Annotated in this window: 38 protein-coding genes; 17 read left to right on the top strand and 21 right to left on the bottom strand. The window is 63.6% G+C overall.

Features of this window, described 5'->3' with window-relative positions:
* Positions 1 to 898: 898 nt before the first annotated feature.
* Entirely contained in the window at positions 899 to 1,228 is a 330-nt protein-coding gene (locus PUN71_RS20960; RefSeq protein WP_277799954.1) for a DUF7793 family protein, read from the top strand.
* Between the two features lie 1,099 nt (positions 1,229 to 2,327).
* Here PUN71_RS20960 and PUN71_RS23225 read toward each other — a convergent pair.
* The 7 genes from PUN71_RS23225 to PUN71_RS20925 form a co-directional block, all read right to left on the bottom strand.
* On the bottom strand, positions 2,328 to 3,353 hold the full coding sequence (locus PUN71_RS23225; protein WP_502861211.1) for a recombinase family protein: 1,026 nt from the start codon (positions 3,351 to 3,353) through the stop codon (positions 2,328 to 2,330).
* Positions 3,350 to 3,487, bottom strand: a complete 138-nt coding sequence (locus tag PUN71_RS20950) for a hypothetical protein (protein ID WP_277799953.1) — start codon at positions 3,485 to 3,487, stop codon at positions 3,350 to 3,352. Before PUN71_RS20950 ends, PUN71_RS23225 begins: the two co-directional genes overlap by 4 nt.
* A gap of 655 nt (positions 3,488 to 4,142) precedes the next feature.
* Positions 4,143 to 4,481 carry a TniB family NTP-binding protein gene (locus tag PUN71_RS20945; RefSeq protein WP_277799952.1) on the bottom strand — a complete coding sequence of 113 codons (339 nt, stop codon included), beginning with the start codon at positions 4,479 to 4,481 and terminating at the stop codon, positions 4,143 to 4,145.
* Positions 4,482 to 4,483: 2 nt separating this feature from the next.
* Positions 4,484 to 5,029 carry a Mu transposase C-terminal domain-containing protein gene (locus PUN71_RS23220; protein ID WP_283532421.1) on the bottom strand — a complete coding sequence of 182 codons (546 nt, stop codon included), beginning with the start codon at positions 5,027 to 5,029 and terminating at the stop codon, positions 4,484 to 4,486.
* Positions 5,030 to 5,062: 33 nt separating this feature from the next.
* Positions 5,063 to 5,611: an integrase catalytic domain-containing protein gene (locus PUN71_RS23215; RefSeq protein ID WP_277799951.1), complete on the bottom strand. Its 549-nt coding sequence runs from the start codon at positions 5,609 to 5,611 to the stop codon at positions 5,063 to 5,065.
* A 1,101-nt stretch (positions 5,612 to 6,712) separates the two neighbouring features.
* Entirely contained in the window at positions 6,713 to 7,819 is a 1,107-nt protein-coding gene (locus PUN71_RS20930; RefSeq protein WP_277799950.1) for a flavin-containing monooxygenase, read from the bottom strand.
* A 6-nt stretch (positions 7,820 to 7,825) separates the two neighbouring features.
* Positions 7,826 to 8,293, bottom strand: a complete 468-nt coding sequence (locus PUN71_RS20925) for an ester cyclase (RefSeq protein ID WP_277799949.1) — start codon at positions 8,291 to 8,293, stop codon at positions 7,826 to 7,828.
* Positions 8,294 to 8,353: 60 nt separating this feature from the next.
* Between PUN71_RS20925 and PUN71_RS20920 the strand changes: the two genes are divergently transcribed.
* Entirely contained in the window at positions 8,354 to 9,037 is a 684-nt protein-coding gene (locus tag PUN71_RS20920) for a TetR/AcrR family transcriptional regulator (RefSeq protein ID WP_277799948.1), read from the top strand.
* Positions 9,038 to 9,346: 309 nt separating this feature from the next.
* Here PUN71_RS20920 and PUN71_RS20915 read toward each other — a convergent pair whose 3' ends face one another.
* The gene (locus tag PUN71_RS20915) at positions 9,347 to 10,081 is read right to left on the bottom strand and encodes an ankyrin repeat domain-containing protein (RefSeq protein WP_277799947.1); all 735 of its coding nucleotides are present in this window, start codon (positions 10,079 to 10,081) and stop codon (positions 9,347 to 9,349) included.
* A gap of 238 nt (positions 10,082 to 10,319) precedes the next feature.
* Here PUN71_RS20915 and PUN71_RS20910 point away from each other — a divergent pair, with 238 nt between their 5' ends.
* The 3 genes from PUN71_RS20910 to PUN71_RS20900 are packed head-to-tail and all read left to right on the top strand — an operon-like array spanning position 10,320 to position 13,692.
* The gene (locus tag PUN71_RS20910) at positions 10,320 to 11,186 is read left to right on the top strand and encodes a MerR family transcriptional regulator (protein ID WP_277799946.1); all 867 of its coding nucleotides are present in this window, start codon (positions 10,320 to 10,322) and stop codon (positions 11,184 to 11,186) included.
* Complete coding sequence (locus PUN71_RS20905; RefSeq protein WP_277799945.1) at positions 11,183 to 12,106, top strand: ABC transporter ATP-binding protein; 924 nt, start codon at positions 11,183 to 11,185, stop codon at positions 12,104 to 12,106. The genes PUN71_RS20910 and PUN71_RS20905 overlap by 4 nt, the downstream gene beginning before the upstream one ends.
* Complete coding sequence (locus PUN71_RS20900) at positions 12,103 to 13,692, top strand: efflux permease Rv1217c-related protein (protein WP_277799944.1); 1,590 nt, start codon at positions 12,103 to 12,105, stop codon at positions 13,690 to 13,692. The genes PUN71_RS20905 and PUN71_RS20900 overlap by 4 nt, the downstream gene beginning before the upstream one ends.
* 231 nt (positions 13,693 to 13,923) lie before the next feature.
* Here the strand turns inward: PUN71_RS20900 and PUN71_RS20895 are convergent, their stop codons facing one another.
* On the bottom strand, positions 13,924 to 14,229 hold the full coding sequence (locus PUN71_RS20895) for a hypothetical protein (RefSeq protein WP_277799943.1): 306 nt from the start codon (positions 14,227 to 14,229) through the stop codon (positions 13,924 to 13,926).
* 105 nt (positions 14,230 to 14,334) lie between these two features.
* Positions 14,335 to 14,814, bottom strand: coding sequence for an SRPBCC domain-containing protein (locus tag PUN71_RS20890; protein WP_277799942.1), 480 nt, complete (start codon positions 14,812 to 14,814; stop codon positions 14,335 to 14,337).
* Between the two features lie 172 nt (positions 14,815 to 14,986).
* On the opposite strand from PUN71_RS20890, the gene PUN71_RS20885 reads away from it, so the two are divergent.
* Positions 14,987 to 15,583: a TetR/AcrR family transcriptional regulator gene (locus PUN71_RS20885; RefSeq protein WP_277799941.1), complete on the top strand. Its 597-nt coding sequence runs from the start codon at positions 14,987 to 14,989 to the stop codon at positions 15,581 to 15,583.
* A gap of 369 nt (positions 15,584 to 15,952) precedes the next feature.
* Here the strand turns inward: PUN71_RS20885 and PUN71_RS20880 are convergent, their stop codons facing one another.
* The 4 genes from PUN71_RS20880 to PUN71_RS20865 form a co-directional block, all read right to left on the bottom strand.
* A complete protein-coding gene (locus tag PUN71_RS20880) occupies positions 15,953 to 16,156 on the bottom strand; it encodes a hypothetical protein (protein ID WP_277799940.1) in 204 nt (67 codons plus the stop codon).
* 45 nt (positions 16,157 to 16,201) lie between these two features.
* Positions 16,202 to 18,478 carry an HAD-IC family P-type ATPase gene (locus PUN71_RS20875; protein ID WP_277799939.1) on the bottom strand — a complete coding sequence of 759 codons (2,277 nt, stop codon included), beginning with the start codon at positions 18,476 to 18,478 and terminating at the stop codon, positions 16,202 to 16,204.
* A 167-nt stretch (positions 18,479 to 18,645) separates the two neighbouring features.
* Positions 18,646 to 19,539: a prolipoprotein diacylglyceryl transferase gene (lgt, locus tag PUN71_RS20870; RefSeq protein WP_277799938.1), complete on the bottom strand. Its 894-nt coding sequence runs from the start codon at positions 19,537 to 19,539 to the stop codon at positions 18,646 to 18,648.
* Positions 19,540 to 19,783: 244 nt separating this feature from the next.
* Positions 19,784 to 20,323, bottom strand: a complete 540-nt coding sequence (locus PUN71_RS20865) for a MarR family winged helix-turn-helix transcriptional regulator (protein WP_277799936.1) — start codon at positions 20,321 to 20,323, stop codon at positions 19,784 to 19,786.
* Between the two features lie 41 nt (positions 20,324 to 20,364).
* Here PUN71_RS20865 and PUN71_RS20860 point away from each other — a divergent pair, with 41 nt between their 5' ends.
* Positions 20,365 to 21,978 (top strand): DHA2 family efflux MFS transporter permease subunit, encoded by a 1,614-nt coding sequence (locus PUN71_RS20860; RefSeq protein ID WP_349361825.1) that lies wholly within the window; start codon positions 20,365 to 20,367, stop codon positions 21,976 to 21,978.
* Complete coding sequence (locus tag PUN71_RS20855) at positions 21,909 to 24,137, top strand: transglycosylase domain-containing protein (RefSeq protein ID WP_277799935.1); 2,229 nt, start codon at positions 21,909 to 21,911, stop codon at positions 24,135 to 24,137. Before PUN71_RS20860 ends, PUN71_RS20855 begins: the two co-directional genes overlap by 70 nt.
* A 144-nt stretch (positions 24,138 to 24,281) precedes the next feature.
* On the opposite strand, the gene PUN71_RS20850 is transcribed toward PUN71_RS20855, so the two are convergent.
* Positions 24,282 to 24,938, bottom strand: coding sequence for a hypothetical protein (locus tag PUN71_RS20850; protein WP_277799934.1), 657 nt, complete (start codon positions 24,936 to 24,938; stop codon positions 24,282 to 24,284).
* Positions 24,935 to 25,894 (bottom strand): alpha/beta fold hydrolase, encoded by a 960-nt coding sequence (locus PUN71_RS20845; protein ID WP_277799933.1) that lies wholly within the window; start codon positions 25,892 to 25,894, stop codon positions 24,935 to 24,937. The genes PUN71_RS20850 and PUN71_RS20845 overlap by 4 nt, the downstream gene beginning before the upstream one ends.
* Before the next feature lie 66 nt (positions 25,895 to 25,960).
* Here PUN71_RS20845 and PUN71_RS20840 point away from each other — a divergent pair, with 66 nt between their 5' ends.
* Complete coding sequence (locus PUN71_RS20840) at positions 25,961 to 26,605, top strand: TetR/AcrR family transcriptional regulator (RefSeq protein ID WP_277799932.1); 645 nt, start codon at positions 25,961 to 25,963, stop codon at positions 26,603 to 26,605.
* A gap of 719 nt (positions 26,606 to 27,324) precedes the next feature.
* Here PUN71_RS20840 and PUN71_RS20835 read toward each other — a convergent pair.
* Positions 27,325 to 28,227: a response regulator gene (locus tag PUN71_RS20835; protein ID WP_277799931.1), complete on the bottom strand. Its 903-nt coding sequence runs from the start codon at positions 28,225 to 28,227 to the stop codon at positions 27,325 to 27,327.
* 222 nt (positions 28,228 to 28,449) lie between these two features.
* A complete protein-coding gene (locus PUN71_RS20830) occupies positions 28,450 to 29,253 on the bottom strand; it encodes an alpha/beta fold hydrolase (RefSeq protein WP_277799930.1) in 804 nt (267 codons plus the stop codon).
* 237 nt (positions 29,254 to 29,490) lie between these two features.
* Here PUN71_RS20830 and PUN71_RS20825 point away from each other — a divergent pair, with 237 nt between their 5' ends.
* Together PUN71_RS20825 and PUN71_RS20820 are read left to right on the top strand one after the other, a co-directional pair.
* Complete coding sequence (locus PUN71_RS20825) at positions 29,491 to 29,661, top strand: hypothetical protein (RefSeq protein WP_277799929.1); 171 nt, start codon at positions 29,491 to 29,493, stop codon at positions 29,659 to 29,661.
* Positions 29,662 to 29,687: 26 nt separating this feature from the next.
* Positions 29,688 to 30,665: an NAD(P)H-dependent flavin oxidoreductase gene (locus tag PUN71_RS20820; RefSeq protein WP_277799928.1), complete on the top strand. Its 978-nt coding sequence runs from the start codon at positions 29,688 to 29,690 to the stop codon at positions 30,663 to 30,665.
* A 204-nt stretch (positions 30,666 to 30,869) separates the two neighbouring features.
* On the opposite strand, the gene PUN71_RS20815 is transcribed toward PUN71_RS20820, so the two are convergent.
* Together PUN71_RS20815 and PUN71_RS20810 are read right to left on the bottom strand one after the other, a co-directional pair.
* Positions 30,870 to 31,283 (bottom strand): nuclear transport factor 2 family protein, encoded by a 414-nt coding sequence (locus tag PUN71_RS20815; RefSeq protein WP_277799927.1) that lies wholly within the window; start codon positions 31,281 to 31,283, stop codon positions 30,870 to 30,872.
* Between the two features lie 197 nt (positions 31,284 to 31,480).
* Positions 31,481 to 31,819 carry a DUF7793 family protein gene (locus tag PUN71_RS20810; protein WP_277799926.1) on the bottom strand — a complete coding sequence of 113 codons (339 nt, stop codon included), beginning with the start codon at positions 31,817 to 31,819 and terminating at the stop codon, positions 31,481 to 31,483.
* A gap of 1,049 nt (positions 31,820 to 32,868) precedes the next feature.
* On the opposite strand from PUN71_RS20810, the gene PUN71_RS20805 reads away from it, so the two are divergent.
* The 4 genes from PUN71_RS20805 to istB all read left to right on the top strand — a co-directional run bounded on the left by PUN71_RS20805 (position 32,869) and on the right by istB (position 38,500).
* Positions 32,869 to 34,245, top strand: a complete 1,377-nt coding sequence (locus tag PUN71_RS20805) for an FAD-binding oxidoreductase (RefSeq protein ID WP_277799925.1) — start codon at positions 32,869 to 32,871, stop codon at positions 34,243 to 34,245.
* A 317-nt stretch (positions 34,246 to 34,562) separates the two neighbouring features.
* Entirely contained in the window at positions 34,563 to 35,021 is a 459-nt protein-coding gene (locus PUN71_RS20800; RefSeq protein WP_277799924.1) for a hypothetical protein, read from the top strand.
* Between the two features lie 990 nt (positions 35,022 to 36,011).
* Entirely contained in the window at positions 36,012 to 37,688 is a 1,677-nt protein-coding gene (istA, locus tag PUN71_RS20795) for an IS21 family transposase (RefSeq protein ID WP_277799923.1), read from the top strand.
* Positions 37,685 to 38,500 carry an IS21-like element helper ATPase IstB gene (gene istB, locus PUN71_RS20790; protein ID WP_277799922.1) on the top strand — a complete coding sequence of 272 codons (816 nt, stop codon included), beginning with the start codon at positions 37,685 to 37,687 and terminating at the stop codon, positions 38,498 to 38,500. Before istA ends, istB begins: the two co-directional genes overlap by 4 nt.
* A gap of 154 nt (positions 38,501 to 38,654) precedes the next feature.
* On the opposite strand, the gene PUN71_RS20785 is transcribed toward istB, so the two are convergent.
* Positions 38,655 to 39,308 carry a CG0192-related protein gene (locus tag PUN71_RS20785; RefSeq protein ID WP_277799921.1) on the bottom strand — a complete coding sequence of 218 codons (654 nt, stop codon included), beginning with the start codon at positions 39,306 to 39,308 and terminating at the stop codon, positions 38,655 to 38,657.
* A 407-nt stretch (positions 39,309 to 39,715) separates the two neighbouring features.
* Here PUN71_RS20785 and PUN71_RS20780 point away from each other — a divergent pair, with 407 nt between their 5' ends.
* A complete protein-coding gene (locus PUN71_RS20780; protein ID WP_277799920.1) occupies positions 39,716 to 40,213 on the top strand; it encodes a hypothetical protein in 498 nt (165 codons plus the stop codon).
* 399 nt (positions 40,214 to 40,612) lie between these two features.
* Positions 40,613 to 41,014 carry an SHOCT domain-containing protein gene (locus tag PUN71_RS23125; protein WP_349361824.1) on the top strand — a complete coding sequence of 134 codons (402 nt, stop codon included), beginning with the start codon at positions 40,613 to 40,615 and terminating at the stop codon, positions 41,012 to 41,014.
* Positions 41,015 to 42,839 lie beyond the last annotated feature (1,825 nt).

Genomic DNA, 42,839 nt, shown 5'->3' with positions numbered 1-42,839 from the left:
CGGTCACTTCTCCGGCAAGCGCGGAACTGGCGCCTGCTCCCAGAAGGATCGGCGCCACGAGCAAACCGGTAAGCCAGCTCTTTTTGAACACTGTTTTGCCTCCTTATTTCATTTTCATTTACTACACATGAGAAATGACCAATGAACCGTCCGGGAGACCTAACGGAAAGAACATGAGTATGGTTGGCTGCGATGATAGTCCCTCCTCGGCAGCTGGACTAGGGCCTTGGAATAAAATGCGTAGCATGCTCGACAAACACCTCAATGGACGGCGCCAGCAAGGGTCCCTCAGCCTCGGCCATGGCAAGAGCGGGTTCCGCGCCGAGGTGGTGGCTTTTCCCTAAATAACATGTTTCATCAGCTTGGAGGTCGGCAAGGGAAATCACCACGCCGCCACTTTGGATGACCAGGAACAAGATTGCTGGATGAGGAATTGCCCGAACGGTGAGGGCTCACTCCGCCTCATCCTGCAAGATCTAAGGGGCCTTGCTGGTAGTGGATGAGCCCGCCACCATCGGAGCCTCCGTCGGTCTGCCCCCAAACCACTGCTGCACGCCCCCTCAAAGCTTTCCGTCCTTTGTAAGAATCCTGCCGACAGCGTCTAATCAGGCGCCCACTGAAAAGAGCCGCGAAGGCTCGTTTGTCATCTTGTCTGGTGTGGATTGTTAGCGGATTATGTGCAGTGGCGGTGTTCTACCTCGCTGGGGAGGGTCCTTTTAGCCTTCATCGAGGCTCCGTCAGGGGGCTGGCTCGTGGTCTCAGGTATTCAGGAGTCAGCCCCCGCTTCTCGTACGCGACGACGGGTAGGGCAGGACCTGGGGCGTGGCGAGCTTCCGTTTTACTTTGGATTACCATTACAGCTTGGGGGGCCGAAAGAGTCACGAGGCAAGGACCCGCCATGGGCCGTTTCGAGATCACTGATAAAGGCGCCGTTGAACTCGCCGACGGGATCGTGCGGCTGTCCTGGAGGCCGCGCCAAACCATAGACGTAGACGATGCTCACCGTGCAGTCGCCGCCATCGATGAGCTCTGCCAGGAAAATAGCTTGCCGCTGCTCATTCTCGTAAGAGGGGTGAACTTCACCCGGGCAGCCTGCAAAGTTTATCCGTCCGAGGGAAGCGTCTCACGGATCGCGTTGCTGGGTTCCTCTCCGGTGGACTACACCATCGCACTCTTCTTTTTGCGACTATGTCCGCTGCCCTGCCATGTCAGCTATTTCACCTCGTGAAGGAAAGCCCTGACTTGGCTCCGCCGGGACACCCGCCTGATGCCGGAAAGGAAACCATGAGCGCGATTTGACCGGCAGCATCTTCCGGACACCTCCGTGCACCGCAACTATGGAGAAGGCCCGCCGTCAGGGGAAACGGCAGGCCTTCAGTCGGGGACGAATTCCACACTGCTACAGAAATCGGCTCACGGGGGACACGCGCCGCGTCTGCTTAACGGACGGGTTCATGTTAGCGTGCGCCTCTCAGGATTAGGTCAAGGTTCCGACACTGTCCGCTCAGGTTTCGAAGTTTCGCATTCCGCTCGTCCCTGATGCCTGCCAGGGACGTTGACCCTTTTGACTTGAAAAACACCTCGACATATGATCAGGCGGTCGCCCCGATGTTTTCCCCCAATAGCATTGGGGCGACCTCATTCCTGCAGCCCCAAGTTCGCGATCTCACTTGGGCCGTAGTTCACTAAGAGTCAGCCTCAGAACTTCAACCTCCAGCCCAGTCATGAGGGGAATGTCGTGGATGAATGCATCGAGTTCCAAGACGTCGGCGCTCCCTCCCCGGGCTTGGTATTCAACCCAGAGGTCCTCTATGCAGAGGACACCTGATTCGATCAGGGACCGTGCGGCACGGCGAGGGTCAGACCTGTTCATTTCGACCTTCCGCATCAGGCCAACTACCAGCGTGTGACTTGCAACCAAGAATAATCAGTATGCTGAGAATTATTTCACGCTTTCCGCCGACGTACCAAAGGTTTTTGGCGTTGTTCTGCAGCGCCGAGAGCGGTCACGCGTCCGTGTCCAATGGAGACAGGTTGTGGCAGCCAAGACAGAGCATGCACCTGAGAGGAGCTCTGACCCCTACCGCAGCAATCGAAAACAGCCGGTGCAGGCGACTTCGGACATTCTGTGCAGACGACTGCTGAAAACGACACCAGGCCTCGGAATTGGTGTGCGCATGAACGGACCAACCCGAACGGGGGCCGTGCTGACGTTCGGCGAAGGGCTGGGGGTTCTGCGCACCACATCGGTCGGTTCCGACTTCCAGTGTCAGTTTCAGAAGTTGCCTGCACAACGTCGGCTACCGAAAGTAGTCCTGTGCAGGGCGTCAGCCAGCGGACGCTTGCAGGCTCAGCGCCTTGTCAAGAAGTCCTAACAACTGCTGGATGTGCCGTGCGACCTCTTCCCGCACCTCTTCATCAACTTGAGAAAAGAGCACCGCGAACTGCATCACGAAGACATCATCTCCAAATATCAACTTCGCATTGAATTCACGGGATGAAGGGGATCGGAGAACGTGCTGCAGACCTGGAGGGATGTAGATGCTTTCCGGAATGCTTACCTTGCAGGCTCGAAGATCACTCAGGCGATATATGACGGGCTCACCATCATCCATATCGTCTGCCAAGCAATTGCTTTCCTCGAAAAACACGAACATGCCGTCCTTTGACATGACGAATCCATGCCATTGATCCTGATCCTCACCGCTACCACGGAACATGGTCGCAGGCACCATAAGTCGATCACCAAGGAACGCCAGATCTACCTCATCGAAGTAACGCAACGCACCGTCAATGAGTTCATTGGCATCTTGCTCCCCTGCGGAGAGATGCACCGGTTTATTGGGCGTGGGTTTTGGGGCGCCGTTGGGATATCCGGCGTCAAATACAAGTTCCCCTTCGCCGGGGCCGAAAATCTTTAGACATAGCATCAACACGTATGCCGACTTCGCCACAGGATCGGGTACTTGTTTAAGCTGGCCTTCAAAACGGCTCACCAACCACGTGACCTCACTTTTCCCAACTACTGGCTCGGGGAGCCATATCGGACGGGCTGTGGCGGTGTCGATGGCCGCGCCCTGGCCGGTGAGTACCTTGAGTCCGATGCCGGGTTCGGTGAGGTCGTGGACGATGTTGACCAGGTGTCGCAGGTCCCGGCCCAGCCGGTCGAGTTTCCAGACAACCAGGGTGTCGCCGTGCCCGAGGGCTTTGAGGCAGGCAGTCAGCTCCGGTCGATCATCTTTCTTCCCGGACGCCCTGTCCTCGTACATGGAGTTGTCTGCGATGCCTGCGGCCAGGAGTGCGTCCCGCTGCAGGTCCGTAGTCTGGGACCCGTCGGTCTTGGAGACCCTCACATTACGCGGTGTTGCTCGAGGCCCGTTCGGTTGGCGAGCTCGTCGAGCAGGTGCGGTGGCGGATTCAGGTCCAGCTCTGCGTCACTGAGTTCCCGGTGACCGAGTCCGTGTTCGAGCAGCTGATGGGAGTACATGCCGTAGCTGCCAGCCGTCCGCCGCAATGCACGAACCGATTGGGAGTCGGTGGGAAAATATTTCAGGGGACGTTCTTTCAAACCAAAGATTTCAAGAACAGATTGATTTGAGAATCGTGGTGTTCTCGGCTAGCGGCTGGGACTTTCCGCGGTAAATGGTTACGTTTTCACAGCGCTATTTGGCGCATGGCGCGGCCCGCAAGGGAAGGGAACCGGGTTTCCTACGAGGGGGTTAGGTCATTTCTTCCAACGACGTGTACGACCACGAGTGCGGTTGCCACGCCATCCGCTCGCACGTAGCGGATGATCGCCCGAACACATCCGTAGAAGCCGAACACAATTGCACCCCAGAAAACAACGTAAGTCCCGCCGGTGTTCGTCGCAGACGACAGGGTCCCCAGGGTCACCACCAGCCCGACAACGAAAATGGCGCCGTAAACCAAGGCAGAGTTTCGTGCTTTCCGCCGGATGGCGGCAGCCACCTCTTGAATCGTCCTACTTATTTCCGACATCTCGTTACCCCCATGAGTTCGCAGCCCGCGCACCGCTGATACCGCCCCACGAGCCTAGCTGCAACTGTCCAAATGCTAACGAAGGTACCGGCGGCACGTCGGCGTGGTTGAAGAGGTGCCCCAAGCGCTGCCAGGAGCGCGATTTAGAAGCGCAACACGGAAGGCTCCGACGGCATCTGCACGCATAACACCGGAATGTGTTCCCGTTCTGTCTCGGCCACGGGCAGGTGTCCCCGGCGAAACTTTTCCACGATCATTGACTTGCCGTTGTTCGTCGGCCCGATCAGCAACAGATTCGGCATTCGCTGTTTGCCTGGCCAGCACAGCAGGGTTTCCAGGCGGGCCACTGCCTCCACCGCGCGCGGGTAGCCGATCCACCGGTCGGCCCTGATCAATTCAACCCGCTCGTTCGCATGCAACCGTGCTGTGTCCCGCACACTCGGGTGCAGGTGGGACAACTCCAATGCCTCGTACTCGGGCATGCTCACCACTGCTCGATCTGATCGAACAGCGGCACCCGGGCCGCATCCACGGCAGTGTCCGGCGCCTGCTCAGCAGCGGCTTCCGGCGGAAGTAGCGGGGCAGGTGGCACGGCGCGCCGCGGCGTGGCTGCAGTGCGGGCGGCGTCGCGGCGCATGCGCCTGGTGGTCTTCGACGCAGTGTTTGCGATTTCCCGCATTTGCTCGATGGTGCGGAACAACGCCGCCTCATCCACTTGCGCTACGCCGCGCTCGTGCAACCGCGCCAACGCGTGCCGGTGCTCCCACAGGCTCACGGACGGGTGCGCCATCGTCCGGTAAGGGACCTCCACGTAGTGAACCCCCTCTGGTTCCAACACCCAGATTCGGCTGATGTCCCTCGGGTCCCGGCGGATCAGAAACGGCCCAAGCGTCTCGCACCGGCTGGTCCACGGCCTCAGTGCATTCGAGAAATAGTGGACACGGTCGATGACGAAACCCGTCCGCGTCAGGGTACGCCGCACGACGGGAAGAAATTCAACCAGGAACGCTGCCGGGTTCGAGGCAACCACAGGCAACCCCGTTGCCACCACCCCATCTGCCCACTAACCAGCCGGCGTCTGGCCCAGCGTGCTGTGAATGGTGCCGTGGTAGCTGGTGACGGCAAGGGCCATCCATTTCTCCAGCTCGTGGAGCGTCAGCGCCACCTTCCGGTCCGAGTCATACCGTCCCCGTTCGCTGGGGTTGGAAAAGGTAGTCCCGGGAAGTTCGTGAATCTGCTGCATCGCAGTGCCGATCAACCGTTCCACGATCCCGCCATAATGAGGCCGTCCCGGCGGGCGGTAAGCCAACTGAATACCATGCTGCTCGCATCCTCGCCGGAGCGCCTCGCTCTTAAATTCGCTGGCGTTATCCAGATACAGCTGTCTCGGCTTCCCGCTCATGGGCCACGGCGTCTCGATACCCAAGCTCTCAAGCCATGGCCTTTTATCAGTCCCGGCATGTGCCAGGCACAGTCCCACCGACACGGCCGAGGGCGCCTCCAGCGACACAACCATGCCGATGATGCACCGGCTGTAAACATCGATCGCGACAGTCAAATGCGGCCGACCAATCGGTCGCCGCTCCCGCTCGTCCACGACGATCACGTCCATGACCGTGGTCGATCTGCACCCGCTCCAAAATCGCGCCAACCGTCGGCACCTCGTCCCCGGCCGACTGCAACGGCCGTACCGCATCGGACCCTCCCCTGCGCCGGCCTACCTCAACTGGATTTAACGCCCGGATTCGCGGCTCCACCATATTTCGGGCCGGGACAGCGAGCTGACGGGCACGGCACGCGGCAGCAATATCGCGATACACCGCCGCCAAGGTCCGTTTCTGCCGGGTCAGGAACTGCTTCCGCACTGCCTCCCGCACAAGGTCCTCGACCTCTTCTGACAGCCGTGCGGTTCCCTTCCCTCCGGAGGAGCGGCCAGGAGCCAAATCGGTCAGCAACCCAGACCCGTCACGATGGCATTTGATCAGTACGTAGACTTGGCGGCGCGATATTCCCAGCGCCGTGGCGGCGGCCTCAACAGCTGCCCTGCCAACAACAGCGTGCCCGGCCAAGGGTGCGATCACCGCCGAAACCGACTTCGTCCGGGCCCACAGAACATCTGGCATGGTCAACGTGCCCGACTCACGAATGTGTGTCGATTCTGCATCCACTCTGCCACCTCCCTTGCTGTGCAGAGGAGTAGTAAGCAACAAGGACCTTAGTGCAGAGGAGTACGGAAAAACCAGTGCTCACCACCCGCCTGCACAACCGTAAGGACATGTGGCCGGCCGTGCAGGCGAGTATGGAAAATGACAGCGGGGGTCGCGCCGTGTTCTCGGCAGCAAAAGAAATGTCTTGAAAACCTTTTGCTTTTCAAGACAGCGTGTCCTTTCGGGGAGGAGAACGTTGAATATTTTGTGCAGCGAGAAGACCCGACGCGGGCGGGCCCGGCCTTCTCGGATAACTTTTCCAGTTGGCGCTAGCAGACTACGCGGGTTCCACCGCTGTAGGTGCCCGGGATAGCCAAGGTGGCGCCGCTGGTGTTGTCAGTGACGACGGCGTTGGTGTATGACCACGCGGTGAGAGTTGCCGTCTGGCCTGAGGGGCAACCCAGAACGGTGGCAGGATCAGCGGGAGTCAACGTCAGTGAACCGACGATGTTGCCGTTCTTGTCTGCCGAACGACATGAACCAGCGCACGGGTCTCGCAGGTTCGGTCAGGTGGCTGAACCGGCAGAGACATCTGAGCGCGTCTGGCGGTCTCTCGCCGCGATGTGCCGGGCGATGTATCGGGCGTCGCGCCCTACACCATGGATCATGGAGGACGCCAGAGCGTACTGGAACAACCGGCCGAGGAAATACAAGCCAGGCTGTGCCCTCACCACGCCGCGTTGTTGCTCGGGTTCGCCGTCGGCGCCGAACACGGGCAGGTCGATCCAGCTGGTATCAGGGCGGAAGCCGGTGCACCACACCACGTTCGAGACTTCGATCGTCCGTCCGTCCGCCAGCAGCGGCAGGCCGTCGTGGACGCCGTCTGTCCTGGGCACGCGCTGCACGCCGGCGGCGGCGAGGTCACCGGCCTTGACGCGGATCAGCGGGCCACTGTGCGTTAGCGCTTGTGAACGGAGCTTGCGTCCGATCGGTGTTCGCACGGTCAGGACGTGGGAGAAGGCGAAGAAGATCATGCGGTTGAGGGGGCGGGCCGCGGTCCGCTCGATCCGCCATGGCACTTGGCCGGGATGCCTGCCTGAGAGGTAGGTCCGGTGGCTTCGGGAGATTTCGAGTGCTATGTCGGCGCCGGAGTTGCCCGCGCCGACGATCAGCACGTCGCCGGCGAGCAGTTGCGCGGGGTTGTGGTAGTCGCCCGCGTGCACCTGTCTGATTCGCGGATTGAGCTCGGCGGCGAAGGCGGGCATGTTGGGCAGCTGGTCGAAGCCGGGAGCGACAACCACGTTGTCGGCTTCGAGCAGCTGGCCGTCGGACTCGATCACGTATCCTTGGCCGTTGTGGCTCAGCCGGTCCACCCGCACACCGTTGCGCACGGGGAGCGCGAACTCGGCGGCATAGGCGCGCAGGTAGTCCGCGAACTCCTCGCGGGTAGGGAACGACCACGGGGGGGCCGGATAGCGGCTGCCGGGCAGCGCGTCATAGCGTGCGGGGGTGAACAGGCGCAGTGAGTCCCAGCGCAGCCGCCAGGAATCGCCGATGTGCGGGTTGGCGTCCAGGATCACGAACGGGCGGTGCATTCGCGCCAGGTGGTAGCCCATGGCGAGGCCGGCTTGCCCGCCGCCGACAACTACGGTGTCGAAATGTTCGGCGCCCATGAGGTTCTACCTTTCCGCCGTGGCCCGCGGCCGCAGCAGCTCGCCGAGATGACCAGCTTGTGTGAGGAGCGTGAATCGGTCGGGCACACCCCAGTGCTCGACCAGCTTGCCTTCGCGGAAGCGGGCGATGTCCACGACCGTGATGCTGATCTTGCGTCCGCTCGGGCGGCGTCCGAGGACGCCCCCTGTGTCGGTGCCGCGGGCGGTCATCCGCGTCCAGATGGTGTCGCCGTCGGCGACCACCGCGTCGAAGCTGTAGCGCACGTCGGGCATCCCCGCGTGCACCTCGCGAATCGCCTGCCTGAGCCGGGCAACGGCTGCAGGGCCCGAGCTCTCGCTGCCGAACTGGTGCTCCACCAGATCCGGCGAGACCAACTCGTCGACCACTCCCGGATCGCCGGCTTGGAAGCCGTCGACGATCAAGCGGCGAAAGGCCGCCGCATTGTCCTGCCCCAGGGCTGCCAATCCAACCACCCCGGCCTCCTGCTATATAATTGATCCTATGGAACTTCGGATGAATAAAGGCTAAGTCGGATGACGAATGAAGTCAATGCTCGTACGCGGCGCTATCACTCGCCCCGGCGCAAGAAGCAGGCCGCCGCAACCCGGCACGCCATCCTGACGGCCGCCCGCGACCTGTTCGTCCAACAGGGCTACGCCGCGACCACCATTGGGGAGATCGCCCGGCGCGCCGACGTTGTCGTCGACACCGTATACGCCACCATCGGCCGCAAACCCGCCCTGCTGCGCGAGGTCGTGGAAACCGCCATCTCGGGCACAGACCAGTCCGTGCCCGCCCAGCAACGCGACTACGTCCTACGCCTCAAGCAGGCCGGGACGGCGACCGCGAAGATCAGCATCTACGCGCAGGCCCTTGCCGAGATCCAGCCAAGGCTTGCCCCGGTGTACGTGGCTTTGCGCGATGCAGCCAGTGCCGACAGCGAGTGCGACGCGCTTTGGACGCAGATATCCGAACGGCGGGCCGCCAACATGCGCAGGTTCATCGCCGACCTTGCAGCAACCGGCGAACTTCGCACCGACCGACCCACCGACGAACTGGCCGATGTGGTGTGGAGCATGAACGGCCCCGAGTACTGGGTGCTGCTCGTCGGCCAACGCGGCTGGACGCCGCGCCAGTTCGCCGTTTGGCTCACGGATGCGTGGTCCCGGCTCCTCCTCACGACCGGTCACCCCCGGGGGCCGGGTTCTGGTCCCTGATCCGGAAGTGGCCCTGCAGAGCCTCCGCTTACCCGTGAATAGCAAGCGTCCTTCGATACGTCCAGGTTCAGGACCCGCGGAAGCCTCTCGGCAGTTCTATAGCCGTTGCAATGGAGAAGCGTTAACGACGGGGACGGCGGCGTGGGCTTGGATGCTCCATATCCGTCAAGGGGGTCGGCAGGTGCTGGAACGTCTGGACCTGGCGGTGGTCTTTCGGCCGCAAACTCCTTGGTCCTTGGTGGGGACGGGCCTCTATCGCCGAGCCCCAGCCCGGTTCCTGACGGGGGCTTCGATTGGCTTGGTTGATCGTCAGTCGCTGGTGCGGTGCACACCCAGCTGCCCGAGCCATTCGATGACGTTGTTCCGCTGCGTGCCGTGGTTCGACGCCGCGTCGAGAACGGTTCCCCGGCCGTAGACGGGTGTGAAGGCAAGGCTGGCTCCGTGCTCGTGGAGGAGCGCAGCAGCACGCCGGTATCCGGCGGCGCAGGCATGCCAGAATGCTTGGTCGAGGGTGGCTTCCGTCGAGTTCACCGGGTCACGAAGCAGGTCCTCGACCCGGTCGAGCAGACCCAGTGCCGACGCGTGCCAGAGCTTGTCGACGCTCGCGCCGCGCTCGACGAGCAGCCGGGCAACGTTCCAGCAACCATAGCCGATCGCGTTGTCCAGCGGGGAGCCGATTGAGCCGCCGGGGGCCTCGAGGTCGGCGCCTGCATCGATGAGGACGCGCGCAACGTCTGCGTCGTCGCTGCTGGCTGTCCAGTGCAGCGGAGTCTCGCCCGTCCCGTCCTCTTTTCCCCGGGCATCGACGTCCGCGCCGGAATCAATCAGCATCTGTGCGATGCGGGGGCCGTTGGGAAAATAACCCGGCCAGTCGGTCGCAACGTGCAAGGGGGTCCGTCCGCGTGCCATGCCGCCGAGCCGGGCGGCGGCGAGCTCGGGATACAGGGCCAGCAGTTTTCCCAGCGCACTGACGTCTCCCGACCGGACGGCCAGGAACACCTTTACGTGATCCTCATCCGTGGGCGGCGCCGCTCCTTTGGTCATGAACGGCAGTGTACAGAATCCAAGTCCTCTGAGAACCACACCCATGGGTTTGGCATGGCAAGCGTTCATTTCGAGAAGACGGTAGCAAGTGACGTCATTTCCGTGCTGACAGGCCGATAAGGCCAGGCAACGGCGTCCGAGAACCTCTTCGACGCATGCGTTTGGCCTCGGAGCTATGCCTCCCTGCCGGGAAATCCTTCCTTGACAGTGACGTTACGTCACATCCCATTATGGTTGCATGCGCATCAGTCAGTTGGCCGAGATCACGGGAACGACGCCGCGGACGGTCCGCTATTACCATCAGATCGGTCTGCTTCCCGTCCCGTCCTCTCGGCATGGCTACCGCGATTATGGCTTCGAGCATGTGGCGCGGATGCTTCACATCCGGTGGGTCGCGGACGGCGGTGTGCCGTTGGACCGGCTGCCCGATTTCATCGGCGTCGGAGGCAGCAGTACCTCGGCGGACGCTGCCGCGGACCTGGAGGCCGCGCTCGAGGCGGTCACCCGACGGATCGAGGAATTGACGGTCCAGCAGGCGCATGTGGCACGGCTGCTGCGGATCGTGGAGTCGGGCTCGGCTCTGACTCCTCTTCCGCTTCCCCTGGTGCGGCTCTACGAGGAGATCGAGAACCGTACCAGTGACGAGGCGGTCCGGCGGGGTATTCGCGGCGAGCGGGAGCTGCTGGAGGTCGCGGCGTATCGTGGGGTGCTTCCCGAGGCTGTGACCGCGTTCGCGGTGAACTTCTATGGTTCGACCCTTGAGGAGGCTTTGGAGCTCTTCGGCGAGTTGCAGCACCTCGGTGAAAGGACCGAAGGGCTGTCCGCGGGCGACGTCGCTGCGGCCATCGACTCCCTGGCCGCGCGCACCGTCGAGCTGATCGCGCGGGCTGGCGGCATGGATCTGGCCGATCTCATCTCCCCGTTCGAGGGGCACGTGCCCCCGGACATCATGGAGCTCGTCACCCTCGTCTTTCCCGGACACGTGCACAGGCTCTTCCTCACAGCGGTCACTGAGCGTGCAGGCATCCTGGCTCAGAGCCGGCCCTCCGGCGGCAGTAGCCGAACCGCGCCCGATTCGACCGCGGCGGAGGTGGCAAGGCGATGACCGGCGTCCATCGCGCCCCGTCGTCGAACCCCATCCAGGTCCGGGGGCTGGTCAAGGCCTTCGGTGAGTTCCGTGCCATCGACGGGCTCGACCTCGACGTCGAGCAGGGTTCCGTCCACGGCTTCCTCGGTCCTAACGGCGCCGGCAAGACCACGACTATCCGCGTCCTGCTTGGCCTCTACGGCCGCTCCGCCGGCGAGGTGCGCGTCCTCGGCCTCGACCCCGGGGCGCACCCGGCGGAGGTCACGCGCCGGATCTCCTATGTCCCGGGGGATGTGTCCCTCTGGGGCAACCTCACGGGGCAGGAGGTTCTCGATGTGCTCGCCCGGCTCCGCGGAGCGTACGATACCGCGACCGAGCGAGAGCTCGTGGAGCGGTTCGCCCTCGACCCGAGCAAGCGTGTGCGTGCGTACTCGACGGGGAACCGGCAGAAGGTCATGCTCGTGGCCGCCTTCGCCGCCCGGACAGAGCTCCTGGTCCTGGACGAGCCGACGTCCGGCCTCGACCCGCTCATGGTGCGGGTCTTCGCCGGCTGCATCCGCGAGGCCGCCGGACAGGGCCGCACCACCCTGCTCTCCAGCCACCTTCTCGCTGAAGTCGAGCAGCTGTGCCGGGATGTGACCATCATCAAGGACGGCCGGTTGATCGAATCGGGCCCGCTCGCCCGGATGCGCCACCTCGCGGCCTCGACCGTCACGGCCGAGCTCGGGGAGGGGCGAGCGTCCGTCCTGTCGGAACTGCGGGGGATCGGCGTGACCGTGGGCGACCCGCTGGATGGGCGGCTCGAGTTGAGCGTCCCCCGCACCCAGGTCCCGCAGGTGCTTGCCGTCCTTGCCCGGGCCGACGCCCGGGACATCACGTGCATCCCTGCGAGCCTCGAGGACCTCTTCCTGCGCCATTACCAGACGAGCCCGCGATGACCACCCTCGTCGTGTTCCTCCTGCGCCAGCAGCGCGGCCGCATCCTGGCCTGGCTGATTCCGCTCGCCGCCCTCGTCGCGGTCACGGCCCCGTCCTATGCGGCCACGTATCCGGCGCTGTCCGATCGGCAGGTCCTGATCGAGACCATGCGCTCTAACCTGGCCCTGAAGGTCTTCTACGGCATCCTCCCGTCCCCGGGCACGCTGGGGCAGCTCCTGACCTTCGAGACCGGGTCCTATGTCATGTTCCTCGGTTGCCTCATGGCCCTTTTTCTCGCCGTGCGGCTCTCCCGTGGTGCGGAGGACGCCGGGACCCTGGAACTCGTGCGCTCCTGCGGGGTCGCCCCCAGCCGGTACGGGAGGGGGGTCCTCATCGTCGTCGTCTTCGCATCCGGTCTGCTGGGCGCCCTGGTGAGTCTCGTGCTCGCGCTGCAGGTCGGGCACGTGGCCGAGCTGACTGGGGCCGGTGCGGTCGCGTTCGGCGCCGTCGTTGCGGTCGCGTCGTTCGCCTTGGGGCTCCTTGCGCTGATCTGCGCCCAGCTGATGCCGGAGGCGGCGACGGCGCGATGGCTGGCGATGGCCCTGCTCGGCGCCAGCTTCGCCGTCCGTGCCGTCGCGGACACGGGTGACTACGGGTGGCTGGAATGGCTCACCCCGCTCGGGTGGAAGGCCGTCGTCGCTCCTTACGCGGGCGACCACCTGATGCCGCTCCTGGCCTTCCTCGCAGCGGAAGCCGTCCTCGTCGCCGTCGAGCGTCTCCTCGGCGCCCACAGGGAATTCGGTGCCGGCTTTATCCGTGCCCGCGAAAATAGTTCACGGCGCGGGCGGGCCCGGTCCGCCTTCGGCCTCGCGGCGAGGCTCTCCCGCGCCCAGATCGTGGCGTGGTCCGTGGGCATGGGGCTGCTCGGAGCCCTCTTCGGGGGCCTGAGCTCCGGCCTCGTTGCCCTCATCGAGAAGGACAGGGCCACGAGCGAGCTCATGCAGGGCATGACCAGTCAGGCCTCACCCGTTTCCAGCTACTTCACCTTCGTTGGCCTCATCGTCGGGATCACCGGTGCCTGCTACGTCGTCATAGCGGTCGGCCAGGCGGCCCGCGACGAGAGGGCGGGACTCGTGGACCTTGTCCTCACCACTGGGCAACGACGCTGGCAGGTGCTCGCGGCCACCGCGGCGGTCGCGGCGCTTGGCTCGCTCATTCTGTTCGCGGCGGCCGGGCTCGCCGCGGCGGCGACGACCGCAGCCCTCGTGCACCAGGACCATGCCGCGCTCCGCGCCTTCGGCTACATCGTGGGCCAGTGGCCCGCGTGCCTCGCACTCGAGGGGGTGGCCCTGCTGATCGTCGCCGTGGCTCCCCGCTGGCAGGCCCTGGCGTGGGCACCCCTTGCGGGCAGCGCGACGGTCGCGATGCTCGGTAAGCTCCTCCGCGTGCCCGCATGGGGCGGGACCATCGCCGTCTTCGGGCATGCCCCGGACATCGCGGCGGCAGTACCCCACTGGGCGGCCTCCGGGTGGCTGGTCGCCGTCGGCGTCGCCGCAGCCGTCCTCGCGGTCGCGGCCGTCGGACGCCGCGACATCGCCACGGGATGAGCATCGTCACTGTGGCCCCGTGGGCGGCCGCAAGCTGTCCCTGACATCGACTTTCCGGATTGTGCCCGCCGGCATCACTGAGCACTCGGTGACGCTTCCGCTGGGCGGCGGAGAGCCTGGGCCTTCTTCTCAGGGAGCGTCCCCGTGCCCGCTGTGAGGCGGCAGCACGGGTCGAAGCCGGGCGCGCAGGGCGGGAGACCGCGCACACCGGCCTGCGCCAGGGCCTCGCCGTTAGAACTTGTCAGGAGCGTCGACTGCTTTCGCGACCGTGACCTCAGGGGGTACGTTCGGGTCAGCGCCCACTGAACCCATGAACGCTCTCAGCTCGGGATCACTGAAGAACTTCTCGAACCCTGCCGCGGACTCCCACTCGTCAATGACGAGAACGAATCCGTCCCCCACCGCGAACTGATGGTGGATGGCCCCCCGTGCTTGAGCGCTGTCCGCGATCTTGCGGTACTCGTCCGCGCGTTCGTCGAGTGACTTGATGAAGAGACTCGAGTCAACGAAGACCTTGGCCGTGACAATGTCAGACATGATGATGACCTCCTAAAGGATTCCGATGGTGGGGATTCGTTCAAAAGCTGCTGCTCGGAGTGAGGGAGTCGGCTCCCGTGGCGTGACCGGCCTTGCCATCCAGGACTATTCCCGCGCTTGGGCCGTCGCAGTGGCGGACTGTCCGATGTGCAGTGGCTGACCTGTTTCGAGGAGTGTCTTCAGGCCGGAGACCAGATGCGGGCAGTGGCTTGTGAGCATCTCGAACAGCTGGGCATCCGAGGCGTGGCCTCGATGACTAATGGTCACCTTGCACGTCTCGCCGAACTGCTCAACGTCCCATCGGATCGTCATCTCCTGGTGGCCGGTGAATGCCGGACTGAACTTGACGTGGACGCTACGGACGAGACGCCACGGCGGCTCGGATTCGAGCACTTTTCCGTCGTACATCACCGAGGCACCGTCGGCGCTCTTCGTGACGTAGTCCGAGCCTGGCCGCCAGTCGCTCTCCACCGCACCGCCGAAGGGGTACTGGATGGTTAGGGCGGGGTTGGTGAGCGCCTCCCAGACCTGTTGCGGGGTTGCCTTGATGAAGCCTGAATAGCTGTCGATGAGTTCCTGGCTCATGGGAAGCCTCCCTAGGCCTCTGTTGATTCTCAAAGAATCCGGCCCCGCTCAAGTCGACCTAGATTCTTTAGAGTTCATTTATAATGAAAAGAATGTTACTCTGACGCGCATGACGAGACAAGCCCCGCCGAGGCGGTCTTACACTACAAACCTGCGGCAGGAGCAGGCCCGGATGACCCGCGAGCGGATCCTCGCCGCAGCCCGCAGGCTCTTGGTCACTGGCAGCTACAGCAGCGTCAAAATGGAAGAGATCGCCCGTGAGGCGGGGGTGGCACACCAGACGCTCTACGCCGTCTTCGGCACGAAACTCCGGCTGGCCCAGGAAATGGTGGACGCCGGCTGGCCCCATGTGCCCCAGCTGCTCAAGCTCGTGGACGAGGCGAAGGGCCTCAAGGACCCCGAGGCCTGGCTCCGCACGATGGCCTCTCTGCACCGGCGCATCTTCGAACCCTGCGCGGACCTGATCCGCTTCACCGGCGAGTCGGGCGACGCGGACCTCTTCGCCCACCACCAGCGGATCGAACGGAACCGTTACGAGAACCTGCGCGGCCTCGCGTCCGTGCTCGAGGGAAGCGGGCGACTACGGCCCTCGATCTCGGCCGAGGAGGCAGTGTCGGTCGCGTGGACCATGCTCGGCCCCGACTACTATGTGAAACTCGTCTTCGACCGAGGCTGGACACCTGACCGTTACGAGGAATGGGTCACCCAGGCGCTCATCGACTTGTTCTTGACTTCAAGGGCGAGTCCGGGACCGCAGCCTGAACCATGATGTTCTGATCGTGTTCGCTTGACGCCGGCGAATGGAGAAGCCGAGACGCGCCTAACTTCCCAAGAGACTGGCGGTAATACACCAACAAGAACGAGACCGGCTTATTCTTGTTCAATCCGCCCCTGCAGGTATCTCCTGGAGAAAAACCTCACTGCAACCGCCGACTTCCGTCACCGCTGTGTTGTCTCATTGCAGCGGCAGGGAGGAGACGGTGTCTGCGGCCTGGGCGGTGGGTTGCGATGGCTTTGCTGAGTTGGCGATCGCCTCCGCGGTTCAGGCGGAAATCTGGTCGTTCCGCCGGATGAGGCTGGGTCGGCATGTGCCGGCCAAGGCTGCGAATGCGGCTACGGAGCGTACTCTTCCGGTGTGTTACCAGGCGGTGAGGATGATTGCGGCGAGCACCGGGCCGATACCGTAGATATTCAGAAGGGCCGGCTGAACCTGCTGCACAAGTATCTCCAGTTCGGAGTGGTTCTTGGCCATCTGTTCTTGCAGCGTCAGAATTTGCTTCGCTACCTGACGGCTTCGCAGCGGCAGGTTCGAGTCCCGAATTCCTCGTCCCGTTCCCTCCACGCTGCGATGGTGTTGATCTGTGTGCTGGTCAAGGCGTTGCGGGCATCAACGCCAAGGTCGACAACTCGCAGGAGAGCTGTGGGCTGCCCCCAGGATTGTGGCTGCCACGCCTGCCACCACGGGTGGCGGCACGGGGTGCATCAATGTGCCAGTCAGCGCGAGGCCTGCGGCGGCCAGGACGGCGTGAGCAGTGGCGGCCAGCAGCCATTTCGAGGGCGGATCTGTCCACGCTCGCGCGCCTGTCCTAACGATGTAGATGGTTACTTGGCTGCTGAAGACGAGGGTCAGGAAGACCACCGTGCGAAGTTCGTCTGTTCCCGCATGCAGCCATGGGCCCTGGGCGAGGACCAGAACTGCCGCCGAAGCGGCCAGCATGGGGATGGCAACAACAACGCCCCCGGTGATGATCTTCCCTGCCTGCCAGATGTCAGGGCGTGCGGACGGCCTCGCCCGGTCGCTGGTCGTTGCCATGCTGACCACAGCGTTGGCCAACAGGAGCAGGGCCATCAGCAGCGGCGTGAAGACAAATTCCTTCCACGCGAAAACGCCCAGTGCCAGCAACAGCGGGACCTCAATCTTCTTCACGCTCGCGTTCAGGGCGTAGGTGAGTGAGCGCTGGTGGATCCGGCGGCTCTCCTCGACAAGCGCCACGATGTCTTCAAGTCCTCCACGGGCCAGAACTGCCCCGGCAGCAGCTTTGGCCACATCGGTGGCACCCTCGACGGCGATACCCACTTCAGCCTGCCTCAGCGCGGGGGCGTCGTTGACGCCGTCGCCCGTCATCCCGACGATCGTTCCTGCCCGTTGAAGGCCCTTCACCAGCTGGTGCTTGTGTTCGGGGAGGACCTGGGCGACCGCTGTTACACCGGCGAGATCCGTTGCGGTAATATCCAGCTGGCCGGGAACGATCACAGATCCTTCCATGCCGAGTTTCCGCGCTATAGCTGCGGCGGTCTGCGCACTGTCACCGGTGATCATGATCGTGCGAATACCGAGCTGTCCCAGCTCTTTGAGCATCAAGGCTGCTTCGGGGCGGGGTGCGTCAGCCAGTCCAACCAGTCCACAGTGACTCCATGGGCTCCCTTCTTTCCGTATTGCCACCGCAAGGACGCGTGCACCTTCCGCGGCTATTTGGGTGAGCGCTTCGGAAAGGTCCAAGCCGGTCAGGGCAGTGACGGCTGCAGGGGCACCTTTGGTTACTTCGAAGTGGGTGCCTGCCGCATCTGTCCAGCTTGCCTGGGACCGTTTTGTTGCTGGGTCGAAGGGAACAAAACTGGTCCGCTTCCAGCCAGGCTCTCCAGCGGACCCCGGCTTGGCCAGGATCGCCAGATCGATCGGGTCCTGCGTGGCGGCATCGGAGGCTGCAGCGGCGAACTTCAGCGTTTCGCCGGGATCGGTTCCTCCGGTGCCGACGACGCCGGTTACCGTGAGGTGGTTGAGGGTCAGGGTGCCGGTCTTGTCGACGCACAGGACTTCCATGGACGCCGCGTCCTGGAGTACGGAGAGCCGGGTGGTCAGGATGCCGTCCCGGGCAAGACGCCGCGCTCCAAGTGCCCCGGCCAGGGCAAAGGCTGCCGGCAGTGCGACCGGAACCGAGGCCAGCAGCAGGACCACGGCGAGGGACAGGACGGTGTCTACTCCTGCCCCCGCCCAGGCCAGGTACGTGGTGCCTGCCACCGCGATCACCAGGTCCATCGCGATAAAGACGCGCACCATGCGCAGAACCAAGCCTCCGAGATGCTCTTTGGGTGCTGAGGAGCCCACAAGCTGCGCCGTCCGGCCGAAGTACGTGCCGGTGCCGGTTTTCAGCACGCGGGCAGTCGCCTCACCCCGGACAATGACCGTTCCCGAGTACAGGTTCGACCCCGGGGTCCCTTCGACGGGCGCGGACTCCCCGGTCAGGCTTGACTGGTCCGCCAGCACCTCGCCGTCGAGCACTTCCAGGTCGGCCGGGACGAAGTCCCCCAACCGCACGTGCACCACGTCCCCTGGGACGAGGTTCGCGGCGGGAACGGAAGACCAGGCCCCGTCTCTCAGGACCCGTGCCATGACCTGCAAACGTGAACGCAGCAGCGCCAGTGCATCCCGGGCCCTGCCCTCCTGGACGATGCCTATCAGCGCGTTGAGTACCAGGACGGCGACAACCAGGGACGCGTCAGCCCACCGTCCGAGGACGAGTTCAAGCAGCGCGGTGGCTTCCAGCATCCACGGCACGGGGGCCCAGAACTTCGACGCCAGCCGCTTGGCCCATCTCTCCTGCTGGTCGGGGACCTCGTTGGGCCCGGATGCTATCAGCAGCCTGGCAGCATCGTCCGATCTCAACCCTTCCAGCATCCGCTGAATCTTCCCTCCATGCCGCGATACCAGCCGGCCTGTGCCGGTTTCATGGGATTACCCCATCGCTCCGCAAGCGGGTTGGCCAGAGGCGAAGGGCCCACGGGCAGTGCCGATGGGGATCGCAAACGCTTCCGGGATTTCCGTCGAAAACTCTAGGAGTGTTCGTTCTGGGGGAGCGCCGTTGGTGCGGGGGAGGGCCCGGTATTCGCGGCTGCCGAGCGTTTGCGCCGGAACAGCAGGGCGAATGCGGCGGCGCCGGCGAGGAATATCAGTCCCGCCACCCAGGTGTTTACCCGCAGGCCCAGGATCAGGTTGGCGTAGTCGGAACGCATTAGTTCAAAGGCGAAGCGCCCTGCCGTGTATCCGGCGACGTAGAGGGCGAACACGCTTCCTGCGCCCAGGACGAAGCGCCGGTCCAGGTAAAGCAGGACGGCTCCGACCGCTATGCACCAGATCGATTCGTAAAGGAAGGTTGGCTGGAAGTACCCGATGACCATTGGATTTCCCGAGGCGTCCATCACGGCGGAACCGGTCGCGGGATCCATCTGATGGATCTGAAGCTTCCAGGGAAGGGTGGTGGGATCCCCGTACAGTTCGTTGTTGAACCAGTTTCCCCACCGGCCCAGGGCCTGGGCGAAGACCAGTCCGGGCGCCGCGGCGTCCATGAACGCCACCAAAGAGACGTGCTTCCTGCGGCAGCCAACCCAGGCTCCGACGATGCCCAGGGCAACGGCACCCCAAATCCCCAGGCCGCCGTCCCAGATGGCGAAGGCGTTCCAGGGGTTCCTGCCGGGCTGGAAGTAAAGCTCCGGGTCGGTGATGACGTGGTAGATGCGGCCGCCGATGATCCCGGCGGGGACCGCCCAGAGACAGATGTCCAGGACTTCCCCGGCGTGACCGCCCCGGGCATGCCAGCGCCGGGACGTCAGCCAGACAGCAAAGACGATTCCGGCCATGATGCAGAGCGCGTAGAAATGGATGGTCAACGGGCCCAGATGGAAGGCGTTGACCGTCGGGGACGGGATGAATGAGTCACTGTCGGTCATGGGGTCCTGTTCTTGAGGCCTCTGCGGCGGAAGGGGTGTCAGCAGGGCCGTTTCGGCACGTGCCGGCTGTGGTGTTCATTGCGGGCTCGTTCGATGCCGACGGCAGCCCACAGCATGGTCAGGACCCACCACCAGGAATTATCGGGTTGAGTCAGCGCGAGGATGAAAAGGACCGTTACCGCCGACGCATCGAGGAGGAGGACCGGCCAATACTTGGCCGTCCTCGGCGGTAGCGGTGAACCGGTCATGAGGGTTTCTCGTCGTGCTGGCCAGGGTTCCGGCTTTGGAGTTCGTCCTCGAATTCCAGCAGCTCGGCGAGGGCGGCCAGGGCGGGGATGGCATTTTCTATGGCCTGCTGCTCTGACCGGGGGAGTTGTTGCAGGGCCTGGCCCAGCCTTCGGTGATTCGCTGCCTGCCACGCCGAAAGGACTTCTGTTCCTGTAGGGGTGAGGTTCAGCGTCACCGCCCGGCGGTCCCCCGGACGAGGGGTACGGTTGACCAGCCCGGAGGTCACCATCTGTTGGACGAGGCTGCTGACCGTGTTCGTCGCCAGCCTTTGGCGGGCGGCGAGGTCCCGGACTCCTATGCCCGGTTCATCCGCCAGGCGCTGGAGGACCTCGACCTGGGCCATGGGCAGGGACTCCCAAGGGAAATCCTGCCGGACACTGGAACGCAGGACCCGGCGCAGGCGCGTTATCACCCCTGTCAACGACCACGCATCCGCGCCCGGGGAGTCTTGCGCCGGCGGGCCAGCGGGGGAGGCGGGGACACCGAGCGTGTTCATGAAGTTAGCTTATCGCCGTAGTTCCCAACTAGAATAGTTCTGTGACCGAACAAAGATCTCGCGGTGGTGCTGCCGCTTTGCCGGATCCTGCCCGGGGCTGGCGAAGGCTGTTGCGGGAACCGGCGCGGCCGGAGTGGGTCCGGCGGCGGCGCGGGGCCCCGTGGCTGGTCGTCGCAACGGTGTGTATCGGTGCCTTCATGGGTCAGCTGGATGCCAGCATTGTGACGTTGGCGGTACCGAGCATCAGAACCGAGATGAACGCCTCCCTCGCCCAGGTCGAATGGGTGGCATTGATCTACCTTCTGGTGTTGGTGGGCAGCATCTCCGCCGTCGGCCGGCTGGCTGACATGGTCGGGCGGAAACTCCTTTACACCTACGGGTTCGCGTTATTTACGCTCGCTTCCCTGGGCTGCGCGCTGGCCCCGGACATCACCTGGCTCCTGGCGGCCAGGGCGGTTCAGGCGGTGGGGGCGAGCATGCTGCAGGCGAACAGCGTTGCGCTGATCCGGACCAGTATGCCCGCCGGTAAACTCGGCAAGGCCATCGGCCTGCAAGGGGCCGCGCAGGCCATCGGCCTGGCCATGGGCCCCTCCGTAGGTGGGCTCCTCATTGGTCTGGGCGGCTGGCGGTGGGTTTTCTTCGTCAACATCCCCGCGGGCATCATCGGGGTGGTCCTAGGCAGCTTGCTGTTGCCGCGGACCCATGTCAAGGCCCCCCGGGTACCGTTGGACTGGCCAGGACTGGTGGCTCTGATGCCGGCGGTCGGCGCCCTCCTCCTGGCGTTGTCCGAGGCATCCAGGTCCGGTTTCGGGAACCCTCCTGTCCTGGCCCTGTTGGCGCTTTCAGCCGTTCTTTTCGTCGTTTTTGTCCTGCGCGAACGCAGCGCGCGGCATCCCTTGGTGGATTTGTCGTTGTTCCACGCCGGAACCTTCAGCCGAGGTATCACGACCGGCCTGCTGAGTTACCTCGTGCTCTTCGGGGTTTTGTTCGTCACACCCCTGCACCTGGAGTCGGAATACTCCCTGCCGCCGGCCCAGGCTGGTTTGCTGCTGACGATACTTCCGGTGGCGTTAGGCCTCGTGGCTCCTGTTGCGGGCTTTGTGGCGGACCGGTCCGGTGCCCGGCTGCCAACCTCTACCGGTATGGGACTGGCCGCTGCCGGACTGGCCACCCTGGTATTGCCTTCCGCAGGTCTGTGGATCACCGCGGCCGCCCTGGCAGTCCTGGGCCTGGGCCTGGGCCTTTTCACACCGGCGAACAACGCAACGGTGGCGGCAGCCGGACACGACCACCAAGCGGGCATGGTCAGCGGGGTGATGAACATGACCCGAGGCATAGGAACCTCCCTCGGCGTGGCTTTGGGCGCGGCAGCATATTCACTCGCCCCGGCCCTTGCTGAGAGTGCAGGCGTGCCCGGAGGGCCCGGACTCGGTTTCCAGCTCGCCGCCGCGCTCCTGGCGGTGCTTGCTGCCTTCGCCGGAGTCCTGTCATTGCTGGGACGGCGCCCCGGATCCAGGACCGGGACCGGGCCAAGGAAACCCTCCGGACGCCCGTCCAGCCGTGAGGCAGAAACCCAAAGGTATCCATGTTCAAACCAAAACCCACACCTGCGACCGCACCCGCGCAGCCTTCCCGGCCGTCGGGGAAGAAGCTGATGCTGGCCGCAGGCGGCACCTTCGGCAGATTTCTCGCTTTCCTTGGGATCAGTGCGGTATGCGGTGCGCTGCTGGCTGGCCTCCTAGTGCCCGCCGCGGCCGTGGCCGAGAGCGTCGTGGGCGGTTCGGCGCAATTCGCCGACAACCTCCCGGCCGGAGCCGTAGCGGACCCTCCCAGCCAGGTGACAAGGATCCTCGCGGCCGACGGGTCGCAAATCGCGACACTCTTCAACGAGAACCGCACCGAGGTTCCCCTGGACCACATGTCCCCGAACATCACGAACGCCATCGTTGCCATTGAGGACTACCGCTTCTACCAGCACGGCGGCATTGACCCGCAAGGCATCCTCCGCGCTCTGATGATCGACACCGCGGGCGGGCACCAAGGCGCCTCCACGCTGACCCAGCAGTACGTGACCAACATGCTCAACGAAAACCTCATCGCCGAAGGCAAAGACTCCCAGGTGGTGCTCAACGGGCAGAAGAGCATCAGCGACAAGCTGCGGGAGATGAAGCTCGCGATCGCCCTTGAGAAGCAGTACTCGAAGGACCAGATCCTCGCCGGATACCTGAACGTCGTTGGTTTCAATGCCAACGCATATGGCATCCAGGCCGCGAGCCAGTATTTCTTCTCGGTTGATGCCCAGGACCTCACCTTGCCCCAGGCCGCGCTGCTGGCCGGACTGGTCAACGGCCCCTCGCTCTACGATCCGACCGTGCACCCTGAAGCTGCCAAAGGCCGGCGCGACCTGGTGCTGGACGCAATGCTGGAACACGGCTACATCGACCAGCGCCAACACGACGACGCCGTGAACACCCCGATCCAGCTGAAGATCAATCCGCCCAAGCAGGGCTGCGCTTACGCTTCCCAGGCGCAATACTTCTGCGACTACGTCCTCCACCAGATCCAGAATGACCCCGCGTACGGAGCCACCCAGGATGAGCGGGACCAGAAGATCATGGCCGGCGGCCTGACCATCAAGACCACCCTGGACCCCCGCCTGCAGGAACCGGCGCAGGCCCAGGTCGATTCCACTGCGGGGGCAAACCCGGACAAGTGGGGCGCCTCCCTCGTCACCATCGAACCCGGCACCGGCAAAGTCCTGTCAATGGCCCAAAACTCCCGAAAGCTCGGCGACCAGGGCACCGGTTTTGTGTCCGCCTACAACTTCAACGTCGACAGCGCGGACGCGGCCGGCAACAGCCTCGGCGGTGTGGGAGGCATGCAGCCCGGCTCGACGATGAAACCCGTGACTCTCGCCGCCTGGCTTGGCGAAGGGAAGTCGACGAACCAGGTCGTTGACGCTTCCCGCCGTCGTTATGGCATCAACTATCCGTGGAAGACCACCTGCCATCCCGTCCAGGGCTGGTTTGACAGTACGGTGCCGGGGTCCAAGGACCTGCAGAACGATGAGCCCAACTGGTACCGGCCCATGACGGTCCGTGAAGGCATCTACCAATCGATCAACACGGCCACGTTCGCCTCCCTCGCCGGGCTTAATGATGTGTGCGACGTCCAGCGCGCCGCAGACGCGATCGGCCTGCACCTGGGCAGCGGAAAAGACGAAAAGATCGACCTCTCCACCCTGGGTAATATCCTGGGCAGCCAGAACGTGGCCCCGCTGACCATGGCGAACGCGTTCGCGACGTTCGCGGCCAACGGCACCTACTGCACCCCGATGTCCATCACGGAGGTCGACGACGCCCACGGCAAACACATCGGCGGCCAGACACCGGCCTGCCAAGCCGGTGCGTTGAAGCCCGACGTCGCCAACGCTGTCACCAACGTTCTCCAGGACGTCCTCACGAAAGGCTCCGGGCTGCTCATTCCCCAAAAACTCGGAGTCCCCGACGCCGCCAAAACAGGCACCAACGAATACAACAACCAGACCTGGGTCGTTGGCTACACCAAAGGCCTGGCCACAGCGTCCTTCTTCGGTGACCCCTTCAACGGCGGCCCCACCCGGCTTGGGCGCAACATCACTATCAACGGCAAGTACTACCCCGCCGTGGACGGTGCCTTCATCGCCGGCCCCCAATGGGCCCAATACATGCAGCACGCCGTCGGCCTCTACGACCACAGCGACTTCGACGCCCCACCACAAACCCTCATCAACGGCGCGCTGACCCCGACGGCAAAAAGCACCACCAAGAGATGACGAGCCCCGCGGAACCATAACGTTTCATTAGCAGGCAGTTAGCCTCGTCGCCCGGCTTACCGCCGTATCCCCGCTTCTGAACAGGCACAAGTCGCCGACGGTGTGGGGGTCGCGGTGGAGACGCCGCCGGGCGCAGCCTCAAGCTCACTCGGGATGCATGCGAGAACCCAGCAACGGCCCAGCGACTACCGCCCAAGCGACCATGAGGATCCCGAACACGGGCACGACGTCCACAAGCGTCCGGGTGAACTGCATCGGGACCACGACCCCGGTCAGGGGGATGAGGAACGAGAAGAGGGCGAAACCGAATCCTCCCGCCACGCCGAGCAGGGCAGTGAGCCGGTTCCCCACGATCCCCGCTCGCCCGAGCGTCCACGCGACAGCGACGACGCACAGGGCCCACACGCCATCGACCGACTCAACGACGTCTTTCACCCAGAGAGCCCAACCTCGCTGCGAATTCGCGACGCTCTCGCGCCCCAACGGCAGGAGCAGGTGGATGAGCATCGCCAGGACGCAGAACCAGGCGACAGGGACGGCAAGTTTCAGAACTCGGCGCGCCGGGGGCGAAAGCGCGGGCAGACGCCGAATAGTGGAGAGGAATAGCGCGAACACGACGTAGCTGGACACGAGCAGCACGTGCGCGGGCCACCAGTTAGGCTGGCCGGTCTGCGTGAAGGCAACCTCCGCCATGCTGTCGGCCTTCGGAGCATGCGGATGGAGGATCAGCCCAACGAAGAGGGTAGGGCCAGTTGCGGTCAGCAACAGTGCGGCGCGCTTGGTGATCTGGTTGGTCGTCATGACAGGAACCCCAGTACGGCGTCCGCGCAGATCTTCGGCTGGTCGACGTGGACCAGGTGGCTGGCGTCCTTGACGACCTCCAGACGGGCGTCGGGCATGCGGTCAGCAAGAGCCCGGCCAGCCTCGGGTGAGCCGAGCGAGTCCTTCTTACCCCACAGGAACAAGGTGGGTACGTTGAGCTCAGCCAATTCCGGGGCCAGCCGGTTCGTCAGAATCGTTGACCGCCCGAAGATGCCGGCCCCAGCGGGATGCCATGCCCGCTCAACCATCGTGTACCAGCTCCGCACCGCGCCCGGCAGGTGCCAGCCGGCTGCCACGCATTCCAGCAGGTCGTCGGGCACCTGATTGGGGACGGCGACCAACTTCGCCCTGGCGAGACCGACCCGGGCGCCCTCGGCGCCGGGCTTCGGTTTCAGTGCGGTCTTGAAAAGGAGGGCATTGAGTCCGCGGGTGCCGACGAGCCGGTGGTAGCGACTCTGCTGTAGCGATGGCGCGGGGTCGGCCCCGGCCGGTTCGCCGAGGATCACCAACGCCGAGACCCGCTCCGGGTTGGCCAGTGCGAAGCAGAACGCGAAGTAGCCGCCCATCGAGTTGCCACCGATCGTAGCCCGCTCGAGGCCGACGGCATCCAGCAGCCCTTCGATGAAGGCCACCCCGTGGGTGCGCAGGTCGACTCCGCGGTAGTCGAAGGGGCTGGCGAGCCCCGTGCCGGGCTTGTCGGGCATCAGCAGGCGCACGCCCGCAGCGAGGAACGGGATCAGCGGCGCCCACTGTGCAACGACGCTGCCGCCGTGCAGCAGCAGCAAGGGGTTACCGCTGCCCGCTTCCAGCAAGTGGGCGGTACCGAAGGGGGCGGGCATGGGCACGGTCCATGACGTCACCGGCACCCCAGTGCCCTCCAACACGTCGGCCTGAGCCTGGAGGTAGTGCTCGACCCTTGCGTTTGATGCATCCATGGCTCCGGCCTCTCCACACGCCCGCCACAAATTAAGTGAGTATCACTTAGTGATATTGTGGGTGCCGTGCACCAAACTGTCAAGAAGCGGCCATACGTCTCGCCGAAGCGCCAGGCGAAGGCCGCCGAAACGCGGGCGAGGACCCTTGCCGCGGCGTCGCAGATGTTCCTCGATGCCGGCTACGCACGAACCAGCACCGCCGCCATCGCGAAGGCGGCCCGGACCTCCGAGGCGAACGTGTTCGCGATGTTCGGCTCCAAGGCCGAGCTGCTGCTGCAGGTCGTCTTCGAGCATGTCCGCAACGACCCGACCTTCTCGATGGGAGACCCGGCGCGCTGGCAGGGGCTCATTGGCAAAGATCGACGGGCCCTCGCCACCGCAGAGCTCACCGCGCTGGTGCGGCGCGCCCACGACCGCAGCTGGCGCATCCGGACAGTCGCCGCGGCCGCCGCGCCCGACGACGACACCGTCCGCGAGGCCGTCGCTCGCGGAGCCCAACGTCGCCACGACGACTGCTTATGGTTCGTGCTCGAGGTCCTCGCGGTACCCGAGGACCGGCTGGAGGAAACCGCCGACGCCCTCTGGGTCCTCACCAACGTCGAGAACTATCGGCTGCTGGTGCTCGACCGCGGATGGGCCCCGGAGCGGTACGAGCAGTGGCTGGCTGCCATGATCAGCGCCGCGCTGGAAGATCAGGAGAACGCCCACTGATCGTTGGATTTGCCACTGGTGACCCCTCAAATGGGAAACGGCACACCTCGGGCACTTAGACCCCCGGAAGTGGGCGTCAATGATCGCGGGGGTGCCGGAGCGGGTGAGCTGGCGACGGGCGACCTCGACCGGGGCGGCCTCACGGACGTGGATGATGATGACCTCGGTCTCGGTCCTGCGCACCCAGACCATCTGACCCATCCGGTCCGGGAATTCCGCCACGCCTTAGTATCGTGGGCTGGACCGTTGATGAGGTCGATCATGGCTTCGACGTCCAGGTCCTCGTTTAGTTCGCCCGTATCGATGCCGTGCCGGATCTCTGCCGCCACGGGCACCCGGCGGCGGGAGACGTGCTGGCCGCAGGCGATGGCGAGCCGGTCGTTCTCCAGGCCTATGGCCACCCGCCTCTTGCCCGCGGCGCCCACGCGGCCGTCCACTTCGAGCGAAGCCTGATCATAGGAACGGAGGATGGTTTCCAAGGGGGCGCTCCTGGCTGAAACTCATTAAGCCTCGATTCAGGCAACTATTTCTGATGGCAGGGACATAACGAGCTGAAAGGGAGACGACGATTCGTCCTCACGGGAGATTCCGGAAACTGGGAGCGCTACGGACGGAATTTTCGAACTATTTCTCGACTCGAACTCATCCTTCGGGGTCCGGCTCCCTGCACATGATGGCAGTGAGGAGCGAGCCAGGATCGTCGTCTGCTACCAGGACTATCACGGCGCAGCGTCCAGGGCCTGATCCAGCTCGATATTGACGTGCGCGAGTTCCGCTTCGAGGCGGCTGACCAGTTGCAGGGCGCCGTTGTGTTTTCCGGTCGAGCCAAGAGCTTCCAGCTCGCCGCACAGGGCTGCGGCGGTGGTGGCGCCAATGTTGGCCGCGGCACCCTTGAGCGCGTGCGCCGCCTGGGTGAGGGCCTGACCATCGTTGTCGTTGATCGCTTGATTTAGGGAGGCAATCCGGTCCGGGACATCGGTTCGGAAAGCTTCTGCTGCCGCGGGCAAAAGGCCCAGCCCGTCGGATGGTCCGAGGTCACGAAGAATTGCCAGCCGGCTTTGGTCGAGCCCCTGCCTGGGATACTCGCTGGTCATTGCTGGATAACTGCCTGTGACGGCCAGGGGTTGCTCGGGCAGGAAAGGCGTGACGTGATCGGGGACCCATCGGGCCAGGAGTGCTTCGAGGTCAGTGGCGTCGACGGGTTTGGCGAGGTAATCGTCCATGCCCGCGGCGAGGCAGCGTTCCCGGTCCCCGTCGAGGGCGCCGGCAGTCATGGCGATGATGGGTAGCGGGCTGTTCCCGGTCTCGCGGCTCCGGATGATCCTGGTGGCCTCGAACCCGTCCATTACCGGCATGTGGCAGTCCATCAGCACGCCGTCATATTCTGTTATTTCGACGGCGGCCACTGCTTCGGCACCGTTGGCGACGACGTCCACGGCATAGCCGAACTTCGCCACTGTGGATCGGGCCACGAGCTGGTTGACGTCGTTGTCCTCCACGACCAGAAGGCGGCCGCGGACGGGCCCCTCATAGGAGGGGTCGATGGCGGCCCGTTCCCGGAGAGCCGCGCTGGTCATGCCCGCGAGCCGCTCAGTTGGCAGGCGTTGCTCGCTGGTGGACATTAGGCGGATCAGGCGATTGTAGAACTCGGAGCTGCGGAATTCGTTGCCGCACCATGGCCGCCGTTTTCGGCGGATGTTCGTTCACTCGCTATCTCATTCTTGGTGTTCGTGATTAGCGACGGGCGCAGGTTCTGAGCGATCTGTCAGGCAAAGTCTTCTTTCATGCGATTCAGATGTGCCTTCAGGTCCGGCAGATACAGGGACCGCGCCGGGAACGCCCGGTCAGGTCTCGCTGTGCGCGTGCAGCCAACGGCGCACCGCACCGGCGAACGCTTCCGGGGCCTCGATGAAGCTTAAGTGACCCACGTCCGGGAGGATCACAAGCTCTGATCCCGGGATCCGCCGGTGCATGTCCTCCGCCACCGTGAGGGGCGAGCGAACGTCCGCGGCCCCATACAGCAGGAGCGTCGGGACCGTGATGGTCGGCAGCACCGGGCTGAAGTCTGCGCGCCCCGACGCAGCCAAGAGCGCCCGCATCCCCGACGGACGGAAGTCCTCGAAGAGGCTGGCGACCTGGGCCCTCATCGGCTCCGTGGCCCGCTCCGTGAGGAGCGTGGGCAGCCAGACCGGGATGATCTCGGACGGAGGCTTTTCCAGCTCCGCACTCACCTGACGGTACCGTCGCTCGACCTCCTCAGGTGGGAGCGAGCCTGCCCAGCCGGCATACGCCGAGGCGAGGATGAGCGTTGCCGGGATCTCGGGATGTTCCTTCCACAGATCCAGCGCAACAACCGAGCCGAAGGACAGGCCCAGCACGTGCGGCTTCTGCGTCCCGCCGGCCAGGCCGAGCGCCGCGAGGAATCCGGCGAGGATCTGGCCCAGAGTGCCTGTCCCCTCAACCAGGTCGTCAGACTCACCACAGCCCGGTGCGTCCCACGCGACGACCGTGAACTCGCTGGAGAAGTCCTTCAGCTGTCGTTCCCAGACCCGGCTGTCTTCATAGGCCCCGTGCAGGAGGACTAACGGCGGGCCGGTACCCGCCGCCCGGTACGCGATGCGCTGGGCATCGACTTTGACGGCATCCATGCGATTACTATCGGAGCGCTGCCCTGACGTGTCAAGGCTGCGTCCGAAGGGGTGGTGCCAGCGGCGCCAAGGATGCCACATGCCGGGGAAGTTGGATTTGGTGTTTCCACTGTCATTCGCACCGCGTAGCGCGAGGACATCCTCCCGGCGTGCACCTTTCCCCTCTGTGACGCCACGTCCACCGACCCGGACTGCGAGGCCCTCTGGGCGCAGATCTCCGAGCGGTGTGCCGCCAACATGCGCAGGTTCATCGCCGACCTCGGTGCGAACGGCGAGCTACCCACCGACCTGACGCATGACGAGCTCGCCGACATCGTCTGCAGCATGAACGGCCCGGAATATCGGGGGCTGCTGGTCGCGCGGCGGCCGCCGGACAACATGACTGCGTCGGGCGTAAACTCGGCCTGATCAACGGCTTCTCCGGGAGGAATGAAATGCTGCGGACGACCTTTTGCGAATTGCTCGGAGTCGAGCACCCTATTGTTCAGGCGGGCATGGGACCGTTCGGCAGCGGCTCCGAACTGACGGCTGCGGTGTCCAACGCGGGTGCCCTGGGCAGCCTGGGCGGGGCGGCCCGGTCACCCGAGGATCTGCGGCAACAACTGGCCGTTCTGCTCTCTCTGACCGAGCGTCCGTTTGCGGTCAACTTTACGCAGCCCTGGCTTCAGCAGCATCCCGAGTCCTTCGACATCGCCCTTGAGATGCATGCGCCGGTCGTGTCCCTTGCCCTCGGAGATCCGGGCGTTCTGCCCGCCCGCGCACATGAGGCGGGTGCCCTGTTTATCCAGCAGGTGCATACCGTGGAACAGGCGCTTCTGGTCGCTGACCGGGGAGTTGATGTGATCATCGCCCAGGGAACCGAGGCAGGGGGCTTCGGCGGCAAGGTCTCGACGGTAGTCCTGGTCCCGCAGGTGGTGGATGCCGTGAGTCCGGTGCCGGTCCTGGCAGCCGGAGGAATCGCCGACGGCAGGGGTTTGGCTGCTGCCCTGGTCCTCGGTGCACAGGGCGTGAACCTTGGTACCCGGTTTCTGGCTTCGGAAGAGGCGGCGATCAGCGAGGCATGGAAACATGCCATTTTGACGGCGCGTTCCCAGGACGCTGTGAAGGTGGACGTTTGGGATGACATCTTCGGCAAACCCGGCGGCGGCGCATTCAATGTTGTTCCCCGGGCCCTCGAGACGCCGTTCATCGAACAATGGCAAGGCCACCGCGCGGATGCGGCCCTCGACGCCTCCCTTCTCCAGGGAGAAATAATGAGCGCCATCCAGGAGCGGCACATGGAGCGGTTTGTGCCGTTCACGGGACAGTCCGCCGGCCTGATCGGAGAGATCCTGCCGGCCCGGGACATCGTCCAACGACTAATCGCGCAGGCCACCGAAGCACTGCAGAACACCTCCCGTCTTTATGGCTGACGTCCGCAGAAGCCGAACCTCCCGGTCTGGGCTGCCAACAGTCGTGCAGCAGCCCTGACCCGAGAGCCTGGGGGAAGAGACGATAGCGACCGGTTCCCCCGAAACTGTGGCACTGACCCGTCCGTCCGGGAACCGTCGTCAGCACTGTTTGCTGCCCGGCCCGCTCCGGGCGGCCACAAGCATCCCAGAGCGGGGCGAGGGCTCCTACGGAGTCCCCTTGGTCATACGGTCAATCTGCGCCTCAATACCGCCGGCATCGCGCACAACTTCCGTATAGATCCGGCCGGAGCGGAACCTGGCGTCCAGGACGTGAAAGATGTTGACCCCCACGAACTCCATGACCGTGCCATCCCTGCGGGTTCCGCGCATGCCCCACTCCATCCACACCTCGTCCCCGTCCGATAACGTCCGGGAAATCTCCGCAGTCAGGTCCGGCAGGTCACTGAGCAGGGTCGCGAAATTTTGCCGGACAGCGTCTTGCCCTTGGACGGATTCCCCGCGGCGTGCCGGAGCTTCGTCAGTGTAGTCCCTGTCGAAGCAATCCACCGCTGCTTCCAAGTCATGTAATGACAAGGACCTGACCCACCGTTGCGCCACTGCCTCCGGATCCTTGCCCATGCACTCAATGCTGGAGCTCGGGGGTCGGTTTGGCAACAGCCCGCGCGAACGTGCGGGGTGGCGTCGCTGAAGATGGAACTGCCCAACAACAGATTCCAAGGTACAGAATGTGGCTCGTAGATACAGGAGACCCATTCGTTCGCCGCGGGGCGAGTTTGAACCACGGCGGCGGGCAGCTTATTCTCCGAGCAGCCGGTTTATGGATTCGGTCCGGGAACTGAAATAGCGGGTAGGGCAACGGGGACGCGCACGTCGAAGAAGAAGGTTGCGAGAAGGCGATCCACACGGCCGGATCCAAATGAGGCGATCCGGAAGGCCGCGGACGGGACGGAAAAGACGGCGCGGGCCTGGCGGCTCACGGCCTCTACTGTCACCATTTCCACCAGCTTTGGATATTCCGAACCCTCGGCTATTTCGTTGACTGCGGCCATTGCGGCGTGTGCGTCTTGAGCCTCGATACTGACATTGGGTTTCCAGGTAAGGTGAATGACTCCATCAGCTTGAAGTTCGACGGCGCCTTTGCCGCCTTCGACCAACTATCGTTTCCAACGTCCATCCCCCAAACTCTGTTGCAACGGCAACGGCAACGGCAACGACAACGGCAACGGTAACGGCAACGGTAACGGCAACGGCAACGGTAACGGCAACGGCTTTGGGCCGAGTGGCGAAGCGCAACTCTTTGTGACCTGATGACGAGTGGGAGACGATGCCTGCTAATTTGCTGGCGACCTTCGCATAGTTGGACGCCCAACAACTCTTTCCACGAAAAGCGATCTCGTCCTGAGCGCGCGGCGGCTGTCGATCAAACTTATACACGCGCCCCTCCCAGACAGGGGCCGCGCGTCCTGCTTGCCTACTTGCCAATCTGCCCGCAAACACCATTGAGCTTGAAGTCAGACCACGCCGGGCTCGAGAAGTCCGTGAAGCCATCCGACGTGGCCGACAGCGATGCAAGGTCAGGGTCGTTTGCAGACGCAGCCGGCGCCAGTCCCAAAGTCCCCGCAAATACTTTGCCCGCAACCGCGAGTTATTTCCTGGTCAGGGTCATGGTTCTCTCCTTGGAGCTACGGAGCGTCGCTCGTGCTCCATTAATCTCGTTTGCCGACGGCAAAGACAATAGCGCTGGCATTCGAAACAGCCGGCCATCTACGAGGCAGTCTTTCAAGGTCCATAGTTGAAATCGGCGACCGCCTCAGGCGGCAGGCGCATCGCGGCTGCCGCCTGTCTCCTTATGCCGTGGCCAGGTAACGACGGCGTAGGGGGCAACGCCTTTTCTGGCGGCTTCTTGACCTCGGAAACGGGCAGGCGTACGTTACGGTTAGCCGTCGATCCAAAGGGTGTGCTGCCCGCTTCGCCTACCAGGCTCGCCGGCACGCGCATGTTCGAGAATCACGCCGATAACTGCATGCCAAGACGCACGCAGCACAGGTGCATCCGGTCTCAGCCGCCGGAGCAGACCTGCCGGTCTGCTCCGGGCTCTCCTCTGGCCCCCAGCGGCTGCACTTTGAATGTCCCGCACGGCCGGAAGCGTGGCTGTGCCAGATCCCTGATCGTGAAGGCATGCTCAGGGCGAATGGGAGTCACCATGGACAACAACGGATTTCAGGCCCTGCAGGAACAAGTACGCGGCCAGGTCATCACTTCCGACCACCCCCTCTACGACGCCTCACGGACTGTTTATAACGGCATGATCGACAAACATCCCGGAGCCATATTGCGTGTTTCTCAAGTCGCTGATGTCATCGCGGGAGTCAACTTTGCCCGCGACGAGGGCCTGGACCTGGCGCTCAGAGGTGGCGGGCACAGCGCGCCCGGATTCGGGACCTGCGACGGAGGCCTCGTGCTCGACTTCGCCGACCGCAGGGGCGTCCGGGTGGACCCGGCTGCCGTAACGGCCCGGGCTGAGGCAGGCACCACCTGGGCCGACTTCAACCACGCAACAAACGCATTCGGGCTGGCAACAACCGGCGGCATTATCGGATCCACGGGTGTTGCTGGACTGACGCTCGGCGGCGGCATCGGCTACCTCGCACGTAAGTACGGTCTGTCCTGCGACAACCTCAAATCCGCCGATGTGGTGACCGCAGAGGGGAAGTTCCTCACAGCCAGCGCAACCGAGAATGATGACCTGTTCTGGGCGTTACGTGGCGGCACAGGAAACTTCGGCGTCGTCACTTCCCTGGAATTCGACCTGCATCCCGTCGACGTGGTGTACGGCGGTGTGGTCATCTATCTGCTCGAGCACGCTGAGGCTGTTTCCCAGCTGTACCGGGACTACATTGCCACGGCTCCGGAAGAGATGGGAATCTTCCTCGGATTCCACCAGGGCCCGCCGGTCCCCTTCCTGCCGGAGGAGCACCACGGCAAGCCCGTGGTGGTTGTGGTGGGTGGCTGGACAGGTCCCCACGATGAAGGCGAGCGGCAATGGAAGCAATTCCTGGACGTCGCCCCCGTTGCTGGGTCGTTTATCGGGCCGCTCCCGTACCCGATGCTCAACACTCTGTTCGACCCGCTTCTCCCGAAAGGCCTCCAAGCATATTGGAAGGCGGAGTTCCTTCCAGAGCTAAGCGACGATGTGATCGGCGTTGCCCAGAAATTCGGAGCTGGCGTGCCCAGCCCCCAAACCGCCAATCATTTTTATCCCATTAATGGCGCGGCCCAACGCGTAGGACAGGATGAGACTGCCTTTCCTTACCGGGACGTCGACTTCTCCGTAGCCATCGCCGGAATGTGGGAGTCCCCGGCGGACAACGACGCCAACACGAAGTGGGTCCGAGACTACTACCAGGCCCTGCATCCCCATGGGGCCGGCGCGGGCTATGTAAATTTCCTTGACGCCGACGACCAGTCCCGCATCGAGGACAACTACGGGGGAAACTACGCCCGGTTAGCCAAGATCAAGGCCAAGTACGATCCCGGCAACCTGTTCCACATCAACCAGAACATCAAACCGGTGGCCTGAAGCGCGGAAGAGCCTTCACTAAATCAATATTTCGGGGCTTTGCTTCAGCGAGTTAACCGGCAAACCCCGGCGGTTCGATGGGCTTGTGGGGCCGCATTCAGGCGTTGCTGCCGTCATCCTTTAGCGCCTGTGACCTTGGTTGTGGCAGGGCGAGAATACCTTCGTCACCGTCAAAAGCAGGTAATCGGTGTTCAGTCCCCCTCGTAACTCCGCCCGCGAAGCTGGAGCAGGACCTTGCATGTGTTGTCCCCTCGGGCCGGTCCGCTGGTGCGCGTGCCGGAAGTGGTCAGACTGGATGTATCAGGGAAGGAACTGGAATGCCTAAAGTGGAGATGGTTGTGGATACCCCCATTCCACCGGCGACGGTGAGGGAAGCGCTGTTGGATTTCAGCCCGGGCAGGCCGAACGTCTGGCCGGGCATTCATGCGCCGCTGTATGAGGTGTACGACGTGGGGGACACGTACGCGGATATCAGGGAAGGGAGCAAGGCTCCCGGAGGCGCAATCTGGGCCAAGGAACACTACGACTGGTCAGATCCCGAGACAGTGACCTGGACTGTGCAGGAGAGCAATTTCTGCGCACCCGGGAGTTACGTGAGCGCACGGATCAAGCCGAACGTATCGGGCGGATCACGCATTCACATCACGTGGAACCGGACTCCAACCAGCATGGCGGGGCGGGTTGCAGCGTTCTTGATTGTCGCGACACGGGGCGCTCCAGTGGCAAGCTCTCTGCGCCTGGGCCTGAAGCGACTGGAAGCCAAGGGCGTCGGGTAGTCCTGGGCCACACTCCGGCGTCGAAGGTCGCTGGCGGAGGTCCTGCCCCGATCTGCCCGGTCGCCATGGGCGACGCAGGTTAGGCTTTCATCAAACAGGGCGTCTGCTTACTCTGGACCGCGGGGAACCGTGTCTGAACTACAAGCCGGTCATGCGAACGCCGCCGCTGCTGACACCACCGCACCGGACACCGTGCAGCAACCAGAAACCGGCGGTGCCTGCTGCGCCGGATGCGGTGACGATGCCGCACCGAAGCCGGTCGCCATCAGAGTTCCCGGGCGTCGGGAGTGACTGGCTACGAGCTCAGGGTCATCCCGGGCTGCCCCAATACCGGCCCTGCAGCAGAGCTGTTCCGGGAGGCCCTGACCGCGGAAGGCATAGCCACTGACCGGCTCACCATCCGGGTCGTACCTCCGAGGACGACGCCACTGCCCTCGCCTTCCACGGATCGCCCACATTCACCGCAGGCGGAGGGGACCTGTTCCCGGCCCCCTCCACTCCGGCATTGTCCTGCCTGGTCTACCTCACCAGCCATGGCCTGGCCGGACTCCCGGACCCTGCAGCCCTGCGGGCCGCCCTGGCTGCAACATAGCTTCTCCGGCCTCCACCCGCACAATCCGCACCCGCTCGGACGGCGCATCGTCACGCAGCCTGTAGGCCCACTCTTCCCCCGGGCAGGGGCCACGGGAAACCTCAGCATTTGGTTCCATAGCCGCTCATTATCCGTCCGCACCAGGCTGCTGTCTCCTAGCAGATTGGTGCCAACAATTAGCCGAACGAGAAACCATCAGCTGGAACTGCGCAGGACCGGGCTTTTGTTCAAAGCTACGTTTTCTGGATGATGTCCGGTGACTATGGCAGTTTGATTCAGGACCGGTGTGACGGTTTGAATCAGGACCACCCGCGACTCGCCGGTTGCTTATGACGGTTTGAGTCAGGACCACCTCAGTGTTGCTTTCATCTGTTGAAAGCAAGCTTTGGAGGTCCCGGATGAGGGTACGCATGGAGCTGTTTGCCAAGATCCGCCGAGATGCCCGTGTGGAGGGCGTGTCGATCCGCGGGTTGGCAAAGCGGTATCAGGTTGGAAGGGATACCGTCCGGCAGGCCTTGTCGGATCCTGTCCCGCCGGCGCGGAAGACACCGGTGCGGTCATCGCCGAGGCTGGATCCGTTCAAGCCGGCGATCGATGCAATGCTGACCGGGGACACCTCGGCGCCGAGGAAGCAGCGTCATACGGCTCGGAGAATACTTGCCCGGCTGATTGAGGAGCACGGAGCGGAGGAGCTCTCGTATTCGACGGTGCGTGACTACGTACGGGTCCGCCGGGCACAAATCGATGTGGAAGCCGGCCGCAGGGTTGAGGTGTTCGTGCCGCAGGAACACGGACCCGGTGCTGAGGCTGAGGTGGATTTCGGTGAGCTCTGGGTGGTGCTCAATGGTGTGAAGACGAAGTGCCACATGTTCGTCTTCCGGCTCTCCCACTCCGGCAAGGCCATCCACCGGATCTACCCCACCCAGGCCCAGGAAGCTTTCCTGGAAGGCCACGTCGAGGCGTTCAACGAAATCGGGGGCGTGCCAGTCAGGCACATCCGCTACGACAACCTCACCAGCGCAGTCACCGCCGTGGTGTTCGGGCAGGGCCGGCAGCGGCAGGAGAACGACCGGTGGGTGCTGTTCCGCTCGCATTACGGCTTTGATGCCTTCTACTGCCAGCCCGGCATCGGCGGGGCGCACGAAAAGGGCGGCGTCGAGGGCGAGGTGGGCTGGTTCCGCCGCAACCGGCTCTCCCCGATGCCGGTCGTTGAATCCCTGAACGAACTCAACGACCGCATCCGGGCCTGGGAAGCCCAGGACGAGCGCCGACGGATCATGGATAGAATCCACACGATCGGTCAGGACTTCGCCACCGAGCAGCCGTTCCTGGCACCGTTGCCGGCGGAGGAATTTGATCCGGGCCTGGTGCTCAATCCAACGGTGGACAGGTCGTCGATGATCACGGTGCGGATGGTGAAGTATTCCGTTCCGGCGCGGTTCATCGGCCGGAAAGTCCGGGTCTCGCTGCGGGCGTCCGCGGTCGTGGTGTTCGACGGCCGTGCCGTGGTCGCCCGGTATCAGCGCGTGCCCGCCCGGTCCGGGCAGTCGGTGCAGTTAGACCACTACCTTGAGGTCCTCAAAACCAAACCCGGAGCCCTGCCCGGTTCCACCGCGCTGGCCCGGGCCCGGCAATCCGGAGCGTTCACCAGCGCCCACGAGGCCTTCTGGGCAGCCTCCCGCCGGGTCAATGGCGACGCCGAGGGGACCCGTGAACTCATCGACGTCCTTCTGCTCCACCGCTTCATGGACGCCGGAGACATCCAGGCAGGGATCACCGCAGCGCTGGGCGTGGGAGCGGTCAGCGCGGACGTCGTCGCGGTCGAGGCCCGCAGACACGCAGCGGCATCAAGCGGGGGTGGGTCCGTTTCAGACCGTCACCCTGGTGCTCTTGCTGAAGTGAATGTGCAACGCGTTGTCAGCCTGACCCAGCGCCGACTCATAGACCCGGCAGCGGTCATCGCGGGGCTCCCACCGGACACACGCCCGCTTCCGTCCATCGGCGCCTATGACGAGCTCCTGGCCAAACGCACCGATCACTCTGCAGGAACATTGTCGAAGGAGAACATCTCATGAGCCCCACCGCACCGGCTACCACGATCACTCCGACCCTGCGCCGACGCCGGGGCCTGACCGAACAGGCCGCGGTCGCAGCAGTGGACCAGGCCTGTCGCCGGCTGCGCCTGCCCACCGTCCGGGCCGTTCTGGACGAAGCACTGAACGTCGCCGGAAAGGAGCAACTGTCCTACCAGGGGTTCCTGGCCGAGCTGCTGCTGGCCGAATGCGACGACCGGGACCGGCGGTCCTCGATCCGGCGCGTCAAAGCCGCGAACTTTCCGCGGGACAAATGGCTCGGGGACTTCGATTTCGACGCGAACCAGAACATCAACCCCGCGACTATCCACACCCTGGCCACCGGTGACTGGATCCGCAAAGGCGCACCCTTGTGCCTCATCGGAGACTCAGGGACCGGGAAATCCCACCTGCTCATCGGTCTCGGCACAGCCGCCGCGGAGAAGGGCTACCGCGTCAAATACACCCTCGCGACCCGGCTCGTAAACGAACTCGTCGAAGCTGCAGACGAAAAAATGCTGGCCAAAACCATCGCCCGCTACGGCCGCGTCGACCTGCTTTGCATCGACGAACTGGGCTACATGGAACTGGACCGCCGCGGCGCCGAACTCCTCTTCCAAGTCCTCACCGAAAGGGAGGAAAAGAACTCCATCGCGATCGCGTCGAACGAGTCATTCTCCGGCTGGACCAAAACCTTCACCGACCCCCGCCTCTGCGCCGCAATCGTCGACCGCCTCACCTTCAACGGCACCATCATCGAAACCGGCACCGACTCCTACCGCCTAGCCCACACCATCGCCCAACAAAACGCCTAGCCCTCCAAGACACCCAGGCCTTCCAACGTCCCGAATGTGGGCCGGGGGCGCCCCGTAAGCCGGTCGATCATCGTGCTGGCACAAACCCATCGGCATCAATCATTTTCAGAAGCTGGTGGAAGTCGGAGGGAAGTCGAGGCACCGGTAGCTTTGTTCAACCCTGGACCGCACGCTGTCGGGCTCTGGCCAGTGACGCGAGTTCCACGGGCATTGTTTGTCGGTCCCACGTGGCTGCGAGGACCCTCTGTTTTGGGGTTTGTTTGGCGAAATTCAACACACGGTTAACCGACAACTCCTGGTCCCCCACGTAGATGGCTGTGACTCCGTCCAAGGTAGTGGAGACTGTTGAACAGATGGTTGGAATACTGGTGGTGGGCGTTCCCGTGGTCTGCAGGTGTACCGACTCAGGAATCAATTCCAGCCTTCCTTCAAGCTCGAAGGCTTGGTCGGCCTGCGGATGTCCCGTCAAGATGGCGGCGGCAAGGGCGGATATATAGACCGGGTCACCAGCGGCATCATAAATCCAGCGAGTTCCGAGAATGGAGTGCTCCATGGTGCCAATCAGGAACGGCTCAGCCTCCGGGAGAGGGGAACCCCTATATGTCAGCGGAACTTGAAAAACCGTATTCTCGCTTGCAACGAGAATAGTTTCGATGCCGACCTCCCCGGCCGGATCATCAAACCGGAAGGATCCGATACGACTTAGGTCCGCTGACACGTTCTTCCCGAACCACGCTTGAGTGGGGAGCCACCGTTGGAGAAGTTCCATTTTCGAAGGAGTCAGCGTTGCTTTTTGCACGATAGCCATCGGATCAGCCTAATGGCGGCTGGCCGCTGAAGGGCCCTAAACGGTTCACCGATAGAAAAGGGAAGGCAGCTGAAGTAGTCGCATGAACGCAGGGCTCAGTTCGGCATGCTCAGATTGCATCCAGGGTGGGCCTGTATCAAGCCGTCTCGGTGGTCCTGAATCACGTTGACATATTCAGTCCGGCTTGTTCCTAGACTTGGGTGACGCTGTGGACGAGCATTGAATAGTGAGCGCCGCCGACACTGCCCCGGTCGATGACCAGACACGTGAATCCGCAAGACTGCTGAAGCGAGTACCTGGGCGGGCGCGGCCTCAGAAGGAGGCCCTCCGGGAGTTCGAGGAGGGTGTCGCCCAGTTGCGTCAGCATTACGACCCGGTATTCTGGCCGCTCTTCGTCCCGGAAGAACATGTTTCGCTGGCGCGTCGAGTTGGAGTGCGGATGTAAGCACGAGGTCTACACGCACGGAGAGGACAAGTATCCGGACGATCGCCGCTTCCCCGACCTCATCAGTCAGTGCAGGCTTCCCTCCGGCGAGTTCTGGTGTACGACTGACCACGGACCTGCTCAGAAGCCGTATCGGGACATCGTCGAGTGGGTCGATCGCAAGGTCACGGAGTTCCCGGCGGACCCTGTGGAGCCGGAATACGACTGGATGGACGCCGAGGACTGGGCGAAGATCCGGAAACCCAAGCCACACTCGACGGCGTTCTGGCGGGTCAAGCTCTCCTGCGGGCACTATGAGCAAGTCTGCACTGATGTGGATTGGAAGCCCGAGGACGGGCCCAAGCTGGTGTCCGAGGAGCGCATCCTGGAAATCCGCCGTGATTCCGAGGAAAGCTGGGCGGCAGCGGATGACCCTGGATGGCCTGAAAGGGTTTCGAGCGAGACCACATCCGGAAGATGATCGATCTGCGCTGGCCGCGCCCCGAGCCCGAGAGGGACTGCTTTACGTGTACGCAGGTGCGGCGGATCACTGGCTATCAGCGGATCGGCTGGCTCGTTACGAGGACGAGGCCGGCACCGCGTCCGTCGACGAACCTCGATCGGGAGAAGATCGAGGCTCGACTCGCCGCGGCGGAGGCTGAAGTCCAGCGGCTGCGCAAGCAACTCGACAACCCAGGCAACGCTTGAATTCACAACGACGCGATCTTGACTTCGTATTTTGGGAAGGGTCGCAAGAACTACACCCCCGATGGGAACGGGAAGCGGACCAAGGACGCCTATGACGAGTTCAGCGTTCGGCAGTTCATCGCGTTCACATCAGGGGATGTTCTATGAGTATTCGTAGGGCTATCCTCGGCAGATGAACCAACATGCAGTACCGACCGAACCAGGCCAATACATATTTGCGTTCAGCCTCAGCCGAGGGTGGCTTCGGATAGCCGGGACGTGTGCAGTTGCTGCGGTGGTTATGGCCGTCGTGGCAAACGCAACAGAGCCGTTCCGAGCCCCCTTGGGAATCGCGCTAGGCGTCCTCGCGATAACCTTACTCATCGCAATTGCCATCAAAGGTTCATCACGACGGCAGGCGCAGGAACCAGCGGCAGCCCGAGCCCGCACGGGCGGGCATCGGATGTTGCTTGAAAAAATGCGGGGCAGAAGGTCCTTGGCGGCAGAACTGGCTCTCCTTGCAGAACTCCATGCGAAGGGTGCACTCTCTGACGAGGAATTCAGCGCCGCCAAGCTCCGTACCCTCGCGGACTGATATCCAGCGGTTGCTTCGTCAGTCTCTTAGCGACTTCAGGGGCAACTTCGAACAAGAATTCGCCCATCGTGCCCCGCAGCGAGGGAAAAAAGAAGGCCCACCGATGGGGGACCGGCAGGCCTTCGGCACGCCACGCTACAGCAGCGCGCATGGAACATCGACTGGACTAAGGGGTCAAACGAAGGAGTGACAAGTTGTTGTTCTTCTCGTTTCCTGGGGCATGGATAGGGTTGTTTCCGGCGTTGGAAACGCCGCCCGCCGCACGGGATTAACGCGTCTGTTCGGCTGCTGCTATCCGCCCGGCCATGGGGCTGGGCGCTCGGTCGTAGTGTCCCGGACGCTTTGAGGGGACATTGATACTCTGGGCAGAGGGGAAAGGGGGAACAGAAATGGGTCTTAGAAGTCTTTTTCAACGAAAAGCCGCAACCGCGGCACCCATAGGTCCAGTCGTGGCGGCGGAACGAGTCCCAGGCGCGCCCATGTCATCTGAGCTCCAAGCGGAACTGCGGGAAGCCTGGGCAGAACTAACTGAGGCCGCCAAGGCATCGAAAGTGAAAAATTTCCACGCATGTACACGTACGGCCCGGCACTGGACCGAGGACCCGGCGGCAGTAAGGCCATAGCGGCCACACTCCGTGAATTCCCGGATACAGATGCATAGTGACCTACGGGCCGTTCGCCCGAGTTCATCACAGCTCGCCGGAAGGCCGGCGGTACGAGATTTCCACTAAGATCCCGGGGCAAGTTTGCAGGGTCTGGACGCTGCCGTAGGCGAGGATTGATTCGTGCAAAGCACATCCGCGGTTTAACCGCCGTGATCTACAAGCAGATTGGGTCCGTGTCGATGCTCCACCCTGTGTCCTCATGAAGAAGATGAGGCTCCGGTACGCCGGAGCGTGTCGGCTGTGCGGTGCATCTCGTCCGGTCGGGACGGAAGCGATCTACGAGAGCGAGACGAAGACCGTCCAATGCTTGGAGTGTGCCACCGGGACCCCGGAAACAACCCCCCACGTGGAACGAGCTGTTGATAACTCATTATCCACTGAGTCCGGAATCGCTGGCTCGTCAGCCCGACGCGAGTATGAGCGTCGCAAAGCGAAAGACGAGGAAAAGCGCCGCGAGAAGTGGGGTCCATTCGGCGGCATCGCAGTCGTCCTCTCTGACGAACGCCAAAGCACCAAGGCCTGGGATCGAGGCGCGATTGTCTGCCGAAGGGCGTGCACCGCATATTCCAGTTTGACTGTGCGCTCGTTGACTCGATCGATTTCGATCTCGCGCTGTGCATCCGATTCCACCGCGAAACGAATGCGCTGGATTGGGCGCGGGAGTACCCTCGGGAAGAGCTCTTAGGGCTCGTGAGCCCACACAAAGAGGGACCTCGGCTTCCGACAGGTCGAGCATTCAAACACGGAACGGACGTGACGGCGAAGTTCCGGCTGGCTTATGAGGCACTCTCTGGCATAGAGGGTTGACCTCGCGCCCGGCGTTCGGCATTTTGCTCGCGCGCATTCGGAATGGCCCCTTCGCTTACGGTCGGCGGTCACCAAGCTCCACTTCGAGAATCGCTTTCGCGGGGATCAATGCTTTGAGTTGTTGAGCGTCCGGCACAAGGTGGCCCCGGCGTGCTAGCCTCCGTGTTTCAGGGGTAGTTTGATCTTGTCTTTCATCAACGCTCCGAGGGCGGAAAAGGCGACGGCCGAGCCGGGGCCACACCCAAACGCTCCGCAACCCGTCGTGCAATGCGATGGCTTCGTTCGCGGCCCCTTGCGTCTCCTACTTCTCTGCACTTTGTAAGTGGGGATGGACCCCGAGAGGCGGGAACCAC

Source organism: Arthrobacter sp. NQ7, assembly GCF_029581595.2.
Taxonomy (GTDB): domain Bacteria; phylum Actinomycetota; class Actinomycetes; order Actinomycetales; family Micrococcaceae; genus Arthrobacter; species Arthrobacter phenanthrenivorans_B.
This window is presented reverse-complemented; position numbering and strand designations above follow the sequence as displayed.

Excerpts from the sequence above, each read along its gene's own strand:
- lgt (WP_277799938.1), bottom strand. The coding sequence starts at position 19,539 with ATGACCGACAGTGACTCATTCATCCCGTCCCCGACGGTCAACGCCTTC.
- PUN71_RS20835 (WP_277799931.1), bottom strand. The coding sequence starts at position 28,227 with ATGTCCACCAGCGAGCAACGCCTGCCAACTGAGCGGCTCGCGGGCATG.
- istA (WP_277799923.1), top strand. The coding sequence starts at position 36,012 with ATGAGGGTACGCATGGAGCTGTTTGCCAAGATCCGCCGAGATGCCCGT.
- PUN71_RS23125 (WP_349361824.1), top strand. The coding sequence starts at position 40,613 with ATGAACCAACATGCAGTACCGACCGAACCAGGCCAATACATATTTGCG.
- PUN71_RS20895 (WP_277799943.1), bottom strand. The coding sequence starts at position 14,229 with ATGTCTGACATTGTCACGGCCAAGGTCTTCGTTGACTCGAGTCTCTTC.
- PUN71_RS20930 (WP_277799950.1), bottom strand. The coding sequence starts at position 7,819 with ATGGGCGCCGAACATTTCGACACCGTAGTTGTCGGCGGCGGGCAAGCC.
- PUN71_RS20885 (WP_277799941.1), top strand. The coding sequence starts at position 14,987 with ATGACCCGCGAGCGGATCCTCGCCGCAGCCCGCAGGCTCTTGGTCACT.
- PUN71_RS20805 (WP_277799925.1), top strand. The coding sequence starts at position 32,869 with ATGGACAACAACGGATTTCAGGCCCTGCAGGAACAAGTACGCGGCCAG.
- PUN71_RS20780 (WP_277799920.1), top strand. The coding sequence starts at position 39,716 with ATGTTTCGCTGGCGCGTCGAGTTGGAGTGCGGATGTAAGCACGAGGTC.
- PUN71_RS20910 (WP_277799946.1), top strand. The coding sequence starts at position 10,320 with ATGCGCATCAGTCAGTTGGCCGAGATCACGGGAACGACGCCGCGGACG.
- PUN71_RS20815 (WP_277799927.1), bottom strand. The coding sequence starts at position 31,283 with ATGGGCAAGGATCCGGAGGCAGTGGCGCAACGGTGGGTCAGGTCCTTG.
- PUN71_RS20915 (WP_277799947.1), bottom strand. The coding sequence starts at position 10,081 with ATGACCAAAGGAGCGGCGCCGCCCACGGATGAGGATCACGTAAAGGTG.
- PUN71_RS20890 (WP_277799942.1), bottom strand. The coding sequence starts at position 14,814 with ATGAGCCAGGAACTCATCGACAGCTATTCAGGCTTCATCAAGGCAACC.
- PUN71_RS20945 (WP_277799952.1), bottom strand. The coding sequence starts at position 4,481 with ATGCCCGAGTACGAGGCATTGGAGTTGTCCCACCTGCACCCGAGTGTG.
- PUN71_RS20845 (WP_277799933.1), bottom strand. The coding sequence starts at position 25,894 with ATGGATGCATCAAACGCAAGGGTCGAGCACTACCTCCAGGCTCAGGCC.
- PUN71_RS20825 (WP_277799929.1), top strand. The coding sequence starts at position 29,491 with ATGCGCAGGTTCATCGCCGACCTCGGTGCGAACGGCGAGCTACCCACC.
- PUN71_RS20855 (WP_277799935.1), top strand. The coding sequence starts at position 21,909 with ATGTTCAAACCAAAACCCACACCTGCGACCGCACCCGCGCAGCCTTCC.
- PUN71_RS20905 (WP_277799945.1), top strand. The coding sequence starts at position 11,183 with ATGACCGGCGTCCATCGCGCCCCGTCGTCGAACCCCATCCAGGTCCGG.
- PUN71_RS20800 (WP_277799924.1), top strand. The coding sequence starts at position 34,563 with ATGCCTAAAGTGGAGATGGTTGTGGATACCCCCATTCCACCGGCGACG.
- PUN71_RS20850 (WP_277799934.1), bottom strand. The coding sequence starts at position 24,938 with ATGACGACCAACCAGATCACCAAGCGCGCCGCACTGTTGCTGACCGCA.
- PUN71_RS20950 (WP_277799953.1), bottom strand. The coding sequence starts at position 3,487 with ATGTACTCCCATCAGCTGCTCGAACACGGACTCGGTCACCGGGAACTC.
- PUN71_RS20785 (WP_277799921.1), bottom strand. The coding sequence starts at position 39,308 with ATGGCTATCGTGCAAAAAGCAACGCTGACTCCTTCGAAAATGGAACTT.
- PUN71_RS23215 (WP_277799951.1), bottom strand. The coding sequence starts at position 5,611 with ATGGACGTGATCGTCGTGGACGAGCGGGAGCGGCGACCGATTGGTCGG.
- PUN71_RS20920 (WP_277799948.1), top strand. The coding sequence starts at position 8,354 with ATGACGAATGAAGTCAATGCTCGTACGCGGCGCTATCACTCGCCCCGG.
- PUN71_RS20820 (WP_277799928.1), top strand. The coding sequence starts at position 29,688 with ATGCTGCGGACGACCTTTTGCGAATTGCTCGGAGTCGAGCACCCTATT.
- PUN71_RS20900 (WP_277799944.1), top strand. The coding sequence starts at position 12,103 with ATGACCACCCTCGTCGTGTTCCTCCTGCGCCAGCAGCGCGGCCGCATC.
- PUN71_RS20960 (WP_277799954.1), top strand. The coding sequence starts at position 899 with ATGGGCCGTTTCGAGATCACTGATAAAGGCGCCGTTGAACTCGCCGAC.
- PUN71_RS20865 (WP_277799936.1), bottom strand. The coding sequence starts at position 20,323 with ATGAACACGCTCGGTGTCCCCGCCTCCCCCGCTGGCCCGCCGGCGCAA.
- istB (WP_277799922.1), top strand. The coding sequence starts at position 37,685 with ATGAGCCCCACCGCACCGGCTACCACGATCACTCCGACCCTGCGCCGA.
- PUN71_RS20830 (WP_277799930.1), bottom strand. The coding sequence starts at position 29,253 with ATGGATGCCGTCAAAGTCGATGCCCAGCGCATCGCGTACCGGGCGGCG.